The organism is Rossellomorea sp. ABR4_004 (genome assembly GCF_056159585.1).
On sequence record NZ_JBSWVM010000003.1, the window covers coordinates 346,027 to 403,697 of the forward strand.

The 57,671-nt window shown below is 40.4% G+C and carries 64 protein-coding genes and 1 other annotated feature (2 of these 65 only partly in view); of the genes, 7 read left to right on the forward strand and 57 right to left on the reverse strand.

Annotation, left to right across the window (positions count from 1 at the left end; all coding sequences use genetic code 11):
- From ACXAF2_RS18725 to ACXAF2_RS18920, 40 genes are all read right to left on the reverse strand, one after another.
- A protein-coding gene (locus ACXAF2_RS18725) for a dihydroorotase (RefSeq protein ID WP_475140926.1) crosses the window boundary here: on the reverse strand, positions 1-118 show its start. The gene continues 1,169 nt to the left of window position 1, outside the view; the window shows 118 of its 1,287 coding nt (coding positions 1-118); it begins with the start codon at positions 116-118; the stop codon falls past the left edge of the window.
- Between the two features lie 16 nt (positions 119-134).
- Positions 135-1,013, reverse strand: coding sequence for an aspartate carbamoyltransferase catalytic subunit (locus tag ACXAF2_RS18730; protein WP_475140928.1), 879 nt, complete (start codon positions 1,011-1,013; stop codon positions 135-137).
- 162 nt (positions 1,014-1,175) lie between these two features.
- Entirely contained in the window at positions 1,176-2,504 is a 1,329-nt protein-coding gene (locus ACXAF2_RS18735) for a uracil-xanthine permease family protein (RefSeq protein WP_475140930.1), read from the reverse strand.
- 148 nt (positions 2,505-2,652) lie between these two features.
- On the reverse strand, positions 2,653-3,198 hold the full coding sequence (gene pyrR, locus ACXAF2_RS18740) for a bifunctional pyr operon transcriptional regulator/uracil phosphoribosyltransferase PyrR (RefSeq protein WP_113968281.1): 546 nt from the start codon (positions 3,196-3,198) through the stop codon (positions 2,653-2,655).
- A 186-nt stretch (positions 3,199-3,384) separates the two neighbouring features.
- Positions 3,385-4,296 carry an RluA family pseudouridine synthase gene (locus tag ACXAF2_RS18745; protein ID WP_475140932.1) on the reverse strand — a complete coding sequence of 304 codons (912 nt, stop codon included), beginning with the start codon at positions 4,294-4,296 and terminating at the stop codon, positions 3,385-3,387.
- Positions 4,244-4,762 (reverse strand): signal peptidase II, encoded by a 519-nt coding sequence (lspA, locus tag ACXAF2_RS18750; RefSeq protein WP_475140934.1) that lies wholly within the window; start codon positions 4,760-4,762, stop codon positions 4,244-4,246. Before lspA ends, ACXAF2_RS18745 begins: the two co-directional genes overlap by 53 nt.
- Before the next feature lie 108 nt (positions 4,763-4,870).
- Positions 4,871-5,152, reverse strand: a complete 282-nt coding sequence (locus ACXAF2_RS18755) for a hypothetical protein (protein WP_148968678.1) — start codon at positions 5,150-5,152, stop codon at positions 4,871-4,873.
- Between the two features lie 132 nt (positions 5,153-5,284).
- Entirely contained in the window at positions 5,285-8,056 is a 2,772-nt protein-coding gene (gene ileS, locus ACXAF2_RS18760; protein WP_475140936.1) for an isoleucine--tRNA ligase, read from the reverse strand.
- A gap of 106 nt (positions 8,057-8,162) precedes the next feature.
- Positions 8,163-8,401: a binding site (T-box leader), on the reverse strand.
- A 50-nt stretch (positions 8,402-8,451) separates the two neighbouring features.
- Positions 8,452-8,967 carry a DivIVA domain-containing protein gene (locus tag ACXAF2_RS18765; RefSeq protein WP_098350955.1) on the reverse strand — a complete coding sequence of 172 codons (516 nt, stop codon included), beginning with the start codon at positions 8,965-8,967 and terminating at the stop codon, positions 8,452-8,454.
- An 89-nt stretch (positions 8,968-9,056) separates the two neighbouring features.
- On the reverse strand, positions 9,057-9,827 hold the full coding sequence (locus tag ACXAF2_RS18770; RefSeq protein WP_475140939.1) for a YlmH family RNA-binding protein: 771 nt from the start codon (positions 9,825-9,827) through the stop codon (positions 9,057-9,059).
- A gap of 96 nt (positions 9,828-9,923) precedes the next feature.
- The gene (locus ACXAF2_RS18775) at positions 9,924-10,187 is read right to left on the reverse strand and encodes a YggT family protein (RefSeq protein WP_148968675.1); all 264 of its coding nucleotides are present in this window, start codon (positions 10,185-10,187) and stop codon (positions 9,924-9,926) included.
- 8 nt (positions 10,188-10,195) lie between these two features.
- The gene (locus tag ACXAF2_RS18780) at positions 10,196-10,639 is read right to left on the reverse strand and encodes a cell division protein SepF (protein ID WP_113968289.1); all 444 of its coding nucleotides are present in this window, start codon (positions 10,637-10,639) and stop codon (positions 10,196-10,198) included.
- Positions 10,640-10,655: 16 nt separating this feature from the next.
- A complete protein-coding gene (locus tag ACXAF2_RS18785) occupies positions 10,656-11,330 on the reverse strand; it encodes a YggS family pyridoxal phosphate-dependent enzyme (RefSeq protein ID WP_475140941.1) in 675 nt (224 codons plus the stop codon).
- Positions 11,327-12,154 carry a peptidoglycan editing factor PgeF gene (pgeF, locus tag ACXAF2_RS18790; protein ID WP_475140943.1) on the reverse strand — a complete coding sequence of 276 codons (828 nt, stop codon included), beginning with the start codon at positions 12,152-12,154 and terminating at the stop codon, positions 11,327-11,329. Before pgeF ends, ACXAF2_RS18785 begins: the two co-directional genes overlap by 4 nt.
- A gap of 50 nt (positions 12,155-12,204) precedes the next feature.
- On the reverse strand, positions 12,205-12,492 hold the full coding sequence (locus ACXAF2_RS18795; protein ID WP_148968672.1) for a YlmC/YmxH family sporulation protein: 288 nt from the start codon (positions 12,490-12,492) through the stop codon (positions 12,205-12,207).
- A 437-nt stretch (positions 12,493-12,929) separates the two neighbouring features.
- Positions 12,930-13,778: an RNA polymerase sporulation sigma factor SigG gene (sigG, locus tag ACXAF2_RS18800; RefSeq protein WP_222928655.1), complete on the reverse strand. Its 849-nt coding sequence runs from the start codon at positions 13,776-13,778 to the stop codon at positions 12,930-12,932.
- Positions 13,779-13,907: 129 nt separating this feature from the next.
- Positions 13,908-14,627 carry an RNA polymerase sporulation sigma factor SigE gene (sigE, locus tag ACXAF2_RS18805; RefSeq protein WP_113968294.1) on the reverse strand — a complete coding sequence of 240 codons (720 nt, stop codon included), beginning with the start codon at positions 14,625-14,627 and terminating at the stop codon, positions 13,908-13,910.
- 53 nt (positions 14,628-14,680) lie between these two features.
- Entirely contained in the window at positions 14,681-15,607 is a 927-nt protein-coding gene (gene spoIIGA / locus ACXAF2_RS18810; RefSeq protein ID WP_475140946.1) for a sigma-E processing peptidase SpoIIGA, read from the reverse strand.
- A gap of 292 nt (positions 15,608-15,899) precedes the next feature.
- Positions 15,900-17,072, reverse strand: coding sequence for a cell division protein FtsZ (ftsZ, locus tag ACXAF2_RS18815; protein WP_149155441.1), 1,173 nt, complete (start codon positions 17,070-17,072; stop codon positions 15,900-15,902).
- 41 nt (positions 17,073-17,113) lie between these two features.
- A complete protein-coding gene (ftsA, locus tag ACXAF2_RS18820; protein ID WP_148968668.1) occupies positions 17,114-18,412 on the reverse strand; it encodes a cell division protein FtsA in 1,299 nt (432 codons plus the stop codon).
- A gap of 115 nt (positions 18,413-18,527) precedes the next feature.
- Positions 18,528-18,890: a small basic family protein gene (locus ACXAF2_RS18825; protein ID WP_113968298.1), complete on the reverse strand. Its 363-nt coding sequence runs from the start codon at positions 18,888-18,890 to the stop codon at positions 18,528-18,530.
- Position 18,891: 1 nt separating this feature from the next.
- The gene (locus tag ACXAF2_RS18830) at positions 18,892-19,620 is read right to left on the reverse strand and encodes a DUF881 domain-containing protein (RefSeq protein WP_475140948.1); all 729 of its coding nucleotides are present in this window, start codon (positions 19,618-19,620) and stop codon (positions 18,892-18,894) included.
- A gap of 72 nt (positions 19,621-19,692) precedes the next feature.
- Positions 19,693-20,394, reverse strand: a complete 702-nt coding sequence (locus tag ACXAF2_RS18835) for a DUF881 domain-containing protein (RefSeq protein WP_475141295.1) — start codon at positions 20,392-20,394, stop codon at positions 19,693-19,695.
- Entirely contained in the window at positions 20,378-21,163 is a 786-nt protein-coding gene (locus ACXAF2_RS18840) for a cell division protein FtsQ/DivIB (RefSeq protein ID WP_475140950.1), read from the reverse strand. The genes ACXAF2_RS18835 and ACXAF2_RS18840 overlap by 17 nt, the downstream gene beginning before the upstream one ends.
- A gap of 662 nt (positions 21,164-21,825) precedes the next feature.
- The gene (gene spoVE, locus ACXAF2_RS18845; protein WP_475140952.1) at positions 21,826-22,926 is read right to left on the reverse strand and encodes a stage V sporulation protein E; all 1,101 of its coding nucleotides are present in this window, start codon (positions 22,924-22,926) and stop codon (positions 21,826-21,828) included.
- A 112-nt stretch (positions 22,927-23,038) separates the two neighbouring features.
- Complete coding sequence (gene murD, locus ACXAF2_RS18850; protein WP_475140953.1) at positions 23,039-24,388, reverse strand: UDP-N-acetylmuramoyl-L-alanine--D-glutamate ligase; 1,350 nt, start codon at positions 24,386-24,388, stop codon at positions 23,039-23,041.
- On the reverse strand, positions 24,389-25,363 hold the full coding sequence (mraY, locus tag ACXAF2_RS18855) for a phospho-N-acetylmuramoyl-pentapeptide-transferase (protein WP_475141297.1): 975 nt from the start codon (positions 25,361-25,363) through the stop codon (positions 24,389-24,391). It lies immediately after the preceding gene.
- A gap of 2 nt (positions 25,364-25,365) precedes the next feature.
- A complete protein-coding gene (locus ACXAF2_RS18860; RefSeq protein WP_475140955.1) occupies positions 25,366-25,776 on the reverse strand; it encodes a hypothetical protein in 411 nt (136 codons plus the stop codon).
- A gap of 2 nt (positions 25,777-25,778) precedes the next feature.
- Complete coding sequence (locus ACXAF2_RS18865; RefSeq protein WP_475140957.1) at positions 25,779-27,239, reverse strand: UDP-N-acetylmuramoyl-L-alanyl-D-glutamate--2,6-diaminopimelate ligase; 1,461 nt, start codon at positions 27,237-27,239, stop codon at positions 25,779-25,781.
- A gap of 223 nt (positions 27,240-27,462) precedes the next feature.
- Positions 27,463-29,379 carry a stage V sporulation protein D gene (locus tag ACXAF2_RS18870; protein ID WP_475140959.1) on the reverse strand — a complete coding sequence of 639 codons (1,917 nt, stop codon included), beginning with the start codon at positions 29,377-29,379 and terminating at the stop codon, positions 27,463-27,465.
- Positions 29,380-29,610: 231 nt separating this feature from the next.
- The gene (locus ACXAF2_RS18875; RefSeq protein WP_475140961.1) at positions 29,611-31,812 is read right to left on the reverse strand and encodes a penicillin-binding protein; all 2,202 of its coding nucleotides are present in this window, start codon (positions 31,810-31,812) and stop codon (positions 29,611-29,613) included.
- On the reverse strand, positions 31,812-32,180 hold the full coding sequence (gene ftsL / locus ACXAF2_RS18880; RefSeq protein WP_475140962.1) for a cell division protein FtsL: 369 nt from the start codon (positions 32,178-32,180) through the stop codon (positions 31,812-31,814). The genes ACXAF2_RS18875 and ftsL overlap by 1 nt, the downstream gene beginning before the upstream one ends.
- A 25-nt stretch (positions 32,181-32,205) precedes the next feature.
- Positions 32,206-33,141, reverse strand: coding sequence for a 16S rRNA (cytosine(1402)-N(4))-methyltransferase RsmH (gene rsmH, locus ACXAF2_RS18885; protein WP_475140964.1), 936 nt, complete (start codon positions 33,139-33,141; stop codon positions 32,206-32,208).
- A gap of 38 nt (positions 33,142-33,179) precedes the next feature.
- Positions 33,180-33,611, reverse strand: a complete 432-nt coding sequence (gene mraZ / locus ACXAF2_RS18890; RefSeq protein WP_148968656.1) for a division/cell wall cluster transcriptional repressor MraZ — start codon at positions 33,609-33,611, stop codon at positions 33,180-33,182.
- 251 nt (positions 33,612-33,862) lie between these two features.
- Entirely contained in the window at positions 33,863-35,482 is a 1,620-nt protein-coding gene (gene bshC / locus ACXAF2_RS18895) for a bacillithiol biosynthesis cysteine-adding enzyme BshC (protein WP_475140966.1), read from the reverse strand.
- A 227-nt stretch (positions 35,483-35,709) separates the two neighbouring features.
- The gene (locus ACXAF2_RS18900) at positions 35,710-36,096 is read right to left on the reverse strand and encodes a DUF3397 domain-containing protein (protein WP_148968654.1); all 387 of its coding nucleotides are present in this window, start codon (positions 36,094-36,096) and stop codon (positions 35,710-35,712) included.
- Position 36,097: 1 nt separating this feature from the next.
- Entirely contained in the window at positions 36,098-36,994 is an 897-nt protein-coding gene (locus ACXAF2_RS18905) for a 2-dehydropantoate 2-reductase (protein WP_475140967.1), read from the reverse strand.
- 137 nt (positions 36,995-37,131) lie between these two features.
- Positions 37,132-38,673 (reverse strand): acyl-CoA carboxylase subunit beta, encoded by a 1,542-nt coding sequence (locus ACXAF2_RS18910; RefSeq protein ID WP_475140969.1) that lies wholly within the window; start codon positions 38,671-38,673, stop codon positions 37,132-37,134.
- 85 nt (positions 38,674-38,758) lie between these two features.
- Entirely contained in the window at positions 38,759-38,974 is a 216-nt protein-coding gene (locus ACXAF2_RS18915) for a biotin/lipoyl-binding carrier protein (protein WP_113968315.1), read from the reverse strand.
- Positions 38,975-39,050: 76 nt separating this feature from the next.
- Complete coding sequence (locus tag ACXAF2_RS18920; RefSeq protein ID WP_475140971.1) at positions 39,051-40,400, reverse strand: acetyl-CoA carboxylase biotin carboxylase subunit; 1,350 nt, start codon at positions 40,398-40,400, stop codon at positions 39,051-39,053.
- A gap of 230 nt (positions 40,401-40,630) precedes the next feature.
- Here ACXAF2_RS18920 and ACXAF2_RS18925 point away from each other — a divergent pair, with 230 nt between their 5' ends.
- Positions 40,631-41,107, forward strand: coding sequence for an N-acetyltransferase (locus ACXAF2_RS18925; protein ID WP_475140973.1), 477 nt, complete (start codon positions 40,631-40,633; stop codon positions 41,105-41,107).
- Positions 41,108-41,164: 57 nt separating this feature from the next.
- Here the strand turns inward: ACXAF2_RS18925 and ACXAF2_RS18930 are convergent, their stop codons facing one another.
- The 4 genes from ACXAF2_RS18930 to ACXAF2_RS18945 all read right to left on the reverse strand — a co-directional run bounded on the left by ACXAF2_RS18930 (position 41,165) and on the right by ACXAF2_RS18945 (position 43,590).
- Positions 41,165-41,788, reverse strand: coding sequence for an RsfA family transcriptional regulator (locus tag ACXAF2_RS18930; protein ID WP_475140974.1), 624 nt, complete (start codon positions 41,786-41,788; stop codon positions 41,165-41,167).
- Between the two features lie 130 nt (positions 41,789-41,918).
- Complete coding sequence (locus ACXAF2_RS18935; protein WP_475140975.1) at positions 41,919-42,677, reverse strand: enoyl-CoA hydratase/isomerase family protein; 759 nt, start codon at positions 42,675-42,677, stop codon at positions 41,919-41,921.
- A 132-nt stretch (positions 42,678-42,809) separates the two neighbouring features.
- Positions 42,810-42,983 carry a 50S ribosomal protein L32 gene (gene rpmF, locus ACXAF2_RS18940; RefSeq protein WP_044337494.1) on the reverse strand — a complete coding sequence of 58 codons (174 nt, stop codon included), beginning with the start codon at positions 42,981-42,983 and terminating at the stop codon, positions 42,810-42,812.
- A 64-nt stretch (positions 42,984-43,047) separates the two neighbouring features.
- On the reverse strand, positions 43,048-43,590 hold the full coding sequence (locus tag ACXAF2_RS18945) for a YceD family protein (protein ID WP_148968646.1): 543 nt from the start codon (positions 43,588-43,590) through the stop codon (positions 43,048-43,050).
- Positions 43,591-43,829: 239 nt separating this feature from the next.
- On the opposite strand from ACXAF2_RS18945, the gene ACXAF2_RS18950 reads away from it, so the two are divergent.
- Positions 43,830-45,041 (forward strand): nucleotidyltransferase, encoded by a 1,212-nt coding sequence (locus ACXAF2_RS18950; RefSeq protein ID WP_475140977.1) that lies wholly within the window; start codon positions 43,830-43,832, stop codon positions 45,039-45,041.
- A gap of 38 nt (positions 45,042-45,079) precedes the next feature.
- Here ACXAF2_RS18950 and ACXAF2_RS18955 read toward each other — a convergent pair whose 3' ends face one another.
- Both ACXAF2_RS18955 and ACXAF2_RS18960 read right to left on the reverse strand, forming a co-directional pair.
- On the reverse strand, positions 45,080-46,123 hold the full coding sequence (locus ACXAF2_RS18955; RefSeq protein ID WP_475140978.1) for a SepM family pheromone-processing serine protease: 1,044 nt from the start codon (positions 46,121-46,123) through the stop codon (positions 45,080-45,082).
- A 5-nt stretch (positions 46,124-46,128) separates the two neighbouring features.
- Entirely contained in the window at positions 46,129-46,908 is a 780-nt protein-coding gene (locus ACXAF2_RS18960) for a patatin-like phospholipase family protein (protein WP_475140980.1), read from the reverse strand.
- 177 nt (positions 46,909-47,085) lie between these two features.
- On the opposite strand from ACXAF2_RS18960, the gene ylbJ reads away from it, so the two are divergent.
- The gene (gene ylbJ / locus ACXAF2_RS18965; protein ID WP_475140982.1) at positions 47,086-48,300 is read left to right on the forward strand and encodes a sporulation integral membrane protein YlbJ; all 1,215 of its coding nucleotides are present in this window, start codon (positions 47,086-47,088) and stop codon (positions 48,298-48,300) included.
- A 94-nt stretch (positions 48,301-48,394) separates the two neighbouring features.
- Here ylbJ and coaD read toward each other — a convergent pair whose 3' ends face one another.
- From coaD to ACXAF2_RS18985, 4 genes are all read right to left on the reverse strand, one after another.
- Positions 48,395-48,892, reverse strand: a complete 498-nt coding sequence (coaD, locus tag ACXAF2_RS18970; RefSeq protein ID WP_475140983.1) for a pantetheine-phosphate adenylyltransferase — start codon at positions 48,890-48,892, stop codon at positions 48,395-48,397.
- A 38-nt stretch (positions 48,893-48,930) separates the two neighbouring features.
- Entirely contained in the window at positions 48,931-49,479 is a 549-nt protein-coding gene (rsmD, locus tag ACXAF2_RS18975; protein ID WP_475140985.1) for a 16S rRNA (guanine(966)-N(2))-methyltransferase RsmD, read from the reverse strand.
- Positions 49,480-49,748: 269 nt separating this feature from the next.
- Positions 49,749-51,149, reverse strand: coding sequence for a hypothetical protein (locus ACXAF2_RS18980; RefSeq protein ID WP_475140986.1), 1,401 nt, complete (start codon positions 51,147-51,149; stop codon positions 49,749-49,751).
- A gap of 87 nt (positions 51,150-51,236) precedes the next feature.
- Positions 51,237-51,551 (reverse strand): hypothetical protein, encoded by a 315-nt coding sequence (locus ACXAF2_RS18985; protein WP_475140988.1) that lies wholly within the window; start codon positions 51,549-51,551, stop codon positions 51,237-51,239.
- A 99-nt stretch (positions 51,552-51,650) separates the two neighbouring features.
- Between ACXAF2_RS18985 and ACXAF2_RS18990 the strand changes: the two genes are divergently transcribed.
- A complete protein-coding gene (locus ACXAF2_RS18990) occupies positions 51,651-52,040 on the forward strand; it encodes a DUF7147 family protein (protein WP_475140989.1) in 390 nt (129 codons plus the stop codon).
- An 86-nt stretch (positions 52,041-52,126) separates the two neighbouring features.
- On the opposite strand, the gene ACXAF2_RS18995 is transcribed toward ACXAF2_RS18990, so the two are convergent.
- Positions 52,127-52,402, reverse strand: a complete 276-nt coding sequence (locus ACXAF2_RS18995) for a YlbG family protein (RefSeq protein WP_148968636.1) — start codon at positions 52,400-52,402, stop codon at positions 52,127-52,129.
- Between the two features lie 139 nt (positions 52,403-52,541).
- On the opposite strand from ACXAF2_RS18995, the gene ACXAF2_RS19000 reads away from it, so the two are divergent.
- Positions 52,542-52,856, forward strand: a complete 315-nt coding sequence (locus ACXAF2_RS19000) for a hypothetical protein (protein WP_475140991.1) — start codon at positions 52,542-52,544, stop codon at positions 52,854-52,856.
- 69 nt (positions 52,857-52,925) lie between these two features.
- Here ACXAF2_RS19000 and ACXAF2_RS19005 read toward each other — a convergent pair whose 3' ends face one another.
- The 4 genes from ACXAF2_RS19005 to ACXAF2_RS19020 form a co-directional block, all read right to left on the reverse strand.
- Entirely contained in the window at positions 52,926-53,372 is a 447-nt protein-coding gene (locus tag ACXAF2_RS19005; protein ID WP_475140992.1) for a YlbF/YmcA family competence regulator, read from the reverse strand.
- 156 nt (positions 53,373-53,528) lie between these two features.
- Positions 53,529-53,924 carry a hypothetical protein gene (locus ACXAF2_RS19010; RefSeq protein WP_475140993.1) on the reverse strand — a complete coding sequence of 132 codons (396 nt, stop codon included), beginning with the start codon at positions 53,922-53,924 and terminating at the stop codon, positions 53,529-53,531.
- An 88-nt stretch (positions 53,925-54,012) separates the two neighbouring features.
- Positions 54,013-54,255, reverse strand: a complete 243-nt coding sequence (locus tag ACXAF2_RS19015; RefSeq protein WP_475140995.1) for a YlbE-like family protein — start codon at positions 54,253-54,255, stop codon at positions 54,013-54,015.
- A gap of 14 nt (positions 54,256-54,269) precedes the next feature.
- Entirely contained in the window at positions 54,270-54,686 is a 417-nt protein-coding gene (locus ACXAF2_RS19020; protein ID WP_475140997.1) for a YlbD family protein, read from the reverse strand.
- Between the two features lie 165 nt (positions 54,687-54,851).
- Here ACXAF2_RS19020 and ACXAF2_RS19025 point away from each other — a divergent pair, with 165 nt between their 5' ends.
- Positions 54,852-55,340, forward strand: coding sequence for a PaaI family thioesterase (locus ACXAF2_RS19025; protein WP_475140998.1), 489 nt, complete (start codon positions 54,852-54,854; stop codon positions 55,338-55,340).
- 53 nt (positions 55,341-55,393) lie between these two features.
- On the opposite strand, the gene ACXAF2_RS19030 is transcribed toward ACXAF2_RS19025, so the two are convergent.
- Both ACXAF2_RS19030 and ACXAF2_RS19035 read right to left on the reverse strand, forming a co-directional pair.
- A complete protein-coding gene (locus tag ACXAF2_RS19030; protein WP_475141000.1) occupies positions 55,394-56,446 on the reverse strand; it encodes a CAP domain-containing protein in 1,053 nt (350 codons plus the stop codon).
- 214 nt (positions 56,447-56,660) lie between these two features.
- On the reverse strand, positions 56,661-57,095 hold the full coding sequence (locus tag ACXAF2_RS19035) for a CBS domain-containing protein (RefSeq protein WP_475141002.1): 435 nt from the start codon (positions 57,093-57,095) through the stop codon (positions 56,661-56,663).
- 251 nt (positions 57,096-57,346) lie between these two features.
- Here ACXAF2_RS19035 and ACXAF2_RS19040 point away from each other — a divergent pair, with 251 nt between their 5' ends.
- Positions 57,347-57,671, forward strand: partial view of a YugN family protein gene (locus ACXAF2_RS19040; RefSeq protein ID WP_148968627.1) — the 5' portion only. It continues 35 nt past the right edge of the window; only the first 325 of its 360 coding nucleotides appear in the window; its start codon is at positions 57,347-57,349; the stop codon falls past the right edge of the window.

A 57,671-nucleotide genomic window follows, 5' to 3' on the forward strand; every position in this document is an offset into this window, starting at 1 on the left:
CGGTACGTTTGAGGTCTGTTCCCATCTCGATGATTTTCTGATTCTCCACCTTTACATCCACTATCTCAAGATCACCATTCTTTGATAGAATACGTGCATTTCGGATTAACCAATTCATTTCAAATTCCCCCTAGTTAGTTGGTTTCAAGTGCTCTCTTTAACACAGCCATTCTGACGAATACTCCATTTTCCATCTGCTTAAAGATTCTTGATTGATCACATTCCACCAATGAATCTGCAATTTCAACTCCACGGTTGACCGGTGCCGGATGAAGAATGATACCCGTTGGTTTCATTCGTGCTCTTCGACTTTCCGTCAAACCAAAGCTTTCATGGTATTCTTCTTTCGTTAAGCTTGAGGTACTATCGTGGCGCTCATGTTGGATTCTAAGTAACATGACCACATCGGAGTCTGCTATACACTTATCTATCGGTACATATTGATGTTGATCCTGTGATGGGAACCATTCCCTTGGTCCGGAGAACATCACTTCTGATCCCAGTTTTATTAACGCTTCTGCATTGGATCGTGCCACTCGGCTATGGGCAATGTCTCCAATGATCGATACCTTCAGTCCTTCAAACCCTCCAAATTCTTGGCGAATGGTCAGCAGGTCCAAAAGGCATTGAGTGGGATGATTACCACAGCCGTCGCCTCCGTTGATGACGCTTATGTTAAGTGGTTTAAGTTCGTCGAAGTATCGTTCAATGGAGTGCCGGATGACTACGGTTTCGACGCCGATGCTTTCTAATGTTTTCACCGTGTCATACAAGCTTTCTCCCTTTTGTACACTTGAAGTCTGTGCTTCAAATGGGATCACCTCGAGTCCAAGTTTCCTTTCCGCCATTTCAAAACTGCATTTCGTCCGGGTACTTGCCTCGAAGAACAGATTGGCTACATATTTATTGGAGCCTTCCTTCCATGTTTCTCCCTCTTTAAAGCGTTCAGACGCATCTAATATTTCAATGATTTCCTCTTTTGATAAATCATTCATTGTCAACAAGTTCTTCATCATGGGACAACCCTTTCTTCTCTTCTTTCAAAAAAACACCCTGCCAATTTCCTGACAGGGTGTTTTTAAACATGCCAACAGGGACAGTGCGAAAAATCCCACGTGCCTGGCTTGTTCAAATTCACCCTTCCTAGACTCTCTGGACCATGTTAAAAGGTGCTTCTATGCTACATCATGCTTAGCATTTTCTTCTTCGAATAAGTTGTTTTCCCCTTCGCTTTCTTCTCTGCCTGGTAAGACAAGGTTAAGGAGAACTCCGACAATTGCCGCAAGCGCCATTCCTGATAAGGATACTTGTTCGTTGACCTTCACGAATGCCCCTCCTACCCCGATCACCAGGATCACTGAGGAGATCACAAGGTTTCGCTTGTTTCCTAAGTCTACTTTGTTATCAATCAGCATGCGCAGTCCGCTAGAGGCGATGATTCCGAACAGAAGGATGGACACTCCACCCATGACGGCTGATGGAATCGATCCAATCAAGGCCGTTATCTTGCCGATAAACCCGAACATGATGGCAAGCACCGCTGCTCCTCCGATGACGAATACGCTGAATACGCGTGTTATGGCCAATACTCCAATATTTTCACCATACGTTGTATTAGGTGGTCCACCTAGAAAGGATGCAATCACAGTTGCTACCCCATCCCCAAGAATGGAGCGGTGAAGGCCTGGTTTTTCAATGAAGTTTCGTCCTACTACTTTACTTAGAACCATCTGGTCTCCAGTATGCTCTGCCAAGGTTACGAGGGCAACAGGTACCATGATGGACACGATTTCCCAAGAGAAGCTTGGCGTGTAGTCAACGAATGGGATAAAGAAGTCCGGTATTTGTAAGAGCGGAGCATCCAACACCTGTTGAAAGTTCACTAATCCCGCAAAAACCGCTATGATATAGCCTCCAACGATTCCGGCTAAAATCGGCACCATACCCAGAAAGCCTTTAAAGTATATTGAGCAAATCACCGTAATGGCGAGAGTGGCAAGAGCTACCATGAAGTGGGTGTTGCTGTAAACCAATTCTTCTGCTCCAGGATTTTCATACATGGCCATATTAACAGCCGTTCCTGCCAGCCCTAATCCAATAACCATAATCACAGGTCCTACAACGATCGGCGGAAGAATCCGCACAAGCCATTTCAGCCCCAGTTTCGAGATGAGCAATGCTACGATACCGTACACTATTCCGGCGAGAAAGCTTCCCATCATGGCCGCCTCAGGACCTCCAAAGCTCTTTGCAGCAAGAATAGGTGCGATGAATGCGAAGGATGATCCTAAATATGCAGGGATTCTACCTCTTGTAATCAAGAGGTAAGCAAGTGTTCCTAATCCACTTGAGATTAGGGCAACCCCGGGGCTTAGCCCTACTAGGAATGGAACCAATACCGTAGCCCCAAACATGGCGAATAAATGCTGTATGCTCAATGTGATCCATTTTCCTACCTTCGGCACCTCTTCTACGTCTAACACAACTTGATGATTTTGATTCATTTATTTTTCCTCCTCTAATACCCAAATTTCCCCATAAAAAAACCCTCTTTGTCCTAAAGAGGGCACAAAGAGGGTACAAGAAGGCCTATTTCTACCTTCATTCCCATCCTTTGTCAGCCTCACGGGACCACTCTTAAAAGGACTTACGTTATTCTTTTTCGTGAATTGCAACAATATCTTCCTGATCGACTTCAGTTAAGGCAACCATGATTTTTTCAGAGCTTGATGTAGGAATATTCTTTCCGACAAAGTCAGCTCTTATCGGTAATTCTCTATGTCCCCGGTCAACCAGGACTGCAAGTTGAATCTGACTTGGTCGTCCAAGATCCATCAATGCATCCAAGCCTGCCCGGACCGTTCTTCCTGTGAATAATACATCGTCTACCAGGATGACTTTCTTGTTCGTAATATCAACTGGCAGGTCAGAACCTTTAACCTCTGGTTCATGATCCTCTGTTTTCTTTGATAAATCATCCCGGTATAGGGTGATGTCTATTTCACCTACGGGAATTTGCTCACCTTCAATATCATGAATCCGCTCAGCTAATCGATTAGCGATGTAAATGCCTCTTGTTTTAATACCAACCAGAATACAATCTTCAATTCCCTTGTTACGCTCGATGATTTCATGGGCTATTCTTGTAAGCGCTCTTCGAATGGCAGGTTGATCCAGAACTGTAGCTTTTTTAGTCATTTACGCCACCTCGTTTCTTTAAATAAAAAATCCCTCTCACCGGATGGATGAGAGGGCACACTTATCGTTGTAATCTGATTGCACGCCAAAATAATTTGGTCGTACATGCTCCTTCTCAGCCTCACGGGACCGTATTAAAGGTTACTTATTCAATTAACTAAATCATAAAGGTCCAGTCGAAATTTGTCAACGATTATTTTCAAGATGCTTTACAAGTTTAGTGAACTCCTGAGGTAACTCCGCTTGAAATTCCATATATTCATCTGTTCTTGGATGGACAAAACCTAACACACCAGCGTGAAGGGCCTGTCCTTCAATGCTCAATGTCTTTCGTGGTCCATACTTAGGATCCCCCGCAAGCGGGAAGCCGATATACTTCATATGCACACGGATTTGATGCGTTCGACCAGTCTCCAATTCACATTCGACTAATGTGAAATCTTTATACCGATCCAACACTCTGAAGTGTGTCACCGCTTGTTTGCCGTTATCCACTACAGCCATACTTTGGCGATCTTTAGGGTCTCTCCCGATCGGAGCATCAATGGTGCCGTATTCGTGGGGAATAAGGCCATGTACGATGGCTGTATATTTTCTTGTTACGGACTTTGCTACAAGCTGATTAACCAAATGCTCGTGAGCCATATCGTTTTTCGCCACCATCAGTAAGCCTGAAGTGTCCTTATCAATACGGTGGACGATCCCTGGTCTCAGAACTCCATTAATGCCGGATAAATCCTTACAGTGAAACATCAATCCATTCACCATTGTCCCTGAATAATGCCCTGGTGCGGGGTGAACGACCATTCCCTTTGGCTTGTTTACAACAATGACATCCCCATCTTCATAGGCAATATCGAGATTGAGGTCTTCCGGCTCTACATCCAACTCTTCGGGTTCCGGGATCGAAACCTCGATTACTGCATCCGCTGGACATTTAAAATTAGGTTTGACTGCCTCGCCATCGACTTTAATATGACCTTCTTTTATCCATTGTTGAACCTGTGAACGGGACCATTCCTTGTTCAACTGACTTACGACTTTATCAATTCGTTCTCCCTGGTCTTCCTGCTGTATGTTGTGCTGAATTACTTCCATTTTTGTTCTCCTTCTTTGCTTTTCGTTCGTCTAAATACATGTAAATTAGTAACAATACTACTCCAATGGTTAATGCTGCATCGGCAATATTAAAGATCGGAAAATCATAGGAAAAGATGTATGTATTCAAGAAATCAACCACTTCTTTTCGAAAGACACGGTCAATAAAGTTTCCAATAGCTCCACCAAGCATAAAGGCTAAACTTAAACTGAATAAAGAATGCCCTTTTGCGTGGACTTGCATATAATACACGATACCTACAATCACTACTACTGTAATAATGTAAAAAAACCACATTTGCCCTTGAAGTATTCCCCATGCTGCACCTTGATTTCGATGAGAAGTAAGATATAAAAAATCGTCAATGATCTTTATACTTTCTCCTTCTGTCATTCGTTTCACAACCAACCATTTTGTTAATTGATCGAGTCCAATCACAACCAAAGCCAATAAATAATAAAACACAAAGGCAACCTCCGAACATCGTAAAATGATTACCTTTGCATTTTAGCATAAAAGGGGAAATAAAGACACTTAAACTAAATGAGAAGGATGAAACCTGCGCTTAACTTCTCAGGAATAAGATGAAATCTTTCCAAATCGTCTCCACTCCAATGCATCATGAAGCGTTGAGCAGGTCGGGTTCATCTTTATGAAATCAAAGGGGATTTCTTCTCCGCTCATTTCACAATAGCCGTATTGATTATCTCTAACACGATTTAGGGCTTGCTTTACTTCGGTAATTTCATCATCAATATACTGCTGAATTAAAGGATGTTGAGATCTACTTGCCTCCAGCTCTTGCAACGATGTTGTCAGCTCTTGAACAATGGATGTGTATCGGTCATATGTCATCTGTGATCCCTCCATTTATAGTATGGGGGAAACACACCTGAAAATTGTGTTGCAAGATATAGCAATTTTGGAATTAGAAAAGGAAAAATAAAAAAGGCTGACCCACATAAAATGCAGGTCAGCCTTTCGGTATTAAGCCAGGTGAGAATAACTTTCTTTCACTACTGATGCACAGCGTGTGCAAAGCGTCGGATGATCCTTATCCTCACCCACTGTGGTTGTGACAACCCAACAGCGGTCACATGTTTCACCCTCGGCTTTTTCCACGACAATATTGTTTTCACCAAGACTTAATGCATGCTCTGGTGCATCGTCCACTGCTCCACCGATTTCAAAGGCGGACACGATGAACAATTGTTTTAAGTCTTCCTTAATGGAACCGAGTAAAGCTTTTGTTTCATCATTCACGTAAAGAGTCACTTTAGCCGTTAATGATTTCCCGATCATCTTCTGATTGCGAGCTTCTTCAAGAGCCTTTAATACATCATCTCTTAACTCAAGGAAAGCATTCCATTTCTTCTTCAACTCATCAGAATTTCTTAACTCTTGCACTTCAGGCATATCAGTAAGTTGAACACTTTCTCCCTCTACTCCAGGGATATGAGCCCACACTTCATCAGCTGTATGAGAAAGGATTGGAGACATCAGTTTCGTAAGAGCAACCAGGGATTCATATAACACAGTTTGAATGGCACGACGCTCTTCATGATTTTCTGACTCGATATATAGAACATCCTTCGCAAAGTCTAAATAGAATGAACTTAAATCAAGCGTACAGAAATTATTTACAGCGTGATAGATGCTTGCAAACTCATATCTGTCGTATGAATTTCTCACATTTTTTACAAGATCATTCAGCTTTACAAGCATGAATTGATCCACGTCTCTTAATTGATCGAAGGATACCGCATTGGTACTTGGATCAAAGTCAGAAAGGTTCCCTAATAAGAAACGGTACGTATTACGGATTTTACGATACACTTCAGCCACTTGCTTCAAGATTGGATCTGATACACGAACATCCGCTTGATAATCAACCGATGCAACCCATAGGCGAAGGATATCGGCTCCAAGCTGCTTCATCACTTTTTCAGGAACGACTACGTTCCCTAATGATTTACTCATTTTTCTTCCGTCCCCATCAAGAGCAAATCCATGACTTAACACGCCTTTATATGGAGCTTTACCCGTCACAGCTACACTTGTAGTCAAAGAAGAGTTAAACCATCCGCGATATTGGTCAGATCCCTCTAAATAAAGGTCTGCAGGACGCTGCAGGTCATCTCTTTCTTCAAGTACCGCTTGATGTGAGGAACCTGAATCAAACCAGACGTCCATGATATCCTGTTCTTTTGTGAACTTCCCATTCGGACTTCCTTCATGGGTGAATCCTTCAGGTAGAAGATCCTTCGCTTCTTTTTCAAACCAGATGTTTGATCCATGTTCACGGAAGAGCTTCGATACATGGTCGATTGTTTCATCTGTAATGATTTCCTGGCCATTTTCAGCATAAAATACCGGGATTGGCACTCCCCATGCACGTTGTCTTGAAATACACCAGTCTCCACGGTCTCTGACCATATTATATAGGCGTGTTTCCCCCCAAGCAGGCACCCATTTCGTTTCATTGACAGCTTCCAGAAGTTCTTTACGGAACTTATCGATTGACGCAAACCATTGTGCCGTCGCTCTAAAGATAACAGGCTTTTTCGTACGCCAATCATGTGGATAGGAGTGAGTGATAAAGTTAAGCTTTAATAATGCTCCTGTTTCCTGTAACTTATCGGTAATCGGCTTATTGGCTTTATCATAGAACAAGCCTTCAAATCCAGGTGCTTCCGAGGTCATTACTCCTTTATCGTCTACAGGACATAACACATCCAGACCATATTTCTTTCCTACCAGGAAGTCATCTTCCCCGTGTCCTGGTGCAGTATGAACACACCCTGTACCAGAATCAGTTGTGACATGTTCGCCAAGGACAACAAGTGAATCCCGATCATATAATGGATGTTTCGCCACGATATGCTCAAGCTCCGCACCTTTAACCTTATTGGATACTGAGTAATCTTCCCATTCCAGATTCTTTGCAACTTCTTCCAATAAATCTTCTGCTACTACATAGCTGCTTTCTTTCACATTGACAACGACATAGCTTAAATCTTCATGCACGGCAATTCCCAGGTTGGCAGGGATCGTCCAAGGAGTTGTCGTCCAGATGACTAATTGAGTCCCTTCTTCAAGAACACCCTTACCTTCTGTAACGGCGAAACCAACGTAGATGGAAGGAGAACGCTTATCCTGATACTCGATCTCTGCTTCTGCTAAGGCTGATTCACTTGAAGGAGACCAGTACACTGGCTTTTTACCTTTATAGATATAACCTTTCTTTGCCATATCACCAAACACTTTAATCTGTTGAGCTTCGTACTCAGGCTTTAAGGTGATATATGGATTATCCCAATCCCCACGGACCCCTAATTGTTTGAATTGAGTGCGTTGATTATCAACTTGCTCATAAGCATATTCTTCACACAATTTACGGAACTCAGCGATCGTCATTTCTTTACGCTTCACGCCTTTGTTCGTTAACGCCTGCTCAATCGGTAAACCATGAGTGTCCCAGCCTGGAACATAGGGTGCATGGAATCCGCTCATGGATTTATAGCGGACGATAAAGTCTTTAAGAATTTTATTTAATGCGTGGCCCATATGAATATTTCCATTCGCATATGGAGGTCCATCGTGAAGAACAAATAATGGACGATCACTCGTTCTCTCCTGCACTTTTTGATAAATATCCATTTCTTCCCATTTCTTCTGTGTATCCGGTTCCCGTTTCGGTAAATTTCCTCTCATCGGAAATTCCGTCTTGGGCATTAATAATGTATCTTTATACTCCATGAAATCTTCCTCCTAAACGTTTCTCTTAATTGCCATCTTTTCTAAATCCCGTGAATCTTAATCAGGCAATCCCTTTTGCAAACAAAAAAAAGCTTCCTCATCCCTGGAAAGGGACGAGAAAGCTTTTCCCGCGGTACCACCCTCATAAAGATCGAAATCGATCTTCACTTGTATTGATTCGTAACGTGAACAAGACGCTATTCATTACTCTCCAGAAAGTGAAATTCATGAATAGAGCTCGAGGGTGATCTTCCGTACCTTTGTTCCTTGTCGGGCTTCCACCGCCCCCGACTCGCTAGAAAGGAAATATTATAAGAAACGTACTGTCCCTGTCTTAGCATTCATTATGGCAATTTAGATTGTTGTTCAATTATATGAAAATATTGCGCTTTTCGTCAAGACAATGTCTCTTCTTCTTTTAAAGTTTTTAAATCTGTTGCGTCTAAATCGAATTCCATTAATTGATCCCAGTCATTTGTGTCAAGTAAATCAAGCTGAGCTTCGATTAACATTTTGAAACGAGTCCGGAACACCTTTGACTGCTTCTTGAGCTCTTCAATCTCAATGGCAATCTTGCGGGCTTTAGATAATGATTCGTTTACGATACGATCAGCATTCTTCTCGGCTTCCTTAATGATCAGCTTCGATTCTTTCATTGCATTACGCTTAACTTCTTCCCCTGCTTCTTGAGCAATGACGATTGACTTGTTTAACGTTTCCTCGATGTTTGTAAAATGACCTAAACGTTCATTCAAGGAGTTTAAACGTTCTTCCGTTTCCTTCTTCTCGCGGATAAGAATTTCATAATCCTTAATAATTTGATCTAAAAATTCATTAACCTCGTCCTCATCATAACCACGAAAGCCACGACTAAATTCTTTATTATGTATGTCTAATGGCGTTAAAGGCATGGGAGCCACCTCCAGTACTTGGTGAATTACATATTTATTATAACTAAAATTTCGACAGTATGTGGGAGAATTCCTTTAATTTTCTTAAATTATTTCAGTATTCCAACAGAAATTCGCCATTTATCCCGTTTCGTTCTTCCTTCAATGGACAATAACTTACTCCTTCCATACCCTCTGGCTGAAATTACATCACCAGCTTCTACTTCAAACGAGGCATTTTCGACTGTTTTCCAATTGACTTTTACATGATTGCTTTTGATCAATGTTTGAGCTTTTTGACGGGAATCATTATAGATTGCTGCGAGAACGACATCTAACCGCAGGGAAGTTACTGTAGTCACTTTTTCCATCCATTCTTCCTTGCTCTCGATTCGATCCTTTATTGGAATATCCTTCATGGAAATCTTCGCTTTGCCTATTTGTGTGAGTTCCATCCTGATGTATTCAGAAATCTCATCTGCAAGCATGAGTTGAATGGTATCGTCCTCCGATAAAATATCCCCGAATTTTTCCCGTTTCAACCCTAATGACATGAGAGTCCCTAATACCTGTCTATGCTCTATTGTAACAAACTTGGACGGGTACTGTATTTCAAATAACTTAATACCAAAATCTTCTTCCTCAGGCTGAAAATAAGAAGGATATAATAATGCTCTCTTCCTCTCCGTATTCTCAGGATAAAAGGAGAAAAGAATTTCGTCGTTGTTTCCGATGATCGATTCGACAATATACTGTTGTCTCGGATCCAAAAAGTCTGTACGTTTGGCTGAATATTGATTTTCCACTGCCTGTTTCCACTCCAGTACAGCATCTACAAACTCTTTCTCATCCGGCCTGAAATGTTGATAAATTGAAGACACATGCTCACCTCCTATGTGATTCACCCAAAATAAAAGAACTGAAACTCTCTAGCCGGTTTCAGTTCTTTAAAGGAAATTCGATCTCAAAATTCTCAATTATATAAGCCATCTAAATAATTGGTATAACCCAGATTGCGCCAAGTTCAATACAATGAATGCCACGATTGGTGAAATATCAATCATCCCGATTGAAGGAACGAAACGTCTGAACGGCTCTAAATACGGTTCGCATATTCTAGATAAGAACTGACCAATCGCCGACTCCCTTGCATTTGGAAACCAGGACATTAATATATATATGATTAAAGCCCAGGAGTATATTTGTATAAGGTTCGATAAAATCTCATAAAGCAACACCATAATTTACATTACCACCTCGAATCTGATAGATCTTCTTCTTTCAAGAACTCAGAGATATTCCCGCTCACTTCCACATTATCAGGCGTACAAAGAAAAATATTATCTCCTACACGCTGAATGTCGCCGCCAATTGCATACACAGTTCCACTTAAAAAGTCGACAATGCGTTTCGCTTGATCATGTTGAATCCGCTGTAAGTTTACCAGTACAGAGCGTCTATTCTTTAAATGATCAGCGATCTCTTGAGCTTCGGCATACACTCTTGGCTCAACCAGGATCATCTTAGATGACTTTTGAACACTTTGAAGACTTACAACATTTTGTTTAGAATTTGAAAGCTGCGACTTCATGGGCTTTTTCTCCTCGTATTCTTCTTCAAACTTTTCTTCTTCATAATCATATTCATCTTCATCCAGTAAAAAGAACGTTTTAAACTTTGACTTGATACCCATTTGTATTCATCCCCTCTCAGTCATTTCCAACTAATGCAGTTCCAATACGAATAAATGTAGCTCCCTCTTCGATTGCAATCATGTAATCATTGCTCATCCCCATTGATAATTCTGTACAAGGGGCATATGGAAGGTTTAATGCGTTGATTTCTTCCTGGATTGTTTTCAACTGTCTAAAACAAGTCCTTAAGAATGGTTCATCGTCCGTATGTGGAGCCATCGTCATTAATCCTACGACTTTAATATTTGTGAAGTCTTTTAGACTCACAACAAATTCTTTTACCTCTTGAGGTGATAACCCATGTTTAGAATCTTCTCCCGAAACATTCACTTGAACAAAACAGGACACAGGCTTGTCCGCTCTTTTATGAATTTCTTTGGCTAATGACAGACGATCCAGAGAATGTATGTATGATACTTTATCAATGATGTTTTTTACTTTTCTAGTTTGCAGAGATCCAATAAAATGCCAATGGGGTTTGTCCTGTAGAACATCCCATTTGGAAAGCAGTCCTTCATCACGGTTCTCACCTAAATGCATGAGGCCGGCTTCGACAGCTTCTTCGGCTCTCTCAATTGAAACGTATTTAGTGACCGCTACAACATGTACGTCTTCAGGGTTTCTTCCTCTGCTTTCACATGCGTTTTCAATATTTTTCTGGATGGTTTTGAGTTTTTCAGTTACCTTCATATTTTTTTCTCCTTCCAGCCAATGAAGCTCATGATTCTTCCTGTTTTCCCACCATCTCTTCTGTAGGAGAAAAACTCATTGTGACAGGATGAACAATAACTAGAAGTGTGGATTTGTTCAGCATTTAAGCCAGTTTTCACTAAAAGCTGTTCATTCAATTTCTTCAAATCGAGGTAATATTGACCCTCTTCCTTTAAATTATAGGGTAAGTTGTTTTCATCTTCTAGTGTTTTTTTCACTTTATCGATCACATAGTCATCAACTACATAGCAATTCTTACATATGGATGGCCCGATCACAACCTCCAGGGAAGACTTGGAGGCCCCTTTCTCTATATAAGCATCGACCATTTTGGGTCCTATTTTTAAAACTGTACCTTTCCATCCCGCATGGGTCAAACCAATTGTACCCGTATCTCTGTCCAGAAAATAGAGGGGAACACAATCCGCATAGCACATCGTCAAAAGAATATTCTCATTTTGAGAAATAAAGCCATCCGTATCTTTAATGCTGGTATGATAATGCTCTGCACCTTTTCCCTTGTCAACTTTTCCTACTGTATGAATGTTGTTTCTATGAGTTTGTTCAGCAGCTACCCATGATTCAACAGGCATCATCAAACTGGAAGCAAGTGATTGACGATTATGAACCACTGAAGATTCAACGTCTCCCACGTGCAATCCCATATTGAAAGAGTGAAATGGTCCGGTACTGACACCACCCCATCTTGTAGTGATCCCTGCAACTAGCCCAGGATTATTTTTCGTCCATGTATCTATCGAATAATAAGATTCTGTTTCTCTATTGAAAGGCTCCTTTGACACGTTGAGTCTCCTTCGTTTTTATTAAGTGTACCATATTCCCTGAAGATTCGTCATGTATCGGGGGCTTGTTTCGGTTCCTGAAGTTGACCTTGAATATAATGACTTTCTTTATATCTGACCAGAATAACATCTTCCCCTATTTTTACAATACTGCTCCAAGGAATCACAATATCTTCATCTTTTCCGAAGAAACCCAATATCTTTCCTCCACCACCGATGACAATGGCCTCAATTCTACCAGTATCCAGGTTTATTTCTATATCCCCTATATTCCCTAATTTTCGTCCGTCAGAAATACTCACAACATCTTTCACCTGAAATTCAGATATGCGTACCATCTGTTTTCCCCCTCTCTTCTTGTTGTTTCTTATTGTGTACTTTATATTCAATGACTGTTCATTCACCCAATTCAAGTAGTTATTACTAGTGTATGCAACAAAAAAAAAGGCAGACCTACCCGAAGGAGATCTACCTTTCTTTTCTTACATGTAGCGATGACTAATCGAGCCGCCTCCGCTTTTCGATTGTCCAGCTGCAGGGCTTAGAGGCTCGAGGTCATAAGTCAAACCTTCCAAAAAGGCAAAGAACGCCTTTCCGGATGGTTTGACTTATGCTTGTCGCCTCTGGGCAAATCCCTTCCGCTTTTCGATTGTCCAGCTCCGGCGGCTAGCCACTCGAGGTCACAATAGGAAACCCCCATAAGGCAAAAATCGCCTTTTGGGGGTTTCCTATAGTGCTTGTCGGGGCTGATCGAGCCGCCTCCGCTTTTCGTTTCTTATTGAATATTTTTGTTCATTTGTTTGATTGCTGCTTTTTCCAGTCTTGATACTTGCGCTTGAGAGATGCCGATCTCGTCAGCCACTTCCATTTGAGTTTTCCCTTGAAAGAAGCGTTTACTGATAATGAGTTTTTCACGATCATTCAATCGTCTCATCCCTTCTTGAAGGGCAATTTCTTCAATCCAATGGAAATCACGGTTCTTTTCGTCGCTTAGTTGATCCATCACAAATATTGGGTCTCCCCCATCATTATATATGGGTTCAAACAGTGAGACGGGATCTTGGATGGCATCCAATGCAAATACGATTTCTTCGTGGGATACATCAAGAACTTTCGCAATCTCTTCTGCTGTGGGTTCCCTGGATGTTTCCCCCATCAATTTTTCCCTTACTTGCAGAGCTTTGTACGCAATATCCCGTAGTGAGCGAGATACCCTGATTGGGTTATTGTCTCTTAAATACCTACGGATTTCCCCAATGATCATCGGAACCGCGTATGTAGAGAAACGAACGTTTTGACCTAAATCAAAATTATCGATGGATTTCATTAATCCGATACACCCTACTTGAAATAAATCATCAACATACTCACCACGGTTATTAAAGCGTTGAATTACACTTAAGACGAGGCGCAAATTCCCATTTACAAGTTTTTCTCTTGCGGTAATGTCGCCCGCTTGCATTTGCTTGAATAGTACTCTCATTTCATCATTTTTGAGAACTGGTAATTTGGAAGTATCTACACCACAAATCTCGACTTTATTACGTGTCATTCTTTCCCCTCCTTGTAGGAGCTGCTGTACAAAATTCAGTATTTCCTTGGAGAGGAAAAATATGCATTTCATTCTGGCAAGTAATGTTTCATACTCTTCAAATCCCTTAAGATATCTGGATAAATTCACATAAAAAAATTTTAATTGGTTTTCAACAAAAAAACTGACCTTTTCTATAGAGAAGGTCAGTTTTAAGTCAGGTTATACCATTTTATTAAATTCCTTTTTTAGACGCTTAATAATCCTCTTTTCTAACCGCGAGATATAGGACTGGGAAATTCCAAGCATATCCGCTACATCCTTTTGGGTTTTTTCTTCTTCTCCCATTAGTCCAAAACGCAGCTCCATGATTTGTTTTTCACGATCAGAAAGCTGGTGGAGAGCGTTAAAGAGCAATTTTTTGTCTACGGTCGCTTCAAGATCTTTTGTTATAATATCTTCATCTGTTCCGAGGACGTCCGATAACAGTAATTCATTTCCGTCCCAATCAATATTGAGTGGTTCATCAAACGAAACTTCGGAACGGATTTTATTGTTTCTTCTTAAGTACATAAGAATTTCATTTTCTATACACCTGGATGCATACGTAGCTAATTTGATTTTTTTCTCTGGATTGAATGTGTTAACTGCCTTTATCAAGCCAATCGTACCGATGCTGATCAGGTCTTCAATATTAATTCCTGTATTTTCAAACTTCCTGGCGATATATACAACTAACCTTAAGTTTCGTTCAATCAACAGAGAACGGGCAGCTTTATCACCTTTAGGCAATTTATTGAGTAATACTTCTTCCTCTTCTTTCGTCAATGGAGGGGGAAGTGCTTCACTACCACCTATGTAGTAAATTTCATCTGTCTTCAGTCCAAGCTTGATTAACAGTTTGTACCAATAGTACAAAAATTTAAATTTGAATTTTTTCATTGTTGCTCCCCCTTCTATTTCTTTAAATTGTGAGTATAGTAGTAATAATTGATTTAAGAAACGTTAAGTACCGGCTTTCGAGAAGCCATTTTTGGATGTACGATCGCTTGAAAATTTCCATCTGCTGAAAGTGGATCCTCTCTGAAGGCAATCAGTCCATTCGGGATCGCCCATTCTGATTCATGGTCCTTTAGGATAAGAGAATCAGGTTTTACAGCTGCTAGAAGTTGACTCTTTCTGCCCACCGATTGGGCGGGGACAATTCTCATCCTGTCAGACCAGCTTGTGTCGATATTTTTTTCTCCGAAGAAGATTTCATCAACATCGTGGCATAGTGCCCTCACTTCTTCTGGAATTACCCCCTCTATCTCAGCGATGGAGAGTATCATGACCGGACTTCGTGAGATGGGGTCTTGAAGTTGGTTACCACTGTCAACAAGACCGTTTACGGTACATTGAAAATCTTCAATTTTTATGCTTACTTTCAAAAGCTGATCATACTGAATCTTCACTTGCTCAATGCTATCCACTCTGCCCTTAGAAAAATACCAGGCAAGAGGCAGGGCGAGCATAACAAATACCCAGCTTATCGGATCTCCAAACCCACGGATGCTTGCTAGCAACATGGAGGATTCTGTACCAGGGTCGAAACTTATAAAATAATGAGTCCCAATTAATATCCCACCAGTAAAAAAAGTGACAAAATAGAACATTAGAAGATTTGATAAATAATAACGTAATCTTCTATATCCAAAAGCTGAATACACCATGATAATTGAAAATAATAATTTCATAAGAGGGTTTCCTATAAGAGTTGCATAAGGTGAAAATGCAAGGAGAATAATGATTGATCCTATCAAACTGCCAAGTCCAATTCTCCACAGGGCATATTGTCTTTTTAAGATGATGCCTGTTAACCATAATAAGAAAAAGTCTACTAACAGATTTAACAACCAGATGACATCCAGATATAAGGTCAATCTCTACCCTCCTTTTGAAACTTCACCCTGGTACAGCTATTTAAATTTCAAGATAGGAATGACTTATCAGAAGTATATCGTACATACCCTTTAAAAGGTTGTCATTTTTTGTATGCTTCAGAGGAAAACTTTTCAGAGATAATAACGAAATATGTCACTAAATTTATTCCTGATTTGAGGTATAAAAATTTCTTTGTGGAGGGGATGTTTGATTGGATGGATTAAAGAAAAAAAACAGCCCCAAAGGCATAAATGCCATTGGGGCTGTTTTACTTTTTTTACGGTCAAGCTATTATCGGCGGCGGTTACGGTTACGAAGGAAGGTTGGGATGTCCAGTGTTTCTTCCGCTCCCTGATTTTGATTGGAAGAGGTTCTCACCGGCTCTTGGTGTTGTGGCTCTTCGCGTTTAGGTTGTTCGCGCTTGATAGATTGGCTTGGACTTGGGTTTGGACTTTGATTTGGTTTCATTCCGCCAAATGTTGGTCGAGTTTGTTTTGGAGGTTGAATCACCTCTTCATTAAACCCGGTTGCAATAACGGTTACGACGATATCATCTTTTAAATCTTCATTAATTACGGAACCGAAAATCATGTTTACTTCTTGATCTGAAGCAGATGCTACAATGTCCGCAGCTTCTTGTACTTCATATAGACTTAAAGATGTACCACCTGTAATGTTCATCAATACACCTTGAGCTCCATCAATGGACGTCTCAAGTAATGGACTTGAAACGGCTTTTTTCGCGGCTTCCGTCGCACGATTCTCACCAGAAGCAGCACCGATGCCCATGAGTGCTGAACCTTTGTTAGACATGATTGTCTTTACGTCGGCAAAGTCAAGGTTAATAAGTCCAGGAGTTGCGATTAGATCTGAGATACCTTGGACACCTTGTCTTAATACGTTATCTGCCTCTCGGAATGCTTCAAGCATTGGCGTGCTCTTATCTACGATCTCAAGCAGACGATCGTTCGGAATAACGATAAGGGTATCTACTCCTTCTTTCATGGCAGCGATACCGCCGCTTGCTTGGTTTGAACGCTTTCTTCCTTCAAAGGTGAATGGTCGTGTCACAACACCAACCGTTAATGCTCCGATTTCTCGTGCAATTTGAGCGATTACCGGAGCTGCACCAGTACCGGTTCCTCCACCCATTCCAGCTGTAACGAAGACCATATCTGCTCCTCTTAGAGCTTCTTCGATCTGTTCTTTACTTTCTTCAGCAGCTTTTTTCCCCACTTCCGGATTGGCACCTGCTCCTAATCCTCTGGTTAATTTACCACCGATTTGCATTTTTATTTCAGCTTTTGATAGATTCAAAGCTTGTGCATCTGTATTTACAGCGATAAATTCAACACCCTGTACACCATGCTCGATCATGCGGTTTACAGCGTTGTTACCTCCACCACCGACACCGATAACTTTTATTGTCGCTAAAGAATCTAAATTTGTATCAAACTCCAACATGACAAATCCTCCTAACTCGTCGAATCTATGGATTCCTTTATTTATTCAAAGAAGTATCCAAAGAACTTTTTCACTTTTGACATGGCCTTTTCATCTTCATGTTCTTCTTCTTTTACCTTCGCTGGCTTTGGCTTTTTATTAGCTGGTTTCGATTGTCGCTTCTCAGCAGCCTCTACAGGCACTGGTTCTGCACTAACAGATCTTCCTTGTAATCTAGCATTCTTTTGAGCGTATTTAATCAAACCTACTGCAGTCGTATACTGAGGTTCCCTAACTCCAATATAATCAGGGATTGCCACCCGCACACGATTTTGGAAAACGATTTGTGCTAATTCTAACACACCTGGAAGATTTGCTACACCACCAGTCAACACATATCCACCTGGCAGGTCCCTGATTCCCATTCGTTTCAGCTCATGGCTAATGAGGTCTAATATCTCTTCCAGCCTTGCTTCTATGATATCAGAAATTTCTAATTGATTAAATTGCTGGTGTTGATCACTACCAATAATTGGCACGCTGAACACTTCATCTTCTGATGCATGGTCATAATAAGCATGTCCATATTTTGTTTTGATTTTCTCTGCATCGTCCGTTGAGGTTCTTAATCCAATCGATAAATCTTTAGTAATATGTTCTCCCCCTACAGGCAGTACAGTTGTTGCTTTAAGGTGACCTTGCTCAAAAACCGCTATCGTTGTAGAACCGCCGCCAATATCGATCAACGCAGCACCAAGGTTCTTCTCATCCTTTGACAAAGCAACTGAACCAGCTGCAAGAGGTTGAAGAACGATATCGACAATTTCAAGTCCGGCCTTTTCTACACACCGGAGAGTATTATGTAAAATCGTCTTAGATCCCGTAATGATGGTGCCTTCCATTTCCAATCGAACACCAATCATACCCCGGGGATCTGTAATCTCGTCCAATCCATCAACAATGAATTGTCTTGGGATTACATTGATGATTTCTCTTTCTGGAGGAATAGAAACAACCTGTGCTGCATCCATCACTCTTAGAACATCTTCATCGCCGATTTCCCGATTATCACTTGATACTGCCACTACACCATGACAGGATTGAAGCGACACATGGTTGCCGGTAATACCCACGATGACCTGGCTTATAGATAAACCGACCATCCTTTCCGCTTGTTCAACTGCTTTCTTAATTGTATGAACAGTTTCGTCTATATCTACGATGGAACCTTTTCTGATTCCTTCTGAGTTCACATTTCCCACACCGATAATGTTTAAGGAATCATTTGTCATTTCACCAATGATTACTTTTACTGTGGATGTACCGATGTCTAGGCTAACGTAAATTTCATTGCTGTTCACTCTATGGCACCTCCTTAAAGAATGTTTATTTGGAACAACAACCCTAGAAAAACACTATTCTAAGTATATCTTATTAAGATATTCGTCGTAACAAAAACGATTCCCTTTTAAAATTCTAATTTTTTTCTCTTTTTTCTTGATTATTTGACCAATTGCTAATAAGTATTCGTCTAATCACTGCAATGTTCTGGAATAATCTCACTCCAAAAGCAAATACAGCCGCCAGATATAAGTCTACACCAAGATGTACGCCTAGAAAAGCTAAACTTGCTGCTAGTAAAATATTAAAAAAGAATCCAGAAACAAAGACCTTATCATCATAAATATTTTGGAGGTGGGCACGAATGCCGCCAAATAATGTATCCAATGCTGCCAGGACGGCGATCGATAAATAATTCGAGTATTCATCTGGAATTCTAATATCTGTAAGAAGCCCCAATACGACCCCTACCAGCAACCCTAAAAGGGGTAGCCACATATTACCCGTTCCCTCCTCTTTCCTTCACCGGTTCCATTAAACGGACCCGGATGGTATCTTCATATGGTGGAACCACCACTTTTTCTAAAGGCTTAGAAATTGAGACTCGAAGATTATCGATAAAGAAGTCCTCAACAGACTGTGATACCTGCATCCGGTTATACAACCCTTTTGCAGTGTCCAAGTCTTTGGTCAATACTCTCACTTCGAATGGGATTTTTTTAATTGAATATCCATCCACCTTGGTTTCTCCATTAATATCGCGAATGACCGAGGTATTGATTAAGCGATGACCATCAATGGAAATATCCATTGCATCATATCGATTCAGTTCATTTACCAGTCTTTCCAACAGTTCCGGTGATATATTTTGGACTTTTTCACCTAGAAGGATTTCTTCCATGGCAGGTTCAATCGTTAAAATGACACCAGGTCCTGTTTTCTCGGTCAAACCTGCTTCTGTTTTCAATTCCTCTAACGTTTGTTTCAACGCGCGTTCTGGACTCGACTGCTGTTCTGTCTTATACTGTTCCAACTTTGCTTCAACTGAACGCATTTCTGCATAGAGATTGGAATTGACCTCTTTTTCTTTTAATAACGCATTTCGTAGTTCCCAAATATCTCGTGTATCCCGGACAACAGGTTCTTTGACTGTTTGGAACTGTATAGCAATCATAAACCCGATAATAATCGTAATAATGGTAAAACTTATTTTTAATTTGTTGTCCATTCATTGCACCTTACTTTCACGTCTAACCCTTACTTGGTAAAAGTCCTAATCATTCTGTGGGCAATTCATTGCTTATGATTCACTTATGCTTGGTTCTAAAAGTACCTCATTCTTTTTTTCCAGTTTAAAAATGATATTATCATTTACAAGCTGGTCTTTAACGCCGCCCGTGATATTCATGGCTGATGAGAGTACCTCCTGATCTCCGATAGCGGTAATTTCAAACGGAGCGGGATATTCGATTCCATCAATTTGAATAACGGGACCGTTACACAGTATGTATGAATCATGCTTCAGCCTTTGTCCATTTATCGCTACGACAGAAGCCCCCGCAATATATAATTCATTGATCACCTTAAAGACATGGTGTTCATGAACAATATAATTATTGGCGTTTTCCTCATTGGAATCGTAGTCAGCGTCTGATAATGTCACGTTTATCCCAGGTCCCTTCACTTTCGTTTTGCCCAGGTACATTCGATACTTCTCCGCATCTTCTGCCAGGTTAAAATATATTTGTTTCTCTTTAGAGAATTCCTTCTCCATGTTGACGACCTTTTCCTGTTTCTCATAGAGTTCTTCTTGCAGATTATTATTTTTCTGCTGATACTCAAGGATTTGATCTCTCAATGCTTCTTCCTGTTTCCACTGACCATTCGTTCGATTCCCAAGTTCCGCTTGTTCTGTGTTAGCCAGACTAAATGAAAAAGCAAGGATGAAACCTAACACCAGACAAACAAGAGAGAGGATTACATGCTTACCTCTCACCCTCATCCTCTTCATCGCTTTGTTCACCTTCCGTTTCATATGCTCTGAAATAAGAACCTACTTCTAAATCAATGACACCTTTTACTGAAGGATCCAATTGACTGACAATAGAAGGATAATGCACCATTTTTTCTGAAAAGGTCCGGATGGTGGCACTGACTTCGAATCCATCATTCATGAATAGGGTCAAGTGATATTGATCTGTCTTCTTTGGAACCAGGTTAATCTCAGATATGAGGTGCTGAACTTCTTTCGGAAGCTCCCCTAATTCTTCTACCATTTTCACTAGGACCTTATCTTCCTCGAAACCTCTGAGTAAAGGAGCATCAACCGGTATTGATTCAGTACCTTTATCCAGGACGTTCCCATTCTCTAATATGACAAAGAATTTATTATCTTTCGATAGGTATGCCTTTTTATCATATTCTTGGATGCGTATTTCATAGGAATTCGGAAAGGACATTTTTACCGTTGCATTTTTTACTTCAGGAAGCTCCTTTAATTGTTTCACGGTTTTATCTTTGTTTACACTCCACAAATTCATGCCGCTGTCAATTCCACTTTTCTGAAGAACCGCCTCATTTGAAACAAGCTCATTCCCGTGAACCACCACTTCTTTCACATGGCTTAAAGGTGATTGAAAATAGACCACCGATAGGATCATGAGTAAGAACAAAGAAAGTAAAAACAGCAGTCTGCGATTTGCTTTCTTTTTTCTGTGTTGTTTTAATTTAGGAATACGATCTTCAAGGGAAACAACATTTTCTTTTTTCATTTCGTTCTCCTCAATTTCACTTTGTATTCATTAAGTCATGAATAAGAAATTCTCACCACGTCTTATAATGAAAGTACTCTTTACATTGGGATACCTTACATTCTATATGAAGGCAGCAAATGTTAAAAGAGGAACAGAACGTTATTTTCTGCCATATGACATAATGTTGAACGAGAAACCATTTTGGTAGAGTAGAAGGATGGATATTCGGAATTTGTTATCAGGTCGCTGATCAAAATAATTCAGCATTTCCTAAGATATATTGTCCATACAGCTTTTCGTATATGTACGTCCATCCGTTTTCAGAAAGAAGCCATCCTATTTATTACACTCTTGTACTCTATTTTAAACACCAATTTCCACATAATGAAGGTATGTCATTGAATTGTAAAAGATTTGGTTAACAAAAGTAATAAACTCTCCTTTATTTTGAAAAGGTCTGATCATAATGCATTACGTATATGTAATTAATTGTAACATCTCACCAATGAATATCCTATTGTTATTTCAATAAAAACAAGGAATTTCAGCGTTTTTTCTTTATTCAAAAAGAGACTGACCATAAAAACAGAGGAAGGCATGAATGATGAGTTCCTGACTATCAGGCTTCTCTTCATTCACTTCTTCCGAGCTGTTTCACAGTCAATCTCTTTGTTCAGTCCTTACCGTCTCGTATAGCGGCTAATATTCAGCAGCACTCCGACAGCCATTAGCATGAGGGTCAATGAGGATCCCCCATAGCTGAGAAAGGGAAGTGTGATGCCCGTGACCGGCATGAGGCCGGTTACCACCCCTACATTGATCATCACTTGGATCGCAATCATTGAAACGATCCCTAATGCCAGAAAGCTTCCGAATAAGTCAGGAGCCCCTAGTGCAATTCTGATTCCTCTCCATAGTATCAAAGAAAACAGAAGCAGGACTAGAGTTCCCCCTATAAAACCGAGCTCTTCTGCTAAAATCGCAAAAATAAAATCGTTTTGTGGTTCTGGCAAATAGAAGAACTTCTGCCTGCTTTGTCCCAGTCCCAATCCAAATAATCCTCCCGGGCCGATTGCATATAGGGACTGAATGATTTGGAAGCCACTATTCAATGGATCCTCCCATGGGTCTAGAAAGGACGTTATCCGTGCAATGCGATAAGGTGCAGATATAACAAGTCCAATGAATCCGACTAATCCAACCATCCCTAGACCGACAAAATGCATGACCCTCGCTCCTGCAATAAAGATCATCACTACTGAAGTACCAACCATGACAGTACCCGTACCAAGATCCGGTTGTAGCATGATCATCCCAAAAGCAGCGAACACTAAGAGAAGCGCCGGCAGGACTCCTTTTCTAAAGGAAGTAATAAACTTTTGGTTTTCCGATAAATACTTTGAGAGAAACGCAATCATGGCAAGTTTCATAAATTCTGAAGGCTGAATGGAAAACGCCCCTACTCCTATCCAGCTCCTGGAACCATTCCTTAAAACCCCAATACCCGGGATTAACACCAGTACAAGAAGGACAAAGCAAATGATGATGATGATTTTCGCCCAATTTTTCCAGGTCCAATACTCTACATTCATGATGAAAAACATAGCGAATAACCCTACTCCCGCAAAGAGCACTTGCCTTTTGGCAAAGAAAAAGGAGTCATCGAATTTGTAGTCCGCCCATACAGCGCTTGCGCTGTATACCATAATCAGTCCAATCGCAAGTAAAGTGAGTGTAACCATAATGAGGATAAAATCGGGAGTCGATTTTTTTAAAGGCAATCTTAAACACCTCGAATAGACAAATTTTGAGCCGTTCGAGCAAGAAAACTACTTATCTTGGATTGGTATACTGGTTGTAAAAGTACGGATGCTCTTCATGGACAAGCCCTTATTAAAGCTTATGCACCGCTTCAATAAAAATGTCACCACGTTCTTCAAAAGTTCGATATTGATCCCAACTTGCACATGCCGGGGATAGTAAAACAACATCTCCCTCTTCGGCATGTTCATATGCAACAGGAACTGCCTTTTCAACATTATCGACAGGAATAATGGATTGTATCCCTGCCTTTTCCCCTGTTTTCAAGAACTTCTCAGACGTTTCCCCGAAGGTGATCAACGTTTTTACATTCTTCAAGTATGGAATCAGGTCATCGAAATCATTTCCACGGTCCAAGCCGCCAGCAAGCAGGATCGTAGGACCCCTAAACGCATGAAGAGCACTTTTCGTTGCCAGGCTATTCGTTGCTTTTGAATCATTATAAAACTTTACACCCTTCACTTCCCGGACAAATTGCGTTCTATGCTTCACCCCTGTAAAAGAGCCAAGGACCCTCTTAATATTTTCATTTGGCACTCCATAGATCTTACATGCGGCAACCGCACAAAGGATATTTTCCAGGTTATGTGCACCTGGTAATACAATTGAATCAACTTCGACGATCAACTCATCTTTGAAATAGACGGACCCGCTTTTAATATAGGCCCCTTCCGCTACTTCTTTCTTCGTTGAAAATGGAATCAATTGCGCTTTTGTAAAGGCAACTGAATCTATAACATGCTCTTGATCAGCATTAAAGATGAGATAATCATGTGCTGTTTGATTTTTCGTTATATTGGATTTCGCCTTCCAATAATCATCCAGGTTTCCATGGTAATCGAGATGTGCATCATATAAATTCGTGATGATGGCAATATGAGGAGCAAATTCTTCAATGCCCATCAGCTGGAAAGAGGAGAGCTCAACTACCATTTTTTCATTCTCTTTCGCTCCCTGGGCTACTTCAGAAGCGACCGTTCCGATATTTCCTGCAATAAGAGGCTTTTGGCCGGCCTCTTCAAGCATTTCAAACAGAAGTGTCGTCGTCGTGGTTTTTCCATTTGTACCTGTAATCCCAATCATTTCTGCCTCAGAAATCAAATAAGCAAGCTCTACTTCTGTCAGAACGGGTATGTTCTTTTCGATTGCTTTCTTAATTAATGGGTTATGATAGGGTATTCCTGGATTCTTTATCACATACTGAAATCCTTCATCAAGAAGTTCGATGGGATGACTTCCGCAAATCACTTTTATACCTTCCTGAAGAAGCCCCTGAGCTTCCGGGTTTTCAGCCAGGGGCTTTTGATCGTTCACCGTTACAAATGCTTCTAACTTATGTAGGAGAGAGGCAGCACTTACCCCACTTTTTGCTAAACCTAACACTAGAACTTTTTTATGTTTGAACTTCGTTATCTTCTTCAATTATAACCACACCTCAATATAGATTCCTAAAACGGCAAATAGCAAACCAACGGTCCAAAACGTTACAACAACACGCCACTCAGACCAACCGACTAACTCATAATGGTGGTGCAGGGGGCTCATTTTAAAGATTCGCTTCCCTGTTGTCTTAAATGATGCGACCTGTAATATGACGGATAGTGTCTCGATGACAAATACCCCACCAATAAGTATTAAGATGATTTCCAATTTGGTTAAAATGGCAATCGTCGCGATCGCTCCACCTAATGCCAATGACCCAGTATCCCCCATAAATACTTTAGCCGGATGGGCGTTGAATACTAGAAATCCGAGTACAGCCCCGACTACTGCCACTCCGAAAATCGCGACATCATACTGGGATTGATTCCAGGCTAAAACAGCTAGTGCACCGAATGCAATGGCGCTGGTTCCTGATACCAATCCATCTAAACCATCTGTTAAATTGACAGCATTTGAAAATCCTACAAGCCAAAAGATAATGAATAAACAATAAAACCACCCTAATTCAAATGAATAATCCGTTAACGGGATCGAAACTGTAGTCGGAAAGTCATTTTGCTTAAAGATGAGATAAAAAATGACAGAAATGACAATCTGACCGAATAGTTTTTGCTTGGATGTCAGTCCTAAGTTCCTCTTCATTACTACTTTGATAAAGTCATCAAGGAAGCCTAGTAACCCAAAACCGACCGTCACAAGAATCATTAAATAGGTTTCAGGACCAGGCTCTGAATATTTACCAGTCATGACAAATGTAGTAATCACGATGGAGAGCAGGAACACAATTCCACCCATTGTAGGTGTGCCTGTCTTTTTTTGGTGGGACTGAGGGCCTTCGTCACGGATACTCTGCCCAAACTTCAATCTTCTCAGGAAAGGGATAAAAACGGGGGCAAGCAATACTGTTATGAGAAATGCCATAATGATTGTAAAAAAGATCACTTGTTCCATCATCATTATTCCCCTCCCTTTCCGTTATTGGATTCGTTCAATGGTACGTCTGTTGTTTGATTTCGTTCAGATTCGCTGTTAAAAATAAACTTCGTCATAATTTCCCACTTTTCTTGATTGTAATTTTGTTTGTAATCCTCTAGTAAGTCAGTGTAAGCTTTATAAACATCTTCAACCATAAATAATGGAAAGTGGTTTGGAACAAATGAAGGTACTTCTTTATTCTTTGGCCAAAGTGAAGCAATCGCTCCTAAATCGATACTTTCCAAAAGGTTTATTTCACCACCAAAAGGGACATATAGTCCCTTCTCCATTCCCATATTAGTTGAATTTGAAACTACTAGAAACGTCAAGCCTGGCAGATGTATTCCTGATGTTTCAGGAAATAATTTCTTAACATCATCATAAATGAGCATTCTTACATCCCCTTTATGATTTGTCTCGCCACTTCACGGTCATCGAAATCGTATACGTTGTTTCCTATAATTTGATAGGCTTCATGACCTTTCCCCGCGATCAGGACGATATCGTCAGCTTTGGCAAAGCTTAAAGCCTTTTTAATTGCTTCTTTCCTGTCAACTATTAATTGATACTGTTTGCCGACCACTCCAGATTCCATATCCTTGAGTATGCTATCAGGATCCTCCGTTCTTGGGTTATCAGAGGTGAAGATAGCAAAGTCCCCGTATTCGCAGGCAATCTCTGCCATTATTGGCCGTTTAATCTTATCACGGTCTCCTCCACACCCGACCACCACAATAACTTTTCCCTTGGTAATGGACTGTATGGTCTCTAATACATTTTTTAGACCATCTGGAGTGTGTGCGTAATCAACGATAACCGAGAAGGGCTGGCCTTCAGAGATCGTTTCAAACCGGCCCCTTACTCCATTTGCCCTCTCCAGGCTCTTTACACTGTCCTCGATGGGTATACCTGCCGCACTAGCTGTTGCAATCGCAGCCAAAGCGTTATATACATTAAATTGCCCCGCTAAATTCAATACCATCTCTCGTTCTCCAAATGGTGAAACGAGAGTAAAAGCGGACTCTGTTGCTTTCAGGACAATATTTCTGGCATAGAAGTCAGCAGAAGGAGACAGACCATATGTAAATACATGCGCTGCCGTTGCTCTAATAAAAAAATCAGCTGCTTCATCGTCTTTATTAATGATGGCGTATTTAGGAGATTTCTTAAAATAAGTATTCCCTAATTGGGAAAACAATAAGCCTTTTGCATTTCGGTAATCGTCCATGGATTTGTGATAATCCAGATGATCCTGAGTCAGGTTTGTAAACACGGCAATATCATAGTCACAGCCGTGAACCCGGCCCTGATGTAACGCATGTGAAGAGACTTCCATGATCGCACTTCGTACCCCTTTATCGCAAAACTGTTTGAACGTTTGTTGGAGCGTTAAGCTGTCGGGAGTCGTATTATGACTGACTTGTAACTCATCCCCCACTTTTATGTGCATTGTACCGATTAAACCGGTCTTCACTCCACAATGTGTAAGCACCTGGTCAATCAGATGGGTGGTCGTGGTTTTCCCATTTGTGCCTGTCACCCCTATCAACAAAAGCTGATGGGAGGGCTGCTTATAAAAGTAGTCGGCAAGAATGGCCATTGCTTTCTTCGTATCCGGAACGATAATAACCGGCACGTTTGCTTCTATGCTCCTCTCAGCGAGGATCGCAGCTGCACCGCGCTTCTCTGCCAGGGGGGCGAGTGAATGGCTATCAACCTCTAATCCGTTAATACAGATAAATAGATCACCATTTTTAACTTTTTTATGATGGTTAGCGATGTTTGAAATAGCTGGATTCCCTTCACCCTCTACTGAGAAAAACGGCAGTACCTCCAGCAAAGTGTGCAATCTCATCTTTTCAACTCCTCACAGGTAGAAAGCAACCTTTTTATATTTTACAAAAAAATGCGAATGAAAGCTATAAACCTTTTAACTTAGTTCGTTATGATTATGAAAAAATGGCAGTCTGCCACATTAATTAAAGAAAAACGGGGCTCCCCCTTACGGATATAAAGCCCCCGGCATAAATGAAAAGTATATCACAAATACACAATCATGTTGACTTTCTTCCCTTAAATCATTCCGAAAGATACACCCTCACTTTTGAACCTTGCTTGATCTTCACACCCGGATCAGGAGATTGACTAACCACTTTATCTCCACTTCCGCTTACATCCAGATCAAGATTTACTAACTGCTCTTGTAACTCTTTTTTCGATAACCCAACTAAGTCAGGGGTTTCAATCAATGGAATATCGGTCCACGTCATCTCTTTCTCAATTTGACCTTTACGTTTCGGTACTCCCATTGCTTCTAGACTATCGCCTATGATACTACCTCCAATTGGGGCCGCTACGACTCCACCGAATTGAATGGTGCCTTTCGGGTTATCAACAGCAACGTACACGACAATTTCAGGATCATCCGCAGGCGCTATTCCCATAAAGGATACGATGTGATTGTTTTCTAAGTATTTACCATCCTTTGCTTTTTGAGCGGTTCCCGTTTTCCCGCCTACCCGATATCCATCTACAAAAGCTTTCTTACCGCTCCCTTTCGCTACAACACTTTCCAATGCCTCACGAATCTGTTTTGATGTTTCTTCTGAAATGACCCTCTTCTTCATTTGAGGTGTCTTTCTCATCACCACTTCTCCAGTTGAAGGGTCAATCAACTCCTTAGCAATATACGGTTGATACAGTATTCCTCCATTGACGGCTGCTGATACAGCCGCTACCTGTTGAATCGGAGTGACCGCAACCCCCTGGCCGAAAGCGGTCGTAGCTTGTTCTACAGGACCGACCCGATCAAGATTAAAGAGAATCCCCTTCCCCTCTCCTTGAAGATCAATGCCGGTCTTTTGTCCAAAACCAAAGTCATTAATATAACTGAATAGTTTTTCTTTCCCTAATCTTTCCCCTAACTCGACAAATCCCGGGTTACATGAATTTTGGACCACTTCCAAAAACGTTTGGGTTCCATGTCCTCCCCTTTTCCAACAATGAAGGGTGGATCCGGCAACTTCGACATGACCAGGATCATGGAATTTTTCTTTATAAAGATCCACCTTATTTTCCTCCAACGCTGCAGCGAGAGTAATGATCTTAAACGTTGAACCGGGTTCATAGGTGCTCCAAATCGGTAAATTCCGGTTATAGATTTCCTGTGGTACATTGCGGAAATTCGCCGGATCAAATGTCGGTCTGCTTGACATCGCCAATATCTCGCCATTCTTAGGATTCATGGCAATGGCGATGATCCCATCGGGGTTGTAAGTCGCTTGAGCAATATCCAGTTCACGCTCCACGATGGTCTGAACTTTCGTATCAATCGTAAGCTTTAAATCAAGGCCGTTTTCCGGTTTCTCAAAATCATCTGCCATATCAGGCATTCGCTTCCCTTTTGCGTCGGAGAAAAATTTCACATATCCTTTATCCCCACTAAGCTCCTCATCATATGAAAGTTCAAGTCCCATCAGGCCCTGATTATCAATTCCTGCGAATCCAAGAACATGTGATAAATAACTGCCATATGGATAATAACGTTTAGAATCTTCGCCTAAGTAAACGCCTTTTAAATTCAGGTCCCTGACCTCTTTCGCTTTTTCATAGGAAATCTTTCTCGCTTCTTTGATCAACACCATACTGTCTCTCTGTGTAACATATTTATATGCAGATTCTACTGAAATATTAAGAACAGCTGCCAGTTTATCCGCCGTTCCCTGAGGGTCAGTAATTTGTCTCGGAACGACAAATATCGTTGGGGCACTTTGGTTTCCAGCTAGTTCTACCCCATTTCGGTCTACTATTTTCCCTCTCTCCGGTTGAAAGGGGATATTTCGACTCCAGGAGTCCTTTGCTAAACCCGTAAGCCAGTCCCCTTTAAAAAACTGAACATACCCCAGTCTTATATCAATAATGGAGAAAATCAGGACTCCTACTACAAGCGCTACTGCTAATCTTTTCCTTACCGTTACATTGGATACTCTTTTCACTAATGGAACCTCCCCTTCTATGGCTCGTTCCATTATATGCTTGGACTTATTTGGGTATGTTCGAAATTCATGAAAGGATGAGGAAGACGTTATCATTCACGTCAATTCTCTCGATCGGTTCCATAAGAAAAGGGCGACTTTGATGTGAATGGCACTCATACCTAAATCGGTTCAAAGAAATCGATCCAGGTGATCTCGAGTGAGTCACATACAAAAGTCAGCCCTGTTTATTTAATTCAATGGTGGTTCTTCCGTATTCTCATCTTCATCTTGCCGTACTTGTTCTTCCGGAGTACTAAAATTAACCACTAGAGGCTCTTCTTTTTCCACAGGAACCCCCGGTTGAATATTTTGACTGACGGCAAAGCCATTTCCAACCATATTGATCTTCAGACCTGCAAGATTTGCCACTTTAAAGACATCCCTTACTGACCATCCCTTCATATCCGGAATCGTGATGTCTCCATCGGTTTTGATGACAACTCTTTCCCCTTGCAATATATCACTGCCTGCTTGAGGCAATTGCTTTACTATCTCAGACCCATTACCAACCACTACAGGTGAAGCACCTGTTGCCTCCAGAGCTTTCTTTGCTTCATCTATGCTCATTTTTTTCGTATCTGGAAGCGTCAACTTTTTCAAGCTCACTTTTTCCTGCGGCTTTATGTTTAAGTATTTTAAGCTATTCTGCATAACAGGTCTAAAAATAGCCGAGACTGGGTCAGAACCTATTTCACTCATCTCTAACTCAGGTTGTTGAACACCAACATAAACAATTAACTCAGGATCTTCAATTGGAGCCATACCCATGAATGAAAAAAGATAGTTTTCTTTTCCTCTCATGTACTGACCTGTTTCTGGATCAGGAATCTGACCAGAGCCCGACTTTCCTCCAACACGATAACCTTCAATCGCGAATCTCGTGCCTGTACCATTTTCAGATGTGACTGTTGTTTCAAGGTATTCTCTCGTCTTTTCAGCTGTTTCTTTAGAGATGGGTTTCCCTGCAACTTCGGGTTTTGTTTCTTTGATTACTTCCTTTGAATTCGGGTCAACTATTTTAGAGATCACATAAGGTTTCATCATTTCTCCATCATTCGCAATGGCAGATTCTGCTTGAATCATTTGAAGTGGTGTAACGGTCGTACCCTGACCAAAAATGGTCGTGTATTTTTCAATTGGATAATGATAAAGAATAGATCCAGATGCCTCATTCGGTAATCCGACATCGGTTGCTTTTCCAAACCCAAACTCATGTAAGTAATCTTCGTATTTCTTGAAACCGATTTTATCTAAAAGGTTCGCAAAGGCTACATTGGAAGACCTTTGAACCCCTTCTAAATAGGAAATCGTTCCCCAACCTTCCCCACCATTATGATCCCTGATAGGATTAGGGACATTTTCAACATAATATTTACCTGATTCAAACAGTTCATTGGGATTGAACTTACCTTCATTCACGGCTGCTGCCAATGAAAAGGACTTCATTGTAGAGCCGGGTTCGTAAGTATCCTCAACGATGATATTAGTCCAGTTGTCCAATAAACCGTCTCTCGAATCCGGGTGGAATGTAGGTCTCTGTGACATTGCTAGAATCTTCCCGGTTTTCGGGTCTGATACTATTGCAAACATTTTTTTAGGTTTATATTTTTTCTGTACTTCATTCATTGCTTCTTCTAAAAACGTTTGAATTTTTTTATCAATTGTTAAATAGATGTCATCTCCATCCTGAGGAGGGGTAACATGCTCATCGGCATTCGGTAATAAATATCCCCAAACATCACTCTTATACTCCACCGAGCCGTCCTTACCGCTTAACACATCATCAAAGCTTGCTTCCACACCCATTTTTCCTACTGTTTTGGAATCACCGTTATCCTCAGTGGTTTTTTGTGCGAATCCAATTAGATGAGGCGCAAAGGAGCCATTAGGATAAAATCGCTTTGCTTCCTTCCTGAATGTGATACCAGGTATGTTTTCTTCTTTAATCTCGAGCATCATTTGATGGGACAGGTCTCTACCAGCAGAGCCAAATTCCACCTGATACTTTCCATCTTGATTGAGACGTTCATATATTTCACTTTCTTTTAAATCAAGATACGGAGCCAGAGCCTTTGCTGTTTTCTCCGGATCTGTCACATGCTTGGGCTTTTTAGGATCACTCGTGATGCTCGGATCTAGAATGGCCACGAGTGTATAGGCTGAAGTATCCTCGGCAATGACTTCACCTTTCCCGTCAAAAATTGTACCCCTGTGAGCTTCTAAAATGTGACTTTTTATATATTTTTTTGCCGCTTGTGATGCCAGGACCTTACCTTCAGCTTCACCGGTGACCTGAATCGTGACAAAGCGAACCATTAATACAAAAAAGAGCAAGCCGAAAATCCCGAAAAGGATGGCTGCCCCTATGTTCATGCTTGGTCTTTTTTTCATTATTGTTCAACAACCTTAACGTTCTTTTCTTTCAAGTTAAGTCCAAGCTCTTTTGCTTTTTCAAGAATACGCTCATACGTACTAAGCTCACTAACTTGAAGTTTAAGATCATTATTTGCCTTTTCCTGTTTTTCGATGGTTGATTCAACGTGCTGGACTTCTTTATTCACATCATAGATGGCAGCTTGTGTTGTCACAATCTGAACCGCTAAGAAGCAAAATACAGCTGCGAAAATGGCAACAAGGATTTTTTCCCCAGGTGTGATGACGGATCTTCTCTCATCACTAAGGCGCTTGGGCTTGGCTTGAACGGATTGATTGGTTTTCTCAACTTTTTGCTGCTCGTACTTTCTGGCTAAGTTACTCAAAATTCTCCCTCCTGTTTCCTTCTATTTATATATTTTTTTCTGCGATTCTTAATTTAGCTGACCTAGCGCGATTATTTTCTTCTAATTCGTCATCACTAGGCAGGATCGGTTTTCTTGTTACAAGCTTCAGTTCTGCTTCATAACCTTCAGGAATAATCGGTAATCCTGGAGGCAGGTCAGGTCCTGATGCCTTCTCTTTGAACATCGTTTTGCAAATGCGATCTTCTAGGGAATGGAAAGTAATCACACTCACCCTTCCTCCCTTATGAAGAAGCTCTATCGCTTGTTCAAGTGAATCTTCAAAGGCTCCCAGTTCATCATTCACGGCAATTCGTATGGCTTGGAAGACTCTCTTAGCAGGATGACCGCCTTTTCGCCTTGCAGGTGCAGGGATACCATCCTTAATGAGCTCAACAAGTTCACCCGTTGTTTCAATCGCCTTTACATCACGTGCTGCTTCAATTTTTCTCGCGATTTGCTTAGAGAACTTTTCTTCTCCATATCGATAAAAAATCCGAACCAAATCTTCAAACGACCAATGATTTACCACATCATAAGCAGTTACTTCACCTTGCAAGTCCATTCTCATGTCGAGTGGAGCATCATGGTGATAACTGAAACCTCTTTCGGGAGTATCCAGTTGAGGCGATGACACACCCAGGTCGTATAAAATCCCATCCACACTATGTACTCCGAGTTGTTCAAGTTCTTCTTTTATATTTCTGAAGTTAGATTGAACGAATGTAACTCTATCCTGATAGGATGAAAGCTTTTCTTTTGCGTGGTTGATGGCTGTTTCATCCTGATCGAAGCAATACAGATGCCCCTCCGGTGATAACTGGCTCACAAGATACTCGCTGTGCCCTGCTCCACCCAGAGTACAATCTACATAGACTCCATCTTCTTTAATATTCAGGCCATCCACCGTTTCTTTTAATAATACAGTTGTATGTTTAAACATGTTGAATTCACCTTTCCAATCGAACGTTTTGTGGAGGGTTAAATATCAAACCCTACCATATTCTCTGCAAGCTCAGCAAATGAATCTTCAGACTGTGTGAAATAGTCTTCCCATAATGATTTACTCCAAATCTCAATTCGATTGGAAACTCCTAAAATAATGCATTCTTTATCTAATTGTGCATAATTCACAAGTGTAGCAGGAATATTCACTCTACCCGTCTTATCTAATTCGCTCTCGGTTGCTCCAGAGAAGAAGAATCGTGTGAAGGCACGGGCATCTTTCTTTGTCAGTGGTAGGGCTTTGAGCTTGTCTTCAAGAGCTCGCCACTCATCCATGGGATAACCAAATAAACATTGATCCAACCCTCGGGTAATGACAAATGAATCTCCGAGGTGATCACGGAACTTGGCAGGTACGATTAATCGGCCTTTATTATCAATGTTGTGTTGATATTCGCCCATGAACATATGCACTGCCCCCACTTTCTATCACAAATGTACCACATCCTCCCACTTTTCTCCACTCTTTTCTATATTCTTTACTTGCAAAATATTTCCTCTATTTTTCATTAGTGTTTTTCTCTCTTTTCCAGACATTTTTTCACAGGTGAAATTTGTCTTTATAGAACGTAAAAAGGACCTAATTCGCAATATAAAGCGAATTAGGTCCTTTTATTTTTTTAACTTGTCGAGACTATTAATACCGTACTTGTCTTCAATTAGATATATACCACTTTGTGAGTCCCATCAAATGTGAATTCAAGAAGCGTCAGGTCCTTTACAAAATCAGGTCCGTATTTGTTTAAAAAATAAAGGACATTCCACGTTCTTTCCTGAGGGCCTTCATTTGGTCTGATGCTGTTTTCCACCTTCATGAATTGGTTAAAGGTTAATGAATTTTTATCCTTCAAGGCTTTGTCCACTTTGTTGCGCAGATAATCGAATTGACTCAAGTGAAATTCAAGATTCTTATCAATGATCGGATGTAATCCTTTATCAATACTGACTGCCTGTTCGCGAATCTTTTTATATTTACGCTGCAGCTCTTCCTGGATTCCCTTCATTTCAAGCTCTAAATCCGGGCGCTCGAGGGATTTCCAAAATGCATTACGAGCTGTAGAAACTCCTTCTGTAATCACTCCATGCAGAGTCAATTGAAGATCTTGGATTCTCTTATCTATTTCTCGTTCCACTATTGTTAAATTTAACCTCGGAACAACCGGAGGCATTTTCAAGTCCACATATTCAAAGGCTTTTTTCAATTCACCCCAATAGGCAATTTCACCAGGACCGGCCACAAATGCAAGTGTTGGAAATAACCATTCTTGCATCATAGGCCTGGTGACAACGTTATTGCTGAAAGATTCTGGACTTTCATCCAGGATGGATAGCAATTCAAGACTGGAATATGCTTTACCGCTATTCTTCTCAAAGAACTTATTCCCTTCTCTTTCTAACAAAGCACGTTCATCCTGAAGTTGGATAAAGAGATTGGCGGCTATAGGGGAAATGTCCAATTGAGTTCCATACCCTTTGTTCCGGATTTCTTCTTGTTGCTCAAGCACCTTATCTGTGATGGACTGACTGTTCTCAATCAAATGGCGAAAGTGTCTTGATTCAAGCTTCCTTAATAATGGAGAGGCAGAATCGATGACCAATAAGCCGAAGTCTTTGAATAAACTCATCACAAAATGAGCAAAGAAGCGAACAATGTCCTCTTTTTCTTCAATCATTTTAGTAAGGTCAGATGACAACTGATTTGTATGTTCTGTTTCTCCCAGCATCACCAATATGTCATGGAGCCATTCCTTCATTACTGTTTTATTATACGTAATATGAGAGGTCATTTTCTTTTCTACTACTCTCTCCGGATATCCGACCTTTTCAAGCTTCGATCCTTTTTCTACGTATATATGATTCACTTCTTGATAATCGTGATCTTCACCCGCAATCCAAAAAACAGGTACAACAGGATGGTTTAACTCGGCTTCCTGTCGTCTGGCTAGTTGAATGACCGAAATGATTTTATGTATTGTGTAGAGTGGACCAGTCAATAGACCGGCCTGTTGCCCAGCGATGACGGTTACAGCATCGTTTCTCAATTTCCCCAACGATTCTTCTACCTTTTCAGATGACGGCAATGACTTCATATAAGAAGCTATACATTCTGCAAGATCCTCTCTTTCAAACTGGCGAGAAGCTAAATCTTTCATCCGATCAGAATAAACAGAAGAACTGTTTACGTTATAGTGAAAAAAAGAAGTGACTGGCTCTTCTTGTTTTAAATATTGAGAGGCGAATTTATTTATTGCTGGAATGTTTAAGCTTTCCACTTCCATTTGAATGACTCCTTTTCTAGCTCTTTATATCCTAACGATGAGTATATCATTCTCCATTAAGAAAAGGAAAAAACTTGCCTGTTGTTTTTAAATCGCTCTTTTCGAAAAGATGGTTAAAACATAAGATATGCCATGGCTCTGTCAATTAGTGTGTACTAGATGGTGAGCGGAAATCAACTTTTACTATCTTCTATAAAATTGCAACAAACTTTACGAAAAAAGACTATCTAATACAAATCAAGAATGCGAAGGATAAGTCCTGTGATCATTAGTGTTATGTAAGCTGTAAAGAATAAGAGAAAGTTCAGTCGCCAGAAACCTCTCAGCACCTTAGGGTAGTGAATCTCCCCCTTTGCTTTCCAATACATGATGGCAAATAGAACTCCAATGGAGCAAATGATAAGGAAGATCAGCCATAGGTAAGAGGTTTGCCAAATGGCAATGACGATGAAGTGAACTGAGACGATTAATAGAAAAGTTGTTACATCGATGGCCAGATGGACGGCTTTCCGATGGTTTTTCATGATCTCTTTCGCTAGAATGAAACTGATGAAATATCCCAAAAATGGAATTAATACAAATATGGCAATGATGGTCGAAAAAATCGAAGCCATTTTATCCCCCCAGACCTTCTCTTTCAATCCCTTTAACTAATCTGTATACTACATTCATGATGGGTACAAAATGGTGTTCTTTTTGTGCCTTTTCCAGAAGAACTCCTAAGATAGACTCTATTTCTGTTTTTCTTTCAGCTTCTATGTCTTTTAACATGGAAGACCTGTTTTGGTATGTATTTTTGCATATTTCCTCCACCCCTTCAAAGGAAATAATACTTTCCATATGAGGAAATAGGAGAAGCATTTCTTGGAATAAGTCCCTCTGTAATTGATGCAGATGTTGGTTTTCAACCAGCTTTCCGTTCCTTACCCGTGCCAAAGCCGTCAGGGGGTTAATGAGTACATTGACGAATAACTTAGTTAGGAGCATTTCCTCAAAGTCTTGTTTTAATAAAAATGGAAAAGAAGCAATACTCTGTGATACTAATTCTTCTACAACTCCCCATTCTCCTTTAATTAAAGCAAGATTTGTCTTTGCTTCTCCCAAATGATGGAGCTCGTGGTCGTTTTCTTTCAGAGCGCCATGCTCTACGGAACCCGCTAGTATATTGTGGTGGGGCAAAGATGTCACCCATTCCAAATGCCCGATTCCATTCTGAAGAAATAATAGTGGTTGATTCATATCCATAAGTACCAACACATCTTCAAGAGGTTTCAAATCATATTCCTTCACTGCCACAATGACGAAGTCAAAATTCATGGAAACTTCTGTAAGAAGGGCCGAGTGGACTCGGGTTGTGAATGAAGAGTCTCCTTTATGTACAGTTATACCGTTCCTTAACAAGCTTTGAACATGCGCCTCTCTCCTTACAATAAGTGTGACATCAAACTTTTGGCCCAAATAACCCGCAAATAAAAGCCCAACTGCTCCTCCTCCAACAATTCCTATCTTCATATTGGCTCCTTACTCGTACATATTTTTAAGAATAGTTTACCAAATTTTCGGCAACTAGAAAACCATAGGCTAAAAGAATCATCCTTTACTCGAAAGAAAAGACCCGTCCCAAAGGAACGAGCCATACTTAACATTGTTTAAACAGGATACACGGGATGTTTTCTTTCACTAAATTGAACATCTTTGGTTTCATAGAGTTTATAACGTTGGATTAATACCGAGCGCAACTCATTCGGAGCTGTAATTTCATCTACAATTAATTCCGATGCCAATTTATAAATATCGATATGCTCTTTATATTCCTTCTGTTTTTCTTGAACATATTGAATTCTCTCTTTTGGATCTTCAATAGCTTGTATCTTATTTGAATAAACCGCATTTACGGCTGCTTCAGGTCCCATTACAGCAATTTGGGCTGTAGGGAGGGCAATACAAACATCCGGATCAAAAGCTGGACCTGCCATTGCATATAGACCGGCGCCGTATGCTTTTCTTACAATGACAGATATCTTCGTAACCGTTGCAGAGCTCATGGCAGCTATCAACTTTGCTCCATGGCGAATGATCCCGGCTCTCTCCACTTTTGTCCCAATCATAAACCCGGGCACATCAGCCAGGAATAACAACGGAATATGGAAGGCATCACATAACTGTATGAATTTCGCCCCTTTGTCTGCAGAATCATGGAAAAGGACTCCTCCCTTTACCTTTGGCTGATTAGCAATGATCCCGACGACTTTACCATCCATGCGCCCGAAGCCGGTGATTAATTCAGGAGCGAAAAGTTTTTTCATTTCAAAGAAACTTCCTTCATCAATTAATGTATCGATGCAATCGTACATATTAAAAGGTGCATTTTGATGTTCCGGGATGATGTCTTCTAGCAGCTTCTCATGCTTAGGAGCAAGACCTTCCTTAACGGCAGGCTTGTGCTGATAATTCGCTGGGAAATAACTTAAATATCTCTTCGCTTCTTCAATCGCTTCCTCTTCAGATGCTGCAAGAAGATCGCCACATCCACTGACAGAGCAGTGCATTCTTGCACCACCCATTTCTTCAAGCGTTACTTTTTCACCGATCACCTTCTCTGCCATTCTAGGAGAACCAAGGTACATAGACGCATTTCCATCAACCATGATCACTATGTCACAAAAAGCAGGGATATACGCTCCACCTGCTGCTGAAGGACCAAAAAGAACACAAATTTGTGGAACCATTCCTGACATCTTCACTTGATTGTGAAAGATCTTACCAGCCCCACGTCGATTAGGGAACATATCCAACTGATCGGTAATACGAGCTCCGGCTGAATCAACTAAATAAAAGATTGGCACTTTTAAATTCAGTGCGGTTTCTTGAATCCGAATGATTTTCTCTACGGTTCTCGCTCCCCATGATCCAGCTTTAACTGTGGAATCATTGGCCATAACACAAACAGTCTGGCCTCCAACCTTTCCAATGGCCGTTACGACTCCATCCGCCGGCAGATCGTCGGCCTTATTGTTTGCAAACATGCCATCTTCTTGATAATCCCCATTATCAAATAATTGTTGAAGTCGATCACGAACAAACATCTTTTTCTGTTCTTTCAACTTCTCATGATATTTAGGCAGACCACCCGAAGTAATCCTTTCTCTCGTTTGTTCGAGAGTGTTGATGATCGTTTTAGATGTCGACATAATATCCCCTCCGTCGTTTTATGTAAATGCGTAAACTAGTCAGAGATGAACACACCATCTCTGACTAAATGTCTGCATACTCGAGTTAACCTTCAATAACGAGTAATACATCCCCTTCATTGACAAAATCCCCTACACTCACTTTAATTTCAGAAACCTTACCTCCCGTTTCAGCTTCAACAGGGATTTCCATTTTCATCGATTCAAGCATTAGGACAGTATCTCCAACAGACACTTCCCCACCTTGTTCTACCAGTACATTTAAAACCGTTCCTGCCATTGATGATGTAATTTCCTTCATGATTGATTCCTCCAGTTTGTTCTCTTTTAGTTGAATTCTTTTCAGATACTAGCATAACGTCCTGCATATATTGTTCTTACGTTTGGTTGGCCTTTAAAAAGTCCTGAAGCCATTTCGTTGTATACGTTCCTTCAATAAATCCTCTATTTTCAATGATATTCTTGAAAAGAGAGACATTTGTTTTAACTCCTTCAATGGTTACCCCTTCAAAGAAGACCTTGGCTTTATGTAACGCGTCCTCACGGTCATTTCCATTGATGATGCATTTAGAAATCATCGGATCATAGAAAGGAGTGACTTTATTCCCTTCGTCATAACCGCTATCTATTCGAACATCATCCCCTTTCCCCCATCGCAAGGTCGTTAGCTGACCTGGAGAAGGGTAAAAAGTCTTTGGATCCTCAGCATATACCCTGAACTCAATTGCATGACCGTTTACATGGATTTCCTCCTGTTTGCATAGAGGAAGAGGCTCACCAGAAGCTACCAAAAGCTGCCACTTCACTAAATCCAACCCCGTGATGGTTTCAGTGACCGGATGTTCCACTTGAAGTCGAGTATTCATTTCAAGAAAATAATAATTTTCCTTATCATCAACGATGAACTCCACTGTTCCAGCATTCGTATAGTCAACTGCTTTACCAGCTTGGATAGCAGACGCGAACATTTTCTCCTTCGTCGCTTGAGAAAGGCCTGGGGAAGGTGATTCTTCTATCACTTTTTGGTTTCTTCTTTGCACAGAGCAATTACGCTCAAAAAGATGCACCAAATTCCCATGATGATCTCCAAAGATTTGTACTTCAACGTGTCTCGCATTTTCAATACATTTCTCAAGAAAGACTTCCTCTTTCCCGAAATAGGCTTTAGCACGGTTTTTAGTAGAATCGAAGCTTTGAACGAGCGCTTGCTCATTTTCACAGCGAATCATACCGATCCCGCCACCACCGCCGCTTGCTTTCAACATAACAGGATAACCGATTTCAATTGCTACGCTCTTGGCAGCATCCAGGGATTCAACCCCACCATCACTTCCAGGCACGACTGGTACGGACGCATCTTGCATCACCCTTCTAGCCTCTACCTTGTCGCCCATCTTTTCGATGATATCATGAGCAGGTCCAATAAAGGTGATGCCTTCTTCTGCAACTCTTCTGGCAAAGTCCGCATTTTCTGATAGGAGACCGTATCCGGGATGGATCCCATCCACTTTTTCCTTTTTCGCAACTTCGAGTATATTGTCCACTAACAGGTATGAGCGGTTCACTTGTGATTCACCTATGCGGTGAGCGATATCCGCTTCTTTAACAAAGGGCATATCCTGATCTGCATCGGAATAAACCGCGACTGTTTGAATGTTTAATTGTTTACAGGTTTTCATTATTCTTGATGCTATTTCTCCCCTATTTGCAATTAGAATCTTCTGCACAATCTCTCCCCTTTCTTTATAGAACACATCTGTTCATATTACGAATTCTACAAAAATCGTCGAATTCCTTCTTCTTTATTGTAAACGTTTTCTTAATTAAGTGCAGAATTTTTTGTTTATTTGTTATATAATAATAATAAATACTTGCTTGATCAAACGATCAGCTGTAAACGGATACATGATTCATCATGTTTTCCAGATTTATTTTTAGCATTTTAGGAGGTCATACGATGGCAGTGAAAGTGGAGAAATTAAAAGTAAACTATAAAACTCTCGAAGAGTTTAAGAAATTTAAAGAATATGGTGTACAGGAACTATCCATGCTCGAAGATTTGCAAGCAAACATTATTGAAAACGATAGCGAATCACCATTTTATGGGATTTACTTTGGCGATACGCTGGTTGCCAGAATGAGTTTGTACCAGCGCAATGCCCGATTTGATCAGTACTTCGATCCTCCGCAAAATTACTTGGAGCTATGGAAGCTTGAAGTATTACCAAAATATCAATACAAAAGCTATGGAAAAATGCTGGTAGAATTCGCAAAAAGCTTTGGTTTACCTATTAAAACAAATTCCCGTATCAGATCACAGGGATTCTGGGAGAAAATGGGCTTCGAAGCCGTAACATACGAGGTGGAAAGAGATTTAGGCGAAAATCCATACGTATGGTTCCCTGAAGGTGTCACAGAACAGAAAATCAGCTAATACAGAACCAAAAAAAGGCTTGCTAAAGATATTCTTTTAGCAAGCCTATTTTTCTCTTCATTTATTCAACCGCTGAAGGTTTCCGTTTTTATCCATCTGAAACTTCACCTTGTCTTCATTTCCTTGCAATAGAGCCATTTTCCTTGCTTTTTCAAAAATAGCTAATAATGATTTATGGTCTTCTTCGAGGAGATTAAATTTAGCTTCGTATTCTTTCAACTCCTCTTCAACCTCTTGAAGCTTATCTTTCAATCGAGAGATTTGTCCATGCAGCTGAGTATTTTCATTCCTTACTTTTTCCCCATTCCGAACGGCTTCCTCTGCTTTTTGAAGATAATTTATCATGCTCCCCATTGAAAACGCCTCTGGGGATTCAAGCTCCGGGGAACTCTCAACTTGTTTTTTCGGCACTTCCTGCTTTTCTTCGTTTGCCTTAACGATAGGAGAATATTTCTTAGACTGCTTTCTCTGTTTTTTAGCCAGTTCGATTCCAGATTTATATTGTTTGCGAACAAATGAATTCCAGCGAAAGCCGCAAGCTGCTGATGTTCTTGATAGTTTTCTTCCTACCTCTTCAAATGCTTGAAGCTGGGTACCGCCCTCTCGTATATGACGTAATACCACTTCCGCTAACAACACATCTTCATCTTGACTCCATGCATCCTGTCTATTCGAAGACATTTCCATCCCCCCTGTAAGATCCAGTTTATCCATACATATGCTCTTACTAGAGAAGATAGAATCTGCACCACTGTTTTTTTAAGCACACAAAAAGAAACAGAGAGTCACCTGTTCCTTTTTTATGTTTCTCCTATTTCTTTAAAAATTCGTCCACCGCTTGGTGGTGCTCATCACTTGCCCAGAGCTTAGCACATTGTCTTATTTCTTTCATGATATTCTCTTCTACTCTCTTTTTATCCCATCTTTCAAGTAGCTGCTGCTTATATGCCTTCAATACCCCCTCTGATTTTAATGAGATCATTTTAATAAGGGGAATTTCATGGGTTGGCACAATGTCATCAACTAACTCATCTACGAAACCTATATCATGGAGGAATTCTGCTTCTTCTACCCTCGCTGTCATCAGAAGTGAAAGTGCATTTGACACAGAAATCCTCTCAAGAAGCAAGGTTCCCCCTCCCCAGCCAGTGGTAATGGCAAGATTCCCTTGGACAAATCCCATTTTCGCAGTTCTTTTAGCAATTCTAAAATCACATGCGGTTGCGATTTCACATCCACCGCCAATTGCCGTCCCATTGATAAAGGCGATCGTGGGCTTTGGCAGAAAAGCAAGCCTCGTAATGAGCCCCCCCATTTTACTGAGCATTTCATAACTTTCACTCTCTGTCTTAAGGTTATGAAATTGAGCTAAATCCCCGCCGGAACAAAAAGAACGATCACCACTTCCCGTTATCAGGAGCGCTTTCACGTGATCATTATACATACACTCGTTTAAGGCTTTTTCAAGCCCCTCCATAATTTCATAACTGACTGCATTCCGTTTCTCGGGGCGGTTGATGATAAACTGCAAAATTCCTTCTTTGTTCATATGTATGATGTATTCTCCCACTTTCAGACCCTCCTATCATACTTATAGTGTATGATTTTCTATAGGCGATGAACAGGTATTTCTTAAAAATGACAATAAAAAAAGCGTGAAGAGCCATGGCCTCTTTCACGCTTTTTTCGGGTGTAAACAATATTATTTGTTTACAACTTCTTTACCTTTATACGTTCCGCACTCTTTACAAACACGGTGTGCTAATTTCATTTCACCACAGTTTGGGCATGCTACCATACCAGGTACACGTAGTTTGAAGTGTGTACGACGTTGTCTTTTTGCTGTTTTAGATGTTCTTCTAAAAGGTACTGCCATTCTTCCCACCTCCTTAAAAGAGATTAATACTCATTATGAAGCCAGTCGAACTGGTACTTCGCTTTTAAGATTTCTTGTTTTGATCAAGAAGTTTTGCTAAGTCAGCGAGACGAGGATCAACTTTCTTCTCTTCCTCTTGCTCGACTTGATAAGCTTGTTCTTCCGTTAGTACTTCCCAGTTCTTACCGGAAGGCATCTCATCTTGTTCTCTCGCTTCATCACTGATTACTTGCATCGGAATCTCAAGTAATAGTAATTCTCTAATAGCAGGTTTTAAATCAATAACATCACCTTGAATACGATGTACTTCCTCTTCCTCATACTGATCATAATCAGCTTCATTTAGAAGATACGTTTCAATCGTTTGAATGTCAACTGGTAAATCAACATCCACAAGGGTTCTTGAGCAAGGTAATACTAACTTCCCTTCTATATGGAGATGGAAAGTGACGCGGTTTGAACCGATATCTGCCTTTCCGGACACTCGAATAGGTGAGACTTCTATAATTTGGGGATCGATTTCTTTCAATTCATCCAAATTAATCGTTTCGTCAATGGAAAGTCCCTTGTCTCTAAATTTTTGTAATTGTATTATTGACCATTTCAATGTAATCACCTCAAGGCAACAAAGGTAATTATAGCTTTCATAATACCGTTTGTCAATATTTTTTCTTTACACTCTTAACAACCATAGTGTTGTAATTATAACGTTTAAATATAAGGACTTTCAAATATTTTATAATATTAGTTATGATTATGTTATAAAAGGAGAGAATCTAATTTATTTCCTTATATAATAATTTATATAGGAGATGATTTTGACTTAGAAAGGATGGGGAAAACTTCATGAAAGCAACAGGAGTAGTAGTAGAGTACAATCCCTTTCATAATGGGCATTTACATCATTTAAGGGAAACGAGAATAGCATCTGGTGCTGATGTAGTGGTTGCGGTTATGAGTGGGTATTTCCTGCAGCGTGGAGAGCCTGCGCTAGTCTCTAAATGGGCCCGAACCCGTATGGCTTTAGAAGCAGGGGTTGACGTCGTGATTGAACTTCCCTATTGTTTTGCCACTCAGCATGCTGAAATTTTTTCGAGGGGAGCCATTTCACTCCTTGATTCCATAGGCTGTGAGAGTTTTTGTTTCGGCAGCGAGGATGGGGATATTGATACTTTCGAGAAAACGGTTCTATTCATTGAAGCAAACCGGGAGCGATACAATACATATATAAGCAGGTTTATCCAGGATGGCATGAGTTATCCTTCCGCTCTTGCTAAAGCTTTTCAAACATTAGGGAACGGAGACTCCGTTATCGATTTAAGTAAGCCGAATAATATTCTGGGGTTTCATTATTTGGAAGCGAGAAACCAGATCCAATCAACACTAAAAGCATACACCATTACAAGGGAAGCTGCCGGGTACCATGATCAACACTTCTCTTCTCCTTCCATTGCAAGTGCAACAAGCATAAGGAAAAGTATATTCAGCAGCGAGGGGGATCATAAGATTGATTCTTATCTCCCGTCGACATCCGTTGATCAGTTAACTCATTACCAACTAGAGTATGGGGGATTCCATCGCTGGGAAGATTATTGGACGATTTTGCAGTATAAGCTTCTTTCGTCGTCCAAAGAGGAAATAAAGGATATTTATGAAATAGAAGAAGGGATAGAAAATCGGATGATGGAGTGTGTTAAAGCCTCGACTTCGTTTGAAGAATTCATGACGAAGCTTAAAACAAAGCGCTATACATGGACACGCCTTCAACGAATGCTCCTTCACATTTTAACGAATACTCGCAAGGAAGAGATGCGTTCCAGACACATCTCTCCAAGCTATATCCGCCTGCTTGGAATGAATAAGATGGGGAGGGAATTTCTCCATTCTAAGAAAAAAGAAATGCCCTTGCCTTTGATCAGTAAGCTTTCAAGTGCTAATCAAAGCGATATAGAATTAGATGTCAGAGCAGCTGAAATATTTTCATTAGGATTAAAAAATGCGGAAGCCCGAAAAAAATTGCTTCATCAGGAATGGTCCCAACCGCCTGTGATGATATAAAAATAGTCAAAGAGGCTGACCTAAGACAGCCTCTTTGACTATTTTGCTATTGTTTGTAAAAATGCTAATGCTTCATCAAAGGTTTTTACAGGTATTACTTTCATATCCGTACCAATGTCTTCAGCGGTTCTTTTGGCAGCAGTATAGTTCGATTCAAGTTCAGGATACTTTTCCTTCATTTCTTTTGTAACGTTTTCATGTGGAGCAAGGAAATATTCTGCACCTGCTTTGTCAGCAGCAATGACCTTCTGCTCTATACCGCCAATGCGTCCAACTTCCCCGTTTTCGGAAATCGTCCCGGTCCCTGCAATAGAATGACCCTTCGTAATGTCATCCTTCGTTAGTTGATTATAAATCTCCAAGCTAAACATCAATCCTGCGGAAGGGCCACCAATCTCTTCAGTATCCAGTTCCACCGGAGGGTCGGTTTTGATTTCTTTATCGTCACTTAGCGTAATCCCAAGACCAACTTTATCGGGCATATCAGGGAAAGCCTCCAAGGAAATCGTTTCCACCATTTCTTCCTTATCTCGAACGTAGGTAACCTTCACACTATCCCCACTTTTTTTCTTGCTCACATATTCAATGAACTCCTCTGAGGATTGAAATGTATTCCCATCAACGGCTGTAATACGATCACCAGGCATTAAGACTTCTTCTGCCGGCATAGATGGGTAAATATTTAAGACATATATACCTTTATAGGAGTATTCATAAGGTTTACCCGCTTTTTTAAATGCCACTTCAATGGCATGGTTTTGAGAGTCTGCCATCAGGTGCAGTTGACGAAGATTATACTCCTCGTCACTTTCATGAGGGCTTCTAATTTCCTCAACCGGAAAGATATATTCGTATTTTTTTAAGCTTGCCATAAGATAGGCATAGATATTTGCTCTTCCCATCCTGACGGTTGTAAGCATTAATTCACCTTCGTCCTCATAGCCATTCTTAACTTCTACGATTGGATCCAGTTCATGGGCTCCCCCCGGCTTCGTTACATAAAAGGGAAGATAATAAAAGGATGTAGCAACCATGATAATGGTCATGATGACTAAGGTTCTGATTAATGTTTTCGTTTTCATGCTCTTTACTCCTTCCAATTATCTAAAGCTTTCTGAATAGAAGGAATAACCTTCTTCGCCTCTTCCTCCCCCATATCGATAATTTCATCAATATTCTTAAAGGCTCTGGTGCTATACATTTGTACATGGGGCCTGATCATAAAGTCAGAAGCAAATTCACGATGTGCGACGATTTCTAATTGAAGGATATCGATGCTTTGCATAATCACATCATAAATCGTTGTGATTTCAGCATTCCTTTTCACATTTGATACATCGACTCCGATGACAATGTCAGCCCCCATCTCTTTAACAACCGAAACTGGTACCCGGTCAATGACTCCTCCATCCACGAGTAAGCGGCCGTTTATTCTTTCAGGTACAAATATACCCGGGATCGCAATACTTGCCCGGACCGCACTTGAGATAGGGCCGGTCGTAAACACCACTTTTTCACCATTTGTAATATCTGTGGCAACGACGCTTATGGGGATTTTTAACTCTTCAATATTTTTATTATGTGTAAAAAGCTGAATGAATTCTTTTATCCTTTTACCCGAAATAAAGCCCATCTTCGGAACGGTAAAGTCTAAATAGTACTTTCTTCTGAAGGTGGTGGAAAGCTTGTAGAGGTCTTCCATCTTATGCCCTACCCCATAAAAGCAGCCCACAAGAGCACCCATACTGCTACCTGCAATCATATCTATAGGTATCTTTGCATCATCAAATGCCTTTAAAACCCCTAAATGTGCAAATCCTCTTGCCCCACCCGAGCCGAGGGCTAATCCAATTTTGGGTCTGTCCATGCCCTTCCCCCTTTTGCCGAGTTATCGGTACATTTCATCATATGGTCTATTTCAATTATGTATGAGTATATTGAATAATATGAGGACAAGTTGAATTAATCCCATTTTATCATTCTTTTCCCATTTCACAAGGAATTGATATAGAAGGAACTTATTTCATAAGAGGGGGAAGTCCGGTTGTTCAAATCGAAAATCAAAACCCTGGCTTTATCCATGAGTGTGACTATATTTGCCGCATCTCTCATCGTAATGCCGGGAGAATCTCTTGAGGCCTCCATACGGGGATTAGATATGTGGTGGGAGATTGTATTTCCCTCGTTATTGCCATTTTTCATCGTGTCTGAAATGTTGATTGGATTTGGTGTAGTCAGATTTATCGGGGTCATGCTGGAACCTTTGATGCGGCCATTATTCCGGGTCCCCGGGGTCGGAGGGTTTGTGTGGGCAATGGGAATGGCATCAGGATTTCCATCTGGAGCCAAACTGACGGCCCGTCTGAGACAGGAAGAACAAATCACGAAATTGGAAGCGGAACGCCTTGTTTCCTTCACGAACTCTTCCAATCCTTTATTCATATTTGGTGCTGTGTCGGTTGGGTTCTTCCAGAACGCTACCCTCGGAATTGTTTTAGCTGCCGCTCATTATATTGGAAACATCTGTGTAGGTGTCGTCATGAGATTCTATGGTGGAAAAGATAAGGAAGAATTGAGAAATCGGTCATCCGGGAAAAAAGGCTTTATCATCCGGGAAGCATTTTCTGCTCTTCATCGCACAAGACTCCAAGATAAGCGCCCTATCGGGAAGCTCTTGGGAGATGCTGTCACCTCTTCCATTCAAACATTACTGATGATCGGTGGTTTCATTATCCTATTTTCAGTCATTAATAAAATGCTTTATCATCTGCATATTACAACCTTTGTTGCAGAAGGGTTGTCAACTCTATTTATTCTGCTCCGATTGCCAGAGCAATTAAGCATTCCTTTTATTTCAGGCTTGTTTGAGATCACGTTAGGCGGGAAGCTGACAAGTGGAGTTAATGAAGCTACTCTGCTTCAGCAAGCCATTATTACAAGTTTTATATTGGGGTTCAGCGGGTTCAGTGTCCAAGCACAAGTTGCGAGCATATTGGCAGAAACCGATATTCGGTTCAAGCCCTTCTTCTATGCCCGATTTATTCACGGTATAGCCGCTTCCATCACGACAATCATCATCTGGAAACCGATATACGAGAGATTTTCCGATGAGCAGCTCTCCAATGCCATACCTGTATTCGCCATGAAAAATAATGCATTCTGGACGGAAATGCTGTATTGGTTTAAGACAGCAGGTCCAGTGATCACGATATTCAGTTTGATTCTCTATATCGTATTATATGTAAGAAGACAAGCTTAAAAATATAGAATGGGTTGATCCATTGCCTACGACAATATACTTCTCACAAAATGAGAAATGGAATGTCTGCACTCTCGGATCAACCCTTTATTCATTATTGGGGCTTATTTAATTCACTATATTTTACCTTTAACGATTCTTCCACTCGTTTCGGCACTAATTCAGAAATGTTGCCTCCATACTTAGCCACTTCTTTTACTATACTCGAGCTCAAGAAAGAATATTGATTATTCGTCATAATGAAGAACGTCTCGATATCATCTTCTAAAACCCTGTTCATTGACGTAATCTGCATTTCATATTCAAAGTCTGATACCGCACGCAACCCTCTAATGATTGCTTTCGCATTTACTTTTTTTGCGTAATCAACTAAGAGTCCTTGAAAAGAGTCAACAACTACATTAGGAATGTCCCCGGTAACCTCACGAATCAATTCAATTCTTTCCTCTACCGAGAATAGTGGTTTTTTAGAAGAGTTATTTAAGACCACCACATAAATTTGATCAAAAACTTTCGCACCCCGCGTAATAATATCTAAATGTCCATATGTAATGGGATCAAAACTACCCGGACAAACTGCAATGCTCGTCATTATAATACCCCCTGGCTATTTATCGTTTCTTCCTTCAGTCACCTTGAAAAAATGGAAATCCTTATGATTCCATACGTTTCTTCCCTTACTTTCTCCAAGCTCCCGGCACTATCTCCCAATGTAATATCCGAACCATGTTCACACATGACGTAACCGCTTTCATTTAGAAGGTTGTGCTCGTCGATGAATTCCAGGAGTTGTTGAAGTTTCTGCTGTTTATAAGGAGGATCCAGAAAGATATAATCAAAGGTTATCTCCCTTTTTAAGATTGCCTTTAACGCCCTCATTGCTTCGTTCCTGTACACTTCGCTTTTCTCCGCCAGGTCACAATCCTGGAGGTTTGCCTTAATGGTTTGAAATGCTTTTGCATCACGGTCCACGAAAATCACAGAATGGAGTCCACGACTCAGGGCTTCTATTCCGAGTCCGCCGCTTCCTGCAAATAAATCCAATCCTGTACCCCCTTCAAAATAGGGTCCTAACATATTAAATATAGACTCTTTCACCTTATCTGTTGTCGGCCGTGTCCCACTGCCTGGAACAGCTTTCAACGGTCTACCTTTTAACGTACCTGATATTACTCTCATAATCATCCACCATATATGTATTTTTTCTTCACTATCCTATCATATCTCGACAGATATCGCTACATACTGAAATTGTTCCAAAACATGTATAAAATCATTTTGATAGGTGATAATGGAAGTAACAGCATCCTAACTGATGTTGTTGCCAACCGCGGAGAAGACTTACGATTCCCCATAAGTTCTTCCTCCGGTTTCTCCTCTCCCTTTGCCTTCTTTCCAGAAATGGATATAGAAGGACCCTGCAGAAAGTTCTGCAGGGCTTTTTACGTTCATTCATCTGCTCTAGTGGAAACTTCCTTATTCATCACATCTACCTTGAACAATTTCTCGAACCAGTGTACATCCATATAAATGGAACCCCCAACCGTTTTGATGGGATTCGTTAATAGGCCGTAATTTTCTTCATTATAAATAAAATAATCTTCATTCACATAAAACCTGAATGTATTTCCATTTAAAGATGTAAAGAACACGTTTGGCTTTATCTCATTAATGTCCAGCCCCAAAGCCTTTACTGCTTGTGGAAATTCAATAAGTTCTTTCTGTCTATAAGAAATGTAGGAAAGGTTATGTGTTTTTTTGTTGATGAGTACAGGCTCATCGCTTTTAAGAATCATGGGGACATTCTCTTTACCTTTTGCACTTTCAGTAAAAAATGTAGAGTCAAAGCCTGTAACTTTTTCTAAAATCACATCTAATTTTGTTGCATCAACCGATTTGGTCTTGTCCTCTTCCATCTTCCGTTTAAATGTATCCAATTGGGAAGAGGTCAGCCCTTCCATTACTTCTTTATAAGCCCATGCAGATTTTGACGTGTGCGGTTGATTTTTTAATAGGATGCTAACGATGAATTCTTTAAGCCAAGCTTGTTCATCAGTGGAAAAATACTGTTGATACAGTAGGCTCCCTTTTAGTTCATTTAGCATTTCCTTTTCAGCTGTGTTCCTTACAATCAAATACGGAGATACATAGGGCTCTATTTTGTCCGTGATGATGACGGTCACAAATCCTTCAAAGGAGCCTGGTTGGATTGGCCTAGCCCCTTTTATATCGGTCCTATCGTACAACATTCTCACTGTAGATGAAGCTTTCTCCACCAACGGATCATCCGTCCAATATAAAGCTGAAGGCTCACCCCGACCAATGAAAGAATAATAATCGATATAATTCTTTTTTTTATGGCTGGAAGTTTTATATCCTGCTACCCATTTTCCAGCCCTCAAACTCTTTTCTGTTATGTGAATATCTGTATTTAACGTTTCGATAGAAGATAGTACAGGGTGCCAATCTTTCACTAACATACTCTCTTTAGTCGGATGCTCGAATGTATAGGTAATCGTGATCTCCTTAAGGTCTTTATAGAGATTATTTAATTGGAATTCTCCATTTTCTTTTGTTAAACACTTATCCCCTCTGTCATTTACACATGAAAAACCGCTGGCATCCTTTGGCCATTGAATGGTCATTTGTTTAGGGATTGTTGATAAGAAATGAATGGTTTGTGTCACAAAAAATGTGTTTTCTTCATGTGTGATGGAATAAGATTGATTTACCTTTACAGCCCCAGGCTCTTCCGCACTTTCTGTTGTGAATCCCATCCATTGAAAGAAAAGAATGCTGGCACTGATCAATATCATAGGTAGACCAAATGTAAATAGGGTGCATTTCATACTTTACTCCTTAACTCCGTCTGTTACTTAAAGAATAGCAGATTACCGCTGCTATTGGTGGAATATTTTTAGATTATTTCCAATCATTCAACCAAAATCCAGATCTTTACTGTCTGCTGGAAAGGAAGCTTGGTATAAATGATCTGCAAGCATTTGATCCCATTCACTTTTATCCAGCAATCCATTACTTATAAGAGTTTCTTGTAAATCTTGAAGAGTAAAGTTTTGCCATTCATCCTCCTGTGCCAGAGATAGGATGCCGTGAACCGCCAGTGTAGACAATATTGCCGTCACGAGAAAAGAATCACTGTTCAATAATTCAATTTCTTTCGTTTCATGTCTTCCCCCAACAACATACAAACATGATAATCCCAGAACGATAAATAGAAATAACCATACCATCACGATCACCCCTATAAGTTATTTTGAATCTTTACTTATCATTATATGTTTGAAATAATAAGGAATTGATAAACTCGGTAAGAAAAGGAGATTGAATGAATGATTCAACGTTTTATTGAATTAGGAGAAGGATATTCAGATATTTATGAACTAATGGAGCTTGCTAAAGCAAATAAAGAACGATTACAGCATATGATGGCATTTCATACTATTGTTAATAACCGGGCCGTATCATCCATGGCTCTTGTGATGAAACCTACAGAACAAGGGAAATTCCAAGCCATTTATGTTTGCCGGGAAGGAATCCCCAATCCGAATATCGCACCAAACCAGCGCTACTCCCTTTTTGAAGAGACGGCTAAGGAATTAGACAGGGTCATCATCCAAATGGATGTGAAACCCTCCACTCTCTATCCGGAAAAAGCATTGTATTATCAGCATCTGATCGCGATCCTGAGATTAAATCATTATATTCTGCCTTTACAATAAAGGATGTTAATCGTGCAGCTTTTTGAAACGGTGGTGTATCACCCTAAGAAAAAAGCTGCCAAAACAACACTCTTTGGCAGCAAACATTAGAATCCCATTTTGTAATCATATTCCTTCGCCTTATCCGGTCGGGAATTTTCAAAAACAGACTTAATAAATGGCTTATGCGAAGGATCTACCTTTTTCACGTAGGAATAGGTAGCTATTCTTTCCATTACTGTGTCGATTTCATCCTGATTACAATAAAGTACAACATATTTCATTTTCTTCGAAACATAGTGAACATTCCCAAATCGCCTCAGGGACTTGGCATGCTTCAAACTATGTAACCAAACAACTAAACCTTGTCTCTCTGTTAACATATAGTTTCCCCTCTAGGAATCACTTTTTTATAAGTCTAGCATAATAATGTGACGGTAAGCAATACGTAATGGTGCGAACTTTCATTAAACAGAACGTGCAGTGAATACTACATAATAAAGTAGAGAACGGAGGGTCACAATGGATTTGAATATGATTTGGGACTTTTTTATCGATCACCTTCGACAAGAGGACGGGATTGAAGATGCGCATGTGAAGTGGAGTGCAGGCATTCCGTTTATCTATATAAGATCCAATAACGAGAAAACTGACATCGAGTACTCCATTAAAAAATGGTCAGCTAGGGCGATGCGGGGCAAGAGACTGCATTCTGATACGATTTATTTCAGGGAGGAAAAATCATTGTATGTATATCGGCACAGGTTCTATGTCCCCCAGGAAAAAATGTTTTGCTGTGGGAACCTCTGCGTGGATTGTGTTCGGTTAAGACAGTAAGGAAAAAGGATGAATCTCCACAAAATGAAAAGAAGAGCAGGCACATCGTCCGCTCTTCTTTTCATATGATTAGGCTGAACAACCGCAGCTTCCGCCAGAACCGCAGCCTCCCCCGCATGATCCTCCGCTTGAGAAAAAAGGATTCCCTGAAGGGACCTTTACATTTTTAGACACGGAATGTCCGATTAGCAGGCTCACTTGATCAAGCAGATCTTGAAGCTCGTTTTCCATTCTTCTGAACTCCGCTACATTCTCATCAAGGTCCATTTCCCTTTTCACTTCACGGATTTCTTTCATGATGGTTTTGTAGTCCGGGTGGTAACGTCCGAAGCGTTGAACTTCTTCGTAACTTTCTTTCATTCGTGAAAAGGTTTGTACTTTTCGTTGAGTTTCAGAATTGTTGCGAAGTTTATATAAAGACTTACGATAATTTTCTGCCACATCAGATTCTAAAATCCACTGAGATAATTCGTCAGCTGAATCCAAGATTTCCATTCTTTCTATAGTAGCAAGCATAACGCTCACCTCCGTAACGTTATTTTAACACGTTTCACGTGAGGAAGCGAATATGCAAAATGAATTTTTTGGAGTGACCCCATTTTTTTCAAATGCTGTATCACCCCAAAGAAAATACCGCCGTAAATATTTTACGACGGACTTAAAGACCAATGCTTATTGGATCGTCACATAAAACTGCTTTTTCATCCCTAACGGCTTGTTATTCGTTCCTACTATTTCAACGTTGAGAAGATGCACACCTTTTGGTAATCCTTTTACAACAAAGGCGGCTGTATGATACTCCTTATACAAATTGCCGGTATTTGAACGAACGACGATTTTTCCTTTTTTCGCTCCCTTTTTTTCTGACGTGAATGTTATATTTGGAACGATACATTCAATATACACTTGACTTCCTTGTACCATATGTTTGATGGAAAGAGGTTTTTCCTCAGACTTCGCAGCTTCAACTTTTTTTGTAAACGCAAAGCTTTCCGGTTCAGGCATTTTTTCCTTACAGCCGCTTAAAAACATTAGTAACGCAATGGATAGAAAAATGATTTTCTTCATCGTGTACACCACTCCTTACTAATAGCCTTGCCCAACCGTTTCGCTTTTTACTCAACATTTTTATGGGCATTCACAAAAAAATAGTGCCTCAACTATCGGCACTATTCATTGATTGGAACATACTGATCATCATGGAGGCCATTTGGACCCCGTTTGAGAATTTTTGTACTCGATGAGGAATCGTTTTTTGAAAATGGTTAATTGACGCAATTTCGAATTTCTCTAATTCATTGGGATTTCGAGAAAGTGCACGATACCACTGTGGCTGGTCTCTTAAAAATAATTTCAGATCTTCTTTGGCATAAATATATTCGATAATGTCTGCTCGCATCTTTAGTCACCCTCCTAATCTTTCCGGAATGAAAATGGATGGGAGGGTTTGGATGGTGTTTCAGTTTTGGTTGCTGTCCCTGATCCTCTATTATTATTTGACTGAAATTGACTAAGTACTCCTTGCACTGCTCCCAAGGCTTCACTTAAGCTGTTAATATGTTGCTGCAATTGATTAGCGTCCATTTTTTTCACCATATCTCCAACCTGATCCATCCAGCCGTTTTTACTTCCTTGGTTGGTTGGGCTAGATTCTTTCGCAATTTCGTCTTTATACTTATCCCACCTTGTATCATCTTCCCCCAGTAAGTACCAGTCTTCAAAGAGATCCTGCCAATTGGCATCACCATTCCGGACATCTTTCACAATTTTCGGATGCTTTCTCACAAATCCTTTAAACTCTTTTACTTTAGGGTGTAGTGATTTACCCATTTTATGAACACCTCCATTACAGGCATCTACCTACTACACTTTATGAAGGATTCAAAAGAATGGTGATACATTCCTTTTTGTAGTAATATTTACATGTATATAAACGTTGATTTTACAGTTTCCAATGAATTCTTTGGCTGTGAATAAAGAAAAGGATGTATGAAGATGAAAGAACAGGTACAAAAGTTGTTAGATGAATGTCTTACAGGAGCATCGGATGAGGATCTTCTAATCCTGAAACAGCTTCTCGAAGGAGTTAAACGGAAGAAAGACAATGAGAATGGATCAATCATAGGCGGAATATTCGCCATGGACCGCGAAGTGAAAGACGGGAATTTCGAAATAAGTATTCCGATCACGCCCGTTACACATAACTCACTCCAGATCGTTCATGGCGGAGTAACCGCTACATTAGTGGACTCCGCCATGGGCACATTAGCCAACATGATGCTGCCTGAAGGATATGGAGCTGTAACGACAAATTTGAACGTACACTATTTGGCACCAGGTATAGGAGATCGTTTAACTGCTCATGCTACTGTCGTTCATCAGGGAAGTAAGACAATAGTAGTGGACGGGAAAGTTGTCAGTTCAGACGGCAAGATTGTTGCTCATTCTACAGGCTCGTTTTTTATTTTCAAAAAGAAACGATAGACTTTTTCAATAAGAAAAGGTTGATCCCCCAACAGTCTAGGGAATCAACCTTTTTATTCTTTGTCTTCAAATTTCTCTATAAAGTTTTGTGTATAGTACCTTTTATATACACCTACACCAAGATGGGTGAATTGTTGTTCCAGTAGAATCTTTCGATGGCCTTCCGAATTCAGCCAGCCATGAACGGCTTCTGGAGCGTCCGTGTATTGGGAAGCGATGTTTTCCCCTGCAGTCTTGAACATTACATTTTCACTTTCCAGACGCTCGGAAAGGTTTCCGAAGGTTGGTGAATCATGTGAAAAGTAATCTTCTTCGTACATTTCTTGACTATGCCCTCTTGCTACCATTGCCGTTTCTTCATCCCATTTTAGTATATCTGCTTCGAATTGATGTCTGATCACATTTGTAATATCAAAGATTTGTTGTTCGCTTGCACTATTCACTTTATCCCATTGGTCCTCACTTGGCTCTGGTTCTTTCGCTAATTCCCCTCGATACATCATTTCATATGGATGCATCTCGATCAAAGTTTGACTATCAAGAAAGCGGATACTCGTAAGCCTTCCAGTGAATTTGTCCAGATAAAGCTGGGCATAAATATCTCCAAGGGTTACGAGAAGCCGGGTATTCAGGTCTTCTTCATTTAATTCAAACTGATAAGCACCTGATTCGTCATTTACAACGATTTCAGAATCCACAATGGTAAAGCGGTAAATGTCTTCTAAACGTTGTCCCAATTTATAAGGGGCCACATCCACCTGATTCCCAATGGCAAACAACGTAACGACTTTTTGATTAGTGACGCCCATTTGTATGTACTGTTTATTCGATATCGGGTAGATCCACCAGTCATACCCGTAAGAGCTTGGTTCAACCCGCTCTGGTTCTCCAAAAGCTTCAGTTACCTTTTTGGTATCTTTTCCAATCCAAGTGGATAAACCTGATGCAGGTCGTTCCCCTGGAGATTCGATTGATTGATTTAATTGGTTTTCGTTGTCTTCTTTAAGAGTTTGGGTTTCTGGTCCTTTAAGAGGCTCATTTTCTTGTTTTTGACCTTGATAAATACCAATAAATAAAATAATGACAAGAATGATCAAAATACGCAAAACGGTTCTCAGAAATTTCCCTCCTCTCTACTTTCTCTATCAGGATATGCCACAAATACTAGAATTATTATACCATTGTTTATGTTTCTAGAACTTCAGTCTAGTATAAAGGATAGCATATTTCCATCCCTTCTAAAACAAATGAATCTCAGGTGGGGAAAGGTTTCTAATACACAAAAAAGAGATGATCCTGTATGGACCATCCCCCCAGTGTTTAAAACGGTTTATTTTTGAAGTTTGATTCTGATATATTTTCCAACGCAACGTAGGCCTGTCTGCCCAGAGACTCCCTTATAGCAAAATCACCTAAAGAGATCATACCGATCAATCGATCTCCCTCCACCACCGGGAGTCTTCGTATCTGATGCTCAGCCATGATTTGTGCCGCTTCTTGTGCTTCGGTGTCAGGTCCTACCGTTATTAAGTGTTTACTCATGATATCTTCTACTTTTGAAGAAGCAGGATGTTTTTCAGCAATACAGCGGAGGACGATATCCCTGTCTGTCATCATTCCCACAATCTTTTCACCATCCACGATGGGAATGGATCCTACATTGTGTTCCTTCATTTTCAAGGCAACCTCATACACATTGTCCAGTAACGAACAAGTTTCAATATCATTTGTCATCATGTCCCTGATTATTGTCATTTGGACCCTCCTCATACGTTCCGAATTACTTCCTATATTTTTCTCATTCTCCTGCAGGATATTCATTTTTTTAAAAATGACAAATTCAAATGATTGAAGACATTGCAAGATAAAGGTTTTTCCACTATTATTAAGAATGAGAAATACCGCATTTAGTATCATTGTACTTACACCGATATAAATGCTTCTACCATACGAAAAGCATAAGGGCTCGAAAGTCCTCATGCCGGACAATATAGGAGGGAATTTTTATGCGTTTTGAAGGAACTGAATTTGAAAGCTTAAAAGTGGACTTGAACCGATTAGACGAGATCATGGAATCTCACGGACTTGTTCGTGCAGGTCAATGGGATTATGAAAGAGTGACGTACGATCGTAAATTTGAAATAAGAGAAGGTATTTTCTATTTACGAATCCAAGGTCTTGCTGTTGAGGGGGATATCGGAAAGCATGACGCCGTTATTCAACTAATGACTCCATTATTAGGAAAACATTACTATCCACACGGTATAGAATACGGTGAAGGGGAAGAATTCCCTAAACATCTGGTCACTTCTTGTGAAAAACTTATTGCAG

What these genes read in the sequence shown, in the direction of transcription:
- ACXAF2_RS18730 (WP_475140928.1), bottom strand. Translation starts at nt 1,013, where the DNA reads ATGAAGAACTTGTTGACAATGAATGATTTATCAAAAGAGGAAATCATT.
- ACXAF2_RS18735 (WP_475140930.1), bottom strand. Translation starts at nt 2,504, where the DNA reads ATGAATCAAAATCATCAAGTTGTGTTAGACGTAGAAGAGGTGCCGAAG.
- pyrR (WP_113968281.1), bottom strand. Translation starts at nt 3,198, where the DNA reads ATGACTAAAAAAGCTACAGTTCTGGATCAACCTGCCATTCGAAGAGCG.
- ACXAF2_RS18745 (WP_475140932.1), bottom strand. Translation starts at nt 4,296, where the DNA reads ATGGAAGTAATTCAGCACAACATACAGCAGGAAGACCAGGGAGAACGA.
- ACXAF2_RS18755 (WP_148968678.1), bottom strand. Translation starts at nt 5,152, where the DNA reads ATGACATATGACCGATACACATCCATTGTTCAAGAGCTGACAACATCG.
- ileS (WP_475140936.1), bottom strand. Translation starts at nt 8,056, where the DNA reads ATGGAGTATAAAGATACATTATTAATGCCCAAGACGGAATTTCCGATG.
- ACXAF2_RS18765 (WP_098350955.1), bottom strand. Translation starts at nt 8,967, where the DNA reads ATGCCTTTAACGCCATTAGACATACATAATAAAGAATTTAGTCGTGGC.
- ACXAF2_RS18775 (WP_148968675.1), bottom strand. Translation starts at nt 10,187, where the DNA reads ATGGTGTTGCTTTATGAGATTTTATCGAACCTTATACAAATATACTCC.
- ACXAF2_RS18780 (WP_113968289.1), bottom strand. Translation starts at nt 10,639, where the DNA reads ATGGGTATCAAGTCAAAGTTTAAAACGTTCTTTTTACTGGATGAAGAT.
- ACXAF2_RS18785 (WP_475140941.1), bottom strand. Translation starts at nt 11,330, where the DNA reads ATGAAGGTAACTGAAAAACTCAAAACCATCCAGAAAAATATTGAAAAC.
- ACXAF2_RS18795 (WP_148968672.1), bottom strand. Translation starts at nt 12,492, where the DNA reads ATGGTACGCATATCTGAATTTCAGGTGAAAGATGTTGTGAGTATTTCT.
- sigG (WP_222928655.1), bottom strand. Translation starts at nt 13,778, where the DNA reads ATGAAATGCATATTTTTCCTCTCCAAGGAAATACTGAATTTTGTACAG.
- sigE (WP_113968294.1), bottom strand. Translation starts at nt 14,627, where the DNA reads ATGAAAAAATTCAAATTTAAATTTTTGTACTATTGGTACAAACTGTTA.
- ftsZ (WP_149155441.1), bottom strand. Translation starts at nt 17,072, where the DNA reads ATGTTGGAGTTTGATACAAATTTAGATTCTTTAGCGACAATAAAAGTT.
- ACXAF2_RS18825 (WP_113968298.1), bottom strand. Translation starts at nt 18,890, where the DNA reads ATGTGGCTACCCCTTTTAGGGTTGCTGGTAGGGGTCGTATTGGGGCTT.
- ACXAF2_RS18830 (WP_475140948.1), bottom strand. Translation starts at nt 19,620, where the DNA reads ATGGACAACAAATTAAAAATAAGTTTTACCATTATTACGATTATTATC.
- ACXAF2_RS18835 (WP_475141295.1), bottom strand. Translation starts at nt 20,394, where the DNA reads ATGAGGGTGAGAGGTAAGCATGTAATCCTCTCTCTTGTTTGTCTGGTG.
- ACXAF2_RS18840 (WP_475140950.1), bottom strand. Translation starts at nt 21,163, where the DNA reads ATGAAAAAAGAAAATGTTGTTTCCCTTGAAGATCGTATTCCTAAATTA.
- mraY (WP_475141297.1), bottom strand. Translation starts at nt 25,363, where the DNA reads ATGATGGAACAAGTGATCTTTTTTACAATCATTATGGCATTTCTCATA.
- ACXAF2_RS18860 (WP_475140955.1), bottom strand. Translation starts at nt 25,776, where the DNA reads ATGCTCATTTATGATGATGTTAAGAAATTATTTCCTGAAACATCAGGA.
- ACXAF2_RS18865 (WP_475140957.1), bottom strand. Translation starts at nt 27,239, where the DNA reads ATGAGATTGCACACTTTGCTGGAGGTACTGCCGTTTTTCTCAGTAGAG.
- ACXAF2_RS18875 (WP_475140961.1), bottom strand. Translation starts at nt 31,812, where the DNA reads ATGAAAAAAAGACCAAGCATGAACATAGGGGCAGCCATCCTTTTCGGG.
- rsmH (WP_475140964.1), bottom strand. Translation starts at nt 33,141, where the DNA reads ATGTTTAAACATACAACTGTATTATTAAAAGAAACGGTGGATGGCCTG.
- mraZ (WP_148968656.1), bottom strand. Translation starts at nt 33,611, where the DNA reads ATGTTCATGGGCGAATATCAACACAACATTGATAATAAAGGCCGATTA.
- bshC (WP_475140966.1), bottom strand. Translation starts at nt 35,482, where the DNA reads ATGGAAGTGGAAAGCTTAAACATTCCAGCAATAAATAAATTCGCCTCT.
- ACXAF2_RS18900 (WP_148968654.1), bottom strand. Translation starts at nt 36,096, where the DNA reads ATGGCTTCGATTTTTTCGACCATCATTGCCATATTTGTATTAATTCCA.
- ACXAF2_RS18905 (WP_475140967.1), bottom strand. Translation starts at nt 36,994, where the DNA reads ATGAAGATAGGAATTGTTGGAGGAGGAGCAGTTGGGCTTTTATTTGCG.
- ACXAF2_RS18910 (WP_475140969.1), bottom strand. Translation starts at nt 38,673, where the DNA reads ATGTCGACATCTAAAACGATCATCAACACTCTCGAACAAACGAGAGAA.
- ACXAF2_RS18915 (WP_113968315.1), bottom strand. Translation starts at nt 38,974, where the DNA reads ATGAAGGAAATTACATCATCAATGGCAGGAACGGTTTTAAATGTACTG.
- ACXAF2_RS18925 (WP_475140973.1), top strand. Translation starts at nt 40,631, where the DNA reads ATGGCAGTGAAAGTGGAGAAATTAAAAGTAAACTATAAAACTCTCGAA.
- ACXAF2_RS18930 (WP_475140974.1), bottom strand. Translation starts at nt 41,788, where the DNA reads ATGTCTTCGAATAGACAGGATGCATGGAGTCAAGATGAAGATGTGTTG.
- rpmF (WP_044337494.1), bottom strand. Translation starts at nt 42,983, where the DNA reads ATGGCAGTACCTTTTAGAAGAACATCTAAAACAGCAAAAAGACAACGT.
- ACXAF2_RS18950 (WP_475140977.1), top strand. Translation starts at nt 43,830, where the DNA reads ATGAAAGCAACAGGAGTAGTAGTAGAGTACAATCCCTTTCATAATGGG.
- ACXAF2_RS18955 (WP_475140978.1), bottom strand. Translation starts at nt 46,123, where the DNA reads ATGAAAACGAAAACATTAATCAGAACCTTAGTCATCATGACCATTATC.
- ACXAF2_RS18960 (WP_475140980.1), bottom strand. Translation starts at nt 46,908, where the DNA reads ATGGACAGACCCAAAATTGGATTAGCCCTCGGCTCGGGTGGGGCAAGA.
- coaD (WP_475140983.1), bottom strand. Translation starts at nt 48,892, where the DNA reads ATGACGAGCATTGCAGTTTGTCCGGGTAGTTTTGATCCCATTACATAT.
- rsmD (WP_475140985.1), bottom strand. Translation starts at nt 49,479, where the DNA reads ATGAGAGTAATATCAGGTACGTTAAAAGGTAGACCGTTGAAAGCTGTT.
- ACXAF2_RS18980 (WP_475140986.1), bottom strand. Translation starts at nt 51,149, where the DNA reads ATGAAATGCACCCTATTTACATTTGGTCTACCTATGATATTGATCAGT.
- ACXAF2_RS18985 (WP_475140988.1), bottom strand. Translation starts at nt 51,551, where the DNA reads ATGGTATGGTTATTTCTATTTATCGTTCTGGGATTATCATGTTTGTAT.
- ACXAF2_RS18990 (WP_475140989.1), top strand. Translation starts at nt 51,651, where the DNA reads ATGATTCAACGTTTTATTGAATTAGGAGAAGGATATTCAGATATTTAT.
- ACXAF2_RS18995 (WP_148968636.1), bottom strand. Translation starts at nt 52,402, where the DNA reads ATGTTAACAGAGAGACAAGGTTTAGTTGTTTGGTTACATAGTTTGAAG.
- ACXAF2_RS19000 (WP_475140991.1), top strand. Translation starts at nt 52,542, where the DNA reads ATGGATTTGAATATGATTTGGGACTTTTTTATCGATCACCTTCGACAA.
- ACXAF2_RS19005 (WP_475140992.1), bottom strand. Translation starts at nt 53,372, where the DNA reads ATGCTTGCTACTATAGAAAGAATGGAAATCTTGGATTCAGCTGACGAA.
- ACXAF2_RS19010 (WP_475140993.1), bottom strand. Translation starts at nt 53,924, where the DNA reads ATGAAGAAAATCATTTTTCTATCCATTGCGTTACTAATGTTTTTAAGC.
- ACXAF2_RS19015 (WP_475140995.1), bottom strand. Translation starts at nt 54,255, where the DNA reads ATGCGAGCAGACATTATCGAATATATTTATGCCAAAGAAGATCTGAAA.
- ACXAF2_RS19020 (WP_475140997.1), bottom strand. Translation starts at nt 54,686, where the DNA reads ATGGGTAAATCACTACACCCTAAAGTAAAAGAGTTTAAAGGATTTGTG.
- ACXAF2_RS19025 (WP_475140998.1), top strand. Translation starts at nt 54,852, where the DNA reads ATGAAAGAACAGGTACAAAAGTTGTTAGATGAATGTCTTACAGGAGCA.
- ACXAF2_RS19035 (WP_475141002.1), bottom strand. Translation starts at nt 57,095, where the DNA reads ATGACAATAATCAGGGACATGATGACAAATGATATTGAAACTTGTTCG.